37 protein-coding genes (1 of these 37 running past the window's edge) are annotated in these 57,671 nt (G+C 54.1%); 12 read left to right on the plus strand and 25 right to left on the minus strand.

All coding sequences use genetic code 11. From position 1 onward, the window contains the following. Window positions 1-687 precede the first annotated feature (687 nt). The 4 genes from ABD971_RS11535 to tnpA all read right to left on the minus strand — a co-directional run bounded on the left by ABD971_RS11535 (window position 688) and on the right by tnpA (window position 3,417). Window positions 688-846, minus strand: a complete 159-nt coding sequence (locus tag ABD971_RS11535; RefSeq protein ID WP_345322160.1) for a hypothetical protein — start codon at window positions 844-846, stop codon at window positions 688-690. Window positions 847-980: 134 nt separating this feature from the next. Beyond that, window positions 981-2,645: an IS66 family transposase gene (tnpC, locus tag ABD971_RS11540; RefSeq protein WP_345322162.1), complete on the minus strand. Its 1,665-nt coding sequence runs from the start codon at window positions 2,643-2,645 to the stop codon at window positions 981-983. Window positions 2,646-2,734: 89 nt separating this feature from the next. Beyond that, window positions 2,735-3,085: an IS66 family insertion sequence element accessory protein TnpB gene (tnpB, locus tag ABD971_RS11545; protein WP_345322164.1), complete on the minus strand. Its 351-nt coding sequence runs from the start codon at window positions 3,083-3,085 to the stop codon at window positions 2,735-2,737. After that, window positions 3,082-3,417: an IS66 family insertion sequence element accessory protein TnpA gene (tnpA, locus tag ABD971_RS11550; protein ID WP_345322166.1), complete on the minus strand. Its 336-nt coding sequence runs from the start codon at window positions 3,415-3,417 to the stop codon at window positions 3,082-3,084. Before tnpA ends, tnpB begins: the two co-directional genes overlap by 4 nt. 78 nt (window positions 3,418-3,495) lie before the next feature. On the opposite strand from tnpA, the gene ABD971_RS11555 reads away from it, so the two are divergent. The 3 genes from ABD971_RS11555 (at window position 3,496) to ABD971_RS11565 (ending at window position 6,526) form a co-directional block, all read left to right on the plus strand. Beyond that, window positions 3,496-3,897, plus strand: coding sequence for a S41 family peptidase (locus ABD971_RS11555; protein WP_345322168.1), 402 nt, complete (start codon window positions 3,496-3,498; stop codon window positions 3,895-3,897). A 549-nt stretch (window positions 3,898-4,446) separates the two neighbouring features. Then, window positions 4,447-5,052 (plus strand): RNA polymerase sigma factor, encoded by a 606-nt coding sequence (locus ABD971_RS11560; RefSeq protein ID WP_345322170.1) that lies wholly within the window; start codon window positions 4,447-4,449, stop codon window positions 5,050-5,052. Then, a complete protein-coding gene (locus ABD971_RS11565) occupies window positions 5,042-6,526 on the plus strand; it encodes a serine/threonine-protein kinase (RefSeq protein ID WP_345322172.1) in 1,485 nt (494 codons plus the stop codon). Before ABD971_RS11560 ends, ABD971_RS11565 begins: the two co-directional genes overlap by 11 nt. Window positions 6,527-7,275: 749 nt before the next feature. Here ABD971_RS11565 and ABD971_RS11570 read toward each other — a convergent pair. From ABD971_RS11570 to ABD971_RS11585, 4 genes are all read right to left on the minus strand, one after another. Beyond that, window positions 7,276-8,103 (minus strand): hypothetical protein, encoded by an 828-nt coding sequence (locus ABD971_RS11570; RefSeq protein ID WP_345322174.1) that lies wholly within the window; start codon window positions 8,101-8,103, stop codon window positions 7,276-7,278. A 212-nt stretch (window positions 8,104-8,315) separates the two neighbouring features. Then, entirely contained in the window at window positions 8,316-8,777 is a 462-nt protein-coding gene (locus ABD971_RS11575) for a hypothetical protein (RefSeq protein ID WP_345322176.1), read from the minus strand. Window position 8,778: 1 nt separating this feature from the next. Continuing rightward, window positions 8,779-14,457 carry a serine/threonine-protein kinase gene (locus ABD971_RS11580; protein ID WP_345322178.1) on the minus strand — a complete coding sequence of 1,893 codons (5,679 nt, stop codon included), beginning with the start codon at window positions 14,455-14,457 and terminating at the stop codon, window positions 8,779-8,781. Between the two features lie 9 nt (window positions 14,458-14,466). Next, window positions 14,467-15,069 carry a sigma-70 family RNA polymerase sigma factor gene (locus tag ABD971_RS11585; RefSeq protein ID WP_345322180.1) on the minus strand — a complete coding sequence of 201 codons (603 nt, stop codon included), beginning with the start codon at window positions 15,067-15,069 and terminating at the stop codon, window positions 14,467-14,469. A 328-nt stretch (window positions 15,070-15,397) separates the two neighbouring features. On the opposite strand from ABD971_RS11585, the gene ABD971_RS11590 reads away from it, so the two are divergent. Both ABD971_RS11590 and ABD971_RS11595 read left to right on the plus strand, forming a co-directional pair. Beyond that, window positions 15,398-15,781, plus strand: coding sequence for a BlaI/MecI/CopY family transcriptional regulator (locus ABD971_RS11590; protein WP_345322182.1), 384 nt, complete (start codon window positions 15,398-15,400; stop codon window positions 15,779-15,781). Further along, on the plus strand, window positions 15,781-16,527 hold the full coding sequence (locus ABD971_RS11595; protein ID WP_345322184.1) for a hypothetical protein: 747 nt from the start codon (window positions 15,781-15,783) through the stop codon (window positions 16,525-16,527). Before ABD971_RS11590 ends, ABD971_RS11595 begins: the two co-directional genes overlap by 1 nt. Window positions 16,528-16,696: 169 nt before the next feature. Here the strand turns inward: ABD971_RS11595 and ltrA are convergent, their stop codons facing one another. Next, entirely contained in the window at window positions 16,697-18,013 is a 1,317-nt protein-coding gene (gene ltrA / locus ABD971_RS11600) for a group II intron reverse transcriptase/maturase (protein WP_345322186.1), read from the minus strand. A gap of 448 nt (window positions 18,014-18,461) precedes the next feature. Between ltrA and ABD971_RS11605 the strand changes: the two genes are divergently transcribed. After that, a complete protein-coding gene (locus ABD971_RS11605) occupies window positions 18,462-22,358 on the plus strand; it encodes a M56 family metallopeptidase (protein WP_345322188.1) in 3,897 nt (1,298 codons plus the stop codon). A 128-nt stretch (window positions 22,359-22,486) separates the two neighbouring features. Here ABD971_RS11605 and ABD971_RS11610 read toward each other — a convergent pair whose 3' ends face one another. The 7 genes from ABD971_RS11610 to ABD971_RS11640 all read right to left on the minus strand — a co-directional run bounded on the left by ABD971_RS11610 (window position 22,487) and on the right by ABD971_RS11640 (window position 31,906). Beyond that, window positions 22,487-22,963, minus strand: a complete 477-nt coding sequence (locus ABD971_RS11610; protein WP_345322191.1) for a hypothetical protein — start codon at window positions 22,961-22,963, stop codon at window positions 22,487-22,489. Continuing rightward, window positions 22,963-23,130, minus strand: coding sequence for a hypothetical protein (locus tag ABD971_RS11615; protein WP_345322193.1), 168 nt, complete (start codon window positions 23,128-23,130; stop codon window positions 22,963-22,965). The genes ABD971_RS11610 and ABD971_RS11615 overlap by 1 nt, the downstream gene beginning before the upstream one ends. A gap of 147 nt (window positions 23,131-23,277) precedes the next feature. Further along, window positions 23,278-28,206 (minus strand): serine/threonine-protein kinase, encoded by a 4,929-nt coding sequence (locus ABD971_RS11620; RefSeq protein ID WP_345322195.1) that lies wholly within the window; start codon window positions 28,204-28,206, stop codon window positions 23,278-23,280. Next, window positions 28,203-28,814 carry an RNA polymerase sigma factor gene (locus ABD971_RS11625; RefSeq protein ID WP_345322197.1) on the minus strand — a complete coding sequence of 204 codons (612 nt, stop codon included), beginning with the start codon at window positions 28,812-28,814 and terminating at the stop codon, window positions 28,203-28,205. Before ABD971_RS11625 ends, ABD971_RS11620 begins: the two co-directional genes overlap by 4 nt. A 124-nt stretch (window positions 28,815-28,938) precedes the next feature. Then, window positions 28,939-30,009, minus strand: a complete 1,071-nt coding sequence (locus ABD971_RS11630; RefSeq protein ID WP_345322199.1) for a hypothetical protein — start codon at window positions 30,007-30,009, stop codon at window positions 28,939-28,941. Beyond that, a complete protein-coding gene (locus tag ABD971_RS11635) occupies window positions 30,002-30,493 on the minus strand; it encodes an RNA polymerase sigma factor (RefSeq protein ID WP_345322201.1) in 492 nt (163 codons plus the stop codon). Before ABD971_RS11635 ends, ABD971_RS11630 begins: the two co-directional genes overlap by 8 nt. 30 nt (window positions 30,494-30,523) lie before the next feature. Further along, window positions 30,524-31,906 carry a serine hydrolase domain-containing protein gene (locus tag ABD971_RS11640; protein WP_345322203.1) on the minus strand — a complete coding sequence of 461 codons (1,383 nt, stop codon included), beginning with the start codon at window positions 31,904-31,906 and terminating at the stop codon, window positions 30,524-30,526. Between the two features lie 387 nt (window positions 31,907-32,293). Here ABD971_RS11640 and ABD971_RS11645 point away from each other — a divergent pair, with 387 nt between their 5' ends. Genes ABD971_RS11645 through ABD971_RS36035 form a run of 4 tightly spaced genes read left to right on the plus strand, consistent with a single transcriptional unit; the run spans window position 32,294 to window position 40,028 of the window. Next, window positions 32,294-32,674, plus strand: a complete 381-nt coding sequence (locus ABD971_RS11645; protein ID WP_345322205.1) for a BlaI/MecI/CopY family transcriptional regulator — start codon at window positions 32,294-32,296, stop codon at window positions 32,672-32,674. Then, the gene (locus ABD971_RS11650; protein WP_345322207.1) at window positions 32,671-39,267 is read left to right on the plus strand and encodes a M56 family metallopeptidase; all 6,597 of its coding nucleotides are present in this window, start codon (window positions 32,671-32,673) and stop codon (window positions 39,265-39,267) included. The genes ABD971_RS11645 and ABD971_RS11650 overlap by 4 nt, the downstream gene beginning before the upstream one ends. A 10-nt stretch (window positions 39,268-39,277) precedes the next feature. Beyond that, window positions 39,278-39,862, plus strand: a complete 585-nt coding sequence (locus ABD971_RS11655) for a hypothetical protein (protein WP_345322209.1) — start codon at window positions 39,278-39,280, stop codon at window positions 39,860-39,862. Between the two features lie 22 nt (window positions 39,863-39,884). Beyond that, entirely contained in the window at window positions 39,885-40,028 is a 144-nt protein-coding gene (locus ABD971_RS36035; protein WP_425571293.1) for an ISAzo13-like element transposase-related protein, read from the plus strand. Here ABD971_RS36035 and ABD971_RS11660 read toward each other — a convergent pair. The 6 genes from ABD971_RS11660 to ABD971_RS11685 all read right to left on the minus strand — a co-directional run bounded on the left by ABD971_RS11660 (window position 40,008) and on the right by ABD971_RS11685 (window position 51,415). Next, window positions 40,008-41,210 (minus strand): transposase, encoded by a 1,203-nt coding sequence (locus tag ABD971_RS11660; RefSeq protein ID WP_425571297.1) that lies wholly within the window; start codon window positions 41,208-41,210, stop codon window positions 40,008-40,010. The two genes, ABD971_RS36035 and ABD971_RS11660, sit on opposite strands and share 21 nt — an antisense overlap. A gap of 1,976 nt (window positions 41,211-43,186) precedes the next feature. Next, window positions 43,187-44,617 carry an ISNCY family transposase gene (locus ABD971_RS11665; protein ID WP_345322211.1) on the minus strand — a complete coding sequence of 477 codons (1,431 nt, stop codon included), beginning with the start codon at window positions 44,615-44,617 and terminating at the stop codon, window positions 43,187-43,189. A gap of 356 nt (window positions 44,618-44,973) precedes the next feature. Beyond that, a complete protein-coding gene (locus ABD971_RS11670) occupies window positions 44,974-46,212 on the minus strand; it encodes a hypothetical protein (RefSeq protein WP_345322213.1) in 1,239 nt (412 codons plus the stop codon). Between the two features lie 599 nt (window positions 46,213-46,811). After that, complete coding sequence (locus ABD971_RS11675; protein WP_345322215.1) at window positions 46,812-47,963, minus strand: DUF1501 domain-containing protein; 1,152 nt, start codon at window positions 47,961-47,963, stop codon at window positions 46,812-46,814. Between the two features lie 65 nt (window positions 47,964-48,028). Continuing rightward, on the minus strand, window positions 48,029-49,225 hold the full coding sequence (locus ABD971_RS11680) for a DUF1800 domain-containing protein (protein WP_345322217.1): 1,197 nt from the start codon (window positions 49,223-49,225) through the stop codon (window positions 48,029-48,031). Window positions 49,226-49,339: 114 nt separating this feature from the next. After that, on the minus strand, window positions 49,340-51,415 hold the full coding sequence (locus ABD971_RS11685) for a carboxypeptidase-like regulatory domain-containing protein (protein WP_345322219.1): 2,076 nt from the start codon (window positions 51,413-51,415) through the stop codon (window positions 49,340-49,342). 211 nt (window positions 51,416-51,626) lie between these two features. On the opposite strand from ABD971_RS11685, the gene ABD971_RS11690 reads away from it, so the two are divergent. After that, on the plus strand, window positions 51,627-52,277 hold the full coding sequence (locus ABD971_RS11690) for a sigma-70 family RNA polymerase sigma factor (protein ID WP_345322221.1): 651 nt from the start codon (window positions 51,627-51,629) through the stop codon (window positions 52,275-52,277). Next, window positions 52,274-55,543 carry a protein kinase domain-containing protein gene (locus ABD971_RS11695; protein ID WP_345322223.1) on the plus strand — a complete coding sequence of 1,090 codons (3,270 nt, stop codon included), beginning with the start codon at window positions 52,274-52,276 and terminating at the stop codon, window positions 55,541-55,543. Before ABD971_RS11690 ends, ABD971_RS11695 begins: the two co-directional genes overlap by 4 nt. Before the next feature lie 533 nt (window positions 55,544-56,076). On the opposite strand, the gene ABD971_RS11700 is transcribed toward ABD971_RS11695, so the two are convergent. The 3 genes from ABD971_RS11700 to ABD971_RS11710 all read right to left on the minus strand — a co-directional run. After that, window positions 56,077-56,652: a hypothetical protein gene (locus tag ABD971_RS11700; protein WP_345322225.1), complete on the minus strand. Its 576-nt coding sequence runs from the start codon at window positions 56,650-56,652 to the stop codon at window positions 56,077-56,079. A 98-nt stretch (window positions 56,653-56,750) separates the two neighbouring features. Next, window positions 56,751-57,317: a hypothetical protein gene (locus ABD971_RS11705; protein WP_345322227.1), complete on the minus strand. Its 567-nt coding sequence runs from the start codon at window positions 57,315-57,317 to the stop codon at window positions 56,751-56,753. Between the two features lie 177 nt (window positions 57,318-57,494). Further along, a protein-coding gene (locus ABD971_RS11710) for a serine/threonine-protein kinase (protein ID WP_345322229.1) crosses the window boundary here: on the minus strand, window positions 57,495-57,671 show its end. Its footprint extends 810 nt past the window's final position; the window shows 177 of its 987 coding nt (coding positions 811-987); its start codon lies beyond the right edge, outside the window; it ends in the stop codon at window positions 57,495-57,497.

A 57,671-nucleotide genomic window follows, 5' to 3' on the forward strand; every position in this document is an offset into this window, starting at 1 on the left:
GAGGTTTGAAGCTTGCCTTGGATAAGGATGCCAGGGAGAATGGTACAGCGATGGCCGATGGTCGTGCGCGACGTGGCAACGCCAGCGCAGGGAACAGGGCCAATGGAAACGGCCAAACTGACGCCGATGCTGCGTAACAACCTACTCTCAGCTTAGCCTTTACCAACTCGATACCCGGTTCAGCCCAAAACTGAGCCGGGTATTTTTGTGCGAAACCACAGGAAAACGAGAGATTGAGTTTTGCGCGTTTGACTTCGAAATTGACTCCAAACGAACTCGAAATCCGGTTTCGTGGTACTACGCAGAGAAAGCGTATCGGAAGTCGTTGTCGTAAACCGTTTCCAAACCACGCTTTGCGGAATTCACTTTGAAAGTTGAATTCAGGTTAGTGGTGTCCTCGACTAGGTCGAATTCAATCTTTACCGCAAGTTTGGCGACGAATTCGGCGTAATCTCGCAATGGGTCAGTTCTTGAGCAGTTCTGGAGGTTGCGACGTTCTTAATTCATTTATGGCCTCCATTCAGTTGTGAACGGTATGTTGCGAGTGAACAGCAGTAACGACGCCAGAGGGTGACTATTGCGACTTTCACATTCTTCGTCATCCCGAGATGGAACGGCAAATGATGTTCGAGCTTTACGTCAGCAACGAGGCAGACAAACCAGCGAAGCTGGTTCAGTTGAAAGCAATCATCGACGCAGGCGACGACGGACGCCCAGTGATACCTCCGTTTGGTTCAAATAGATCGTGATGCTCTGCAGCAGATCAACGAATGGATGCCCAAATTTCGCGACACTGCTGGCTTGATCGTGGATGTGAGAGACGGCGGTGCAGATCGAGGGAACCATTGCAGAAGCTCTATGACTATCTCGCTGCTCCAGATCGCTCGCCCAAAATATTCAATGCAGCAGTGTATCGTTTGCATCCTGCTCATCGTACTGATCATCTTGAATCGCGGTTCATGTGTAAGCGTTCGGCAGGCCTAGCGGCTTTTCAGCTTTCTACGGCGGGCGCGGCGCGCTTTAGTTTGTGCGGCCCTGGCTAGCGATTCTTGTTGACGATAGGTGCGGATCGATTCGGGATGCGACACAGCCCAGCGGTCCGGCAGCAGTGACTCGAGCTCACACTGGCCTCCCGCTAGGCTGCGAAGTACGTCGTCCAAGTACGCCCACAAGTCGAGTTGTTGACGCGACGCACTGGCGACGAGTGTGTACATTCGCGCCGCCACTTCGCCCGCAGCCTCGCTGCCGATAAACAACCAGTTCTTTCGCCCGATCGTTAGCTTGCGAAGTTCTCGTTCGGTGTCGTTGTTGTGGATCGGTAAGCGACCATCTTCTAAGAACGCAACTAGAGGCTTCCACTGGTTCATCGCATATCGCACCGCCACGCCGATCGCACTCTTGGGAAGCACGCCTGCGTCCGCTCGCCAATCTTCTAACAACAACCGAAACTGCTCGACCAGCGGCAGCGACTTCTCGCGGCGCAACCGCAAGCGATCGCTTGCCGAAAGCTCCGCAGCTTCGTCTTCGATGTCAAATAACTGACGGTAAAACGCCAACGCACGCGCAGCACGCTGCGGATCGTTACTTCTAGCCGCCTCAAACTTGCGACGCACATGCGCATGACAACACGAAGCGAAGATTCGATCGTCGCTACCTAAATAAACGCCGTCATATACTCCGTAAGCATCGACTGTTGCCCAGCCTTGGTAGTCAGCCAAGAAGGCGGAGGGTCCTTCGCGAGTCGCTTTGCCTTGGGCCCGTGAGCGATGGAAGAAGAACACGCTGTAGGGCGATGGATCTTCGGGGCCACAGACATTCGATCTGGCCAGCCACATTCGTCCGGTTCGCATCTTGCCAGGAAGAGAAGTGTCTTGTAGACGCACCGGAGTGTCATCCATGCCAATCACGGGTGAAGTCAACAGACGCGACTTCATCAAGTCGGTCAAGGGCGTGATGAGGTCGGCGGCGGCATCAAGCAGGCCTACCTGCGTGCTACGTGGGATGACCACGCCAGCTCGGGCGAACACATCTTCAAGCCGATACAGCGGCAGATGGTCGGCGTATTTGCCAAGAATGATTTGTGCTGTCACGCCGAAACCGTAACGAGAGCCCTTTGTCAGCGAGGCCGCATCGTTGTCGGATTCCGGCGGTGGAGCGACCTTTACTGTTTCCTTGCACTTGCTGCACGCACGCTTGAGATACTCCAGCACATGCACGACCATCTTGGCGGGCACATACTCCAGACGTTCACGAACGTCCTTGTCGATCACTGGCATCTCGTCGCCACAACAAGGGCACGCTCGCTCTTGTTCAGGCACGTCAATTAACTGGGTTTCACGCGGCAGATTGTCGGGAAAACGATCCGATTTCTTGCGGCGGCGACGGACGGTGATCTTTTCTTCGACCGTTTCGTCAACGTCAACGGCGTCACTGTTTTCTTGGACCGATGTATCGAACAAAGCCAGTTGAGAGCCATCGTCAATGAAGCGTTCACTCCGCTGACCATAGATGTACCGCTTGAGCTGTTCGAGCTCAAACTTTAGCTTCTCGTTGTCACTCGCAAGACGTTCAGTGAGCTCGGACTGCGTTTCCATTAACGCATGGCAAGCTTCGATATCGTTCGGTAAATCTTGGCGATCGGACATGCCATTGGTTGTCGCGATTACAAAGAAAAACGCAAGACGAGAACTCGACTTGCGTTTGCATTTTTCAAAAGTTTTTAGCTGTAATGCTTTTATGCAACCTTGTATCGCTTGCGTTGCTTGGCCGACTCGATGTCGATGCCCGAGAGCAGCAGCGACAACTTGACCGGATCGATTTCGAGCGAAGCTTGATCGGATTTCAAAGCGGAGAGCTGGAAGGTTCCCGCTTCGAGTCGCTTGTACCAAATCATCAATCCATCTCGGTCCCAAGCAAGAATTTTGACACAGTCGCGACGACGATTGAAGAAGAGGAACAGGTGGCCTGAGACCAACGGGACTTCGAAGTGCTCGGCGACGAGTCCAGACAAACCGTTGAAGCTCTTTCGCATATCTGTCGGCTCGTTGAAAATGAAGATCCGTGAGGAGGCGGCGACCGAGATCATGATCGTGGCTCCGCAGCACGCGTGGTTGCCTCGACGACTGCAGCGATCAAGTCCGTGAGCTGTTGTTTGTCGAGTTGGTCGGCGAGTTCAATGGTGGCACCGCCGGGAAGAGTGAGCGAGTTTCGCTGCGTTGGGCACGGCGGCAGCGACACGGCAACAAACTTGGGCTCTGGAGTCTGTTGCTTCGAGAGTTTACGTTTCCAGTGATAGAAACTAGCTTGTCCGCAGCCTTCGTCGGCACAGAACTTTGCGATTGTCAGTCCGCTGTGGCGTTGAAGTTGGATGCGTGATTCCCAAATTTTACGACGTGACGAAGCGGTAGAGTTTGGCATGGTGACCTCCTGGGGTTGAGACAAAACCCAGCAGCCTACCGAAGTCAAATCTCATCCCCCCGCCGAACGCTTACGTTCATGTATCGAAAGGATTCCAAAGAATGCTCAGCAAACGAGAAAGCGGCCATTGCAGAGTTCGAGAAATCTTTCCGTCCTGAATGGAACTTTCCCGCCGACCAATTCAGCGATTGGCATTACATGGTACTCAGTCAGGTAGGCTCAGTCGGCTACCACTACGACAAGCCTGTCGTAGTTTTGATGAATGCCAAGTGCTTCAGCGCGACCGATATCTTTCTTGCCGGTTTAAAAGGGCGCGAGAACCTTACGCTGATGGGGACCGCTAGCGGCGGCGGCAGTGCATTTAAGCGAACTGTTGATTTAGGCAAGACTCCGCTTGAGCTTCAAATCGCCAGAATGGCTTCATTCCAAGCTGACGGCCTATTGTTCGATGGTAATGGGTTCAACCGGACCGAACAATAAATCCTGAGCCCGAATACTTCGTAGGCGGTCGCGACAACATGTTGGAAACGGCTATTTCCGATATCCAAGACGCTCGCGAAGAGGCACTGAATTAGAATTTTACATTTACGGTGACACGGCTGACGATGTCTAGATGCTGTCGATCGCTGTTTCCGCGAGTGGGCTGTACCTCGATCGGTCTGGCCGGCGTCGTTCGTTGTCCTGGTGGAATCCAAATCGCTTGAGCAGTCGAATGGAACAATGATTGCTTGGCCGGACATTCGCATGAAAGGCGGCAAATCTATTTTCACGGGCGTGGGCTAGCATTGTCGAATCGCGATCCGTCATCCCCGAAGGGTCGATTTCGCTAGTAGCCTATTTGAGCGTTGCCGTGATTGCTCGATTTGAGAGCGAAGGCTGCAACAGGCAATTCACGGAGGCAACACCGTCGATTGCACTGACAAAATATAACCTTTATTGCAACCGCAGTGCGTTTTTCTACGATTTTTGCAGAAAGGTCTGTCAGATTCGCTATCGAGATGGATTTGATCAGTTGGAGAATGCGATTCAATGACCGATGACCCAGAGACACGTGAAAGTCTGCTGCTGCGAGTGCGAAATCCCCAGGACGCAGAAGCGTGGGATGAGTTTGCTCGTATTTATCGACCGGTCGTTTATCGATTGGCCCGCGGTCGAGGCATGCAAGACGCCGATGCGCAAGACCTAGCACAGCGAGTTTTGATGTCCGTTGCGGCAGCACTCCCGCGTTGGCAACGGACTGGTCCAACTGCGCGTTTCAGTCATTGGTTACGGCGCGTGGCCAAAAACGAAGCATTGAAAGTTCTGACGAGACTTCCTCGCGATCGAGGGTGTGGCGGTACCACGGCCGCATCGATGATGAATGAGCAACCGCAGGGCGTTCATGAACTTGAAACGACCATAGACCTAGAGTTCCGACGTCAACTGCTTCGCCGGGCCAGTGTCATCGTGCGAGAGCGAGCGGACAAGGTAACGTGGCTGGTTTTCTCGCTCACTATGATCGATGGCCTGTCCATCGCGGAGGCGTCCCAGAAGTTGGGACGAAACGAAGGTATGGTCTATGCCGCGAGAAGTCGGATTGTTCGTCGGTTGCGCGACGTCGCTCGTCAGTTGGAGGATACATTCAATGATCAATGAGCAAGTCACCGGTTGGTGCGACCCGTCCAGAGTCGAAGCGTTTCTCAGCGAATCGCTAACGGAAGCAGAGGAGGTGTCCTGGATGAGCCATCTTGACGAATGCGCCTCGTGCCGCGAACGATTGCAAAATGCCGCCGCCGACAAAAAGACTTGGCTCCAGTGGGAATCAGTATTACAGGACGCGATCGATGATACTGTTTCGTTGAGCACCACGGGCTCACAACGAGAATTTTCTGATAACGAGAGCGCTGATCATTCGGTGCAGCGTGTCATTGAAATGCTCGTTCCAAGCGATGATCCCGAGATGCTCGGGCGAATCGGCGTATACGAAGTTACCGGCGTTGTTGGCGCGGGTGGCATGGGCATCATATTGAAAGGACACGAACGTTCGCTGGACCGAATCGTCGCAATCAAGGTACTGGCACCGCACCTAGCAACAAGTGGCGCGGCTCGCCACCGATTTGGACGCGAAGCCAAGGCTGCCGCCGCAGTAGTGCATCCGAACGTGATTGCAATTCACAGCGTGTCGAATGAGGGACCGCTGCCTTTCTTAGTAATGCCGTATGTGCCGGGCGATTCGGTGCAGCAACGGCTCGACCGACGAGGACCATTCGAAATAATACAAGTGCTGCGCATCGGTCGCCAGATCGCAGCCGGACTTGCCGCGGCCCACGAGCAAGGCTTGGTCCATCGCGACATCAAACCTGCCAATATTTTACTTGCTGGTGGAGTTGATCGTGTGATCATCACTGACTTTGGGCTAGCGCGAGCGGTTGACGACGCCTCGATGACTCGAAGCGGAATCATATCGGGTACGCCGCAATATATGTCACCCGAACAAGCACGTGGGGAGTCGATTGACGTTCGTAGCGATCTTTTCTCGCTAGGCAGCGTTCTATACTCCATGTGTGCCGGCCATTCACCGTTCCGGGCCGAAACCAGTTATGGCGTCTTACACCGGATTATCCATGAATCGCCGCGTTCAATTCGCGAGGCAAATCCGAGCGTGCCAATCTGGTTAAGCCGTTTTTTCGAACAACTGCACGCTAAATTACCCAATGACCGCATTCAGTCCGCGACGCAAGTCGAGCGTCTACTAACTACCTGCATCGCGCACTTGGAACAACCTGATCAATCGTCGGTTCCCTTCGAATTGCTGGAGCCAGCCAGAAAATCTAAAAGTAACTCAGTATCACTACTCGTTGGAGAAAAAAACATGGAAACTTTTGATTACCTTTACCACAAGCTGACTTTTGTGACGGCATATCTGCTGCTGGGCGCAGTTGGCATTTTCCTGCTGAGTTTGGTTTGTGCGGTCCTCGGACTTTCAAACGCCGTCACAACATTCACTGGCGTCGCCCAGGCATTAGGCTTTGCTGGCGGAATGCTGTTTGTCGCGTTCCTGTTTGCCTCACTAACGCGTGGGATCATGTATTTCCTCGTAAATCGCAAACGCGATCTACCATCAAATTGAGTCGTCAGAAATTTTAGCAGGGCCGATGCGATGCTATTTCAACTCCCAGATCAATTGACTCAATCGATGACTGGAGTTTGAATTTTAGCAGAAGACTTGATAGCCAATTTTGCATTGGGCGAGGTTCGAATTGCCAGACTGCGACAGGTTTGGTGTGGAAACGGTCGTGACCAGCAACCGACAATTAAGTAATTGGATGTGTGGACATCGGATTAGAATTTGGCCGACATTCCTATCACCGCCGGAAAAATCTAATGTGTTGATCCAGAATCCTGGCGAAACTAATCCCAACAACATCAAGGTAGCGCTGTACAGCTAATATCCGAATAAGCCGAGGCATCGCTGCCTCGGCTTTTTGGTTCAATACAGCGGGATCGGCTACTTGCTATCTGATTGGTTGGCCGCTATTAGATTCCGAGACCGAGGAAACCGAGAGGTCGTTGAAGACAGCTCGAATCTGCTCTTCGGGAGTTCGGTACCAGAAAACAAAATGATCGCAACAAATGCAGTCAAGGCAAGTAATAGTCGTATCGTCATCCAAGAACGTTTGACAGCGCTTCGTGTGTCCACGTCAGTCGAAAACTCCAAGCAATTTTAGGACCATCGCAGCAAATGCAACGATTGACAGTCCCAACGCCGTCGAAGCTGCGGTCTTCGCTGATTTGAGCTGAGCCGAATTTTCCTTGACTTTCAAGCGAAGAAACTCGCTGTTGTAGTTCTTGATCCTGTTGGTTCGATCCCACGGCTTGTCACTCTAATGATGTCGGCGAATACAAGTCTGTCGACTTGGGTTGCAGCGCTGCTAAATTGTGCAGATGGTCATCGTGATTGAGCTGGGCATGTGCGTACCACTTTCCATTGGTCGTCGCCTTGTAAACGATGGTGCGATGGAGGAATTCGTCGCCGGCTTCGTTGGAGACGGCAACGTCAACAAGCGAGCGATCCGAACGACCGTAGATCGCAATCCAGTGCGTTCGGATATCCAGCTCCAACTCATCATGGGGAAGATACCTAGCCTTGTAGACCCTCGAAATCCGATCCGGCTCGTTCAAAGAATCTGGCTGAGCGGTCTGACCGGTATCGCCGATGAGCGTCGTGTGCTGGAGGAAGGCTGCGTAGTAGTTGTGTGGATCATTGCGACCCTCACACGAGTTCTTGGTGCGGGCGGCATTGAATCTGTCGAAGTCACGATCGATAAAAGCTCGAACCAGATCCGTCGCAGCGCCTTCCGGCGTACTATTTCCTGTCGGAAAGCCATTTTTTCCAACTGTTTCGCCAGCGACCTGGTCCGTGTCGACGGGCAGCGGCGTTCGAGTCCTTTCTTCAGCGCTGGCAAAGTCCTTCGCGTTGAGAAATTTTTCAACTCGCAACAGATAACCGTGGTGGCCTCGAATACCATCGGAGCAAACGATAAGGAAGCCGCATTGCGTTAACTTGTTCGGAGCCACAGAAAACGCGACCGTTATGGCGTTTTCCGGTTGACGATGGTTCGCGGGGTTCGGAGCCAGTTGCGCCGTGAGCAAGTGATTCTGAGCCGCATCTTGCATGTCCAGTTCTGCATAGGCGAATGTTTCCATCGCCCCTGCACGTTTGAATTCAAGCCAAACTTTGATCCCAGCATCACCATTCTTTGCGGCGTGCATTTCGATTCCGTAAACGTCCTTGGCTTGCTCCTTCGTCAGCTCCTTGATCTGAATCATTGCATGGCTCGCATGACAAACGAATGCGAAAGCAAGGCCTAGAAATGCAGACAGAATTTGCGTTGTAATTTTCATTTCAGTGTTCACTTTCAAATTGCAAGAGATTGATACTGCTCGGTGCGACTCACCGCCGGTGTCCGCCGAAGCAACAGCCAGAACGCGGTACCAGCAAGCACGACCGGTAGGATAATGGCTGCCGAAGAGTAGACGATGATCAACGGAACAGACTCCCAGGTTCCACTGATCGCGGCGGCGACGGAGATTGATGCGAAAGAACAGATGATCGAGGTCAGCAAGCCCCAACAGAAAGCGGCTCCATGAATCGTTCGAGCGTTCAATGCGTTGCGGCGACGCAAATGAAAGGCGATTGGCATACCGATCAGACCTGCAACCAGATAACAGATGGCAGCAATCACTGCCAAGGCTCCAATCGGAATGACGATACCGACAATCGCGACGAATGCGATAAACGAGAGCGGCGTGACGAGCGGTGCAAAGGCGTACGCTCGCCACATGTCACGGTTGGACGGTGCCGGAACAAGGTTTGCCATGTCAAAATCCCTTCGTCGTGATATTCGAATCGGGTGTGAATCGGACGACTGAAACGCCAGATGCTTTCAGTTTACCGATGACATCAGGTAAATCGCTTGGCTTTTGAACACCGGATGGCTTCCCTGGTTGAGGACTGGCCTGCCGCGTTTCCGATTCGACATTGGTAGTGGTAATTGGCTGCACGCGGATCTTGAGTGTCCGTGAGTTTCCACAATCGAATTGCTTTTCCTCTCCGGTCCTCATTGTGATGCGAAGTTCGAGCGCTTGCGTATTCACTAGTTCCATCTCGGGATTGCCCGCATCAATCAAACCGTGCCCGACTGCAAGTTTCAGTTCGACTAGAAACGACTCACCCGTGTGCTTTTTGACGGTTCCCCGCACCTGCGTACCGACCTCAAGTCCATCGCCGCCGTTGCTCGTGTTGAGAGCACCACCGACGTGGTACGAAAATGGCTTGCCCAACGTTACCACCATCGTCGGCTCAGCCAAGACTTTATTTCCGCCGGGCGTAGGCAACTTCTCAGACAACGTCATCTCAAGGATCACCTGATTGCTGGAGTCGGTGTTCCCCGCAGACACATTCATCGAATCGCCGGTACGCGTCGCTGATGCTGTATCAGGGTTTGCCCACGCATCAATGGCGTTTGCAGCCGGAACCTCGCTTCGATCGAGGATGGATGCGTTGTTCGCACGTTTGTCGTCGACATCCGAATCAGCTGGTTCCGACAGGCTAGTAGCCTCAGCACTTCCCGTTTCGCTTGGTGGCCAATCTGCGGGGAGTTGCTCCTCGCCATCAAGTCTCGCTTCAAGCTCCAACCTGTAGACCATTGCCTTTCTGGCGTCGTTGGGCATGATTCGTTCCTCGCTTGCCATCTCGGCAAGTTGTTTTTCCAATTGCATTGCATCCAGCAACGCCGATTTGATGATCGCGCGATCGTCGGCTTTGGATGCCACCTTCAGTCTCGCGTCGAGCAAACGGCGTTTAGCATCGATAACATCATCGATCGTTGCATTACCAAATTCAAATTTTGCATGTGTGGCTTGAACCACCTGTTCCAGAGCGGCGATAAATTTCGACGCCGATGAAACAACCCGTGGACTGTCCGCAGTGGATGCGATTGCCGGCGCGCGGCCCTCAGTTGATCCCGAACTGATCTCGTCCGTATAGGGCCCGAGCGAAAGGTAGTGTTTCAGCTCATTAGGTAGTGCCGGACGGGAGCCGCTGCCGAACGCGTCATATGAATTTGGCTCGACAAACCAGCCAATCCTTCCGCGACGAAAGCTAAACATGATCTCGACCGGATATTTTTCATCGGCCCATCCCAAAACAGATGGATTAAAGTCTGATGAAGCAGTAGACCCATCATCTAGGCGTTGATATTCCCTGCTGACTGCGCGAGCGTAAATCGATCCGGCGGAACTTTCATCAACCAATGTTTTCAAGCTTGAAAGCAGCCGACTGCGAAGTCTGGCCAGTTCTTCGTTCGGAGCGGCGACCGTGACGCGGAACTCGTCATCGTGCCTTGGAGAGTAGGTCGTGCACTTCCTCTCAAGCTCAACGTATGACCGCCAAGTGGTTGCCAGCAGTCTGCTAACTGCTTCCTGCTTCTCTTCGTTCAGTCCAAGCTCATTCGCGAACGTTCTACTCAGAACTATGTCATCGACTGACTGCCATTCAAAGTACGGCCCATTGCTCGTTGATGAATCCTGATGATCACTCGACTGCTCGACGGCTTGCTCCGCATGTAGGCCAAACGACAAGTAATGTTTCAACTCGTTCGGCAATGTGGTTCCGCTGCCGTACACTCCGTGCTTTCCGGGTTCGAGCCACCAGTCGACCTTTCCGCGGCGGAACCGCAGTTCTAAGTTCACCGGGTAATCCTGGTCGGCCCAACCGAGCACCGATGGATAGGCGTCCAATAGCTCTAACCATTCCTCGTCCGGTTCTTTGGAATGTCGATTGACGGCAGCGTCATGAATCGCCTGAGCGGTTCTCTTATCGACCAGATTGTTGAGCTTCGAAAGCAAGCGATTGCGAAGTACTTGCAATTCGCCACGCAGCGATTTCACCTCTTTTCCGGGGTCGATCTTGTCACGTGATGCTGCAACCTGGACGACGAGGGTGTCATCGTGTCCGGGAGAATACGTCGTGTAGTTTCTCTCTACAGCGATGTATGATTGCCACGTTTGCTGGAGCAGTCGGTTGACAGCTTTCCGCTTCTTGTCATCAAGACCGAGACGATCGGCAAACGCTTTGCCTAGTTCGACCTCGTCGCGTGAAGTCCATTCAATGTTCCGTTGTTGAGCTACAGCGTGGTGGGATTCCGACGACCTCATATCCGTTCCTGCCGCCATGGACAAACCCATTTCAACTGGCGGACCGTTCGCACTTGAATTCGCTCCGCTTTCGCGACGAAGTATCCACATACCGAGACCTGTGCTGATCGCGAAGCCCGTCGGCCGTTGACCCGGTGTGTTCGGGATACAAAAGCGAAAACCGCTCTCGTGATTTTCGACGATTGCTGGGAAGACTGGATTGATTAGGTCGCTGGACGGTTCTCCAAACTCCCAGAACGCATGCAATTGCTCCTTCTCGGCTGGTGTCACAATGGGACGGATGTCAACCTGTTCTGAAGGACCTTCCGAGCCGAATTCGAACGCGAAGCTTACAGGAATCCCATCGTCACCGGTGAACGTGACGTGGTCTCCCATGACTTGGCCGTGCGCCCTGCTCGACTGCAATTTGCCATCGTCATCGTAGCCCTTCATTTCAACCTGCCACTCGCCCTGCAATCGAGTCTTCCAATCTCGTTTGATATCCTCAGATGGCTTGTGCATCGACGCACCTGAAAGCGTTTTGCTGGGCATGAGAGCACCGGTCGAAGTGTCGTCTCCGACAGCATCGGGCCAGAGCTCGTTGACCATCCAACCTTGGTCGGTCTCGATCAATCCCATTCGATGGCCATCGGACTTCCTTGCGGCGAACGCACAGTTTCTGCCGTCCGACTTGTCGGGCCGTTGACGTGACTCAATGGAATACTCGAACTTCTCACCGTTCGATTGCGCCTTATCCGATTCCTCGAAGTTTCGAGAGCAAGACCAAAATCGCACCACGAATCGTCGCGGATCCTTCAGCAACTCAGCTGTCGTTTGTGCCAATAGCCGGACGAGCGGACTCTTCGCCGAAGCTTCAGCCGATTTGGAAAAATCCCCTTCCTCTTTCTTCGACGCCTCTTCGTTTGCCAACGCCAGGGCAGTCATGGCGTGCGCCATTGCGTGGTCCTTGATTTCGTCGGACAGGATCTGTCTCAGTTCCTGGATATGTTCCGCATAATGCGGTGGTCTCGATGCTTTGGGATTCTCTTCGAAGTCTCTGATTTGCATCATCGCGACCATCAGGTAAGAAGTCGCGATCTGTTCGACCATATCATCGGTCCAGCAAAGAACGAGCCCCGCCACGTCGTTGCGCGATTGGCAATCCGAAATGTGTTTCATCAGCGCTTCAGGCGTATCAAATCCCAGGGGGTGGAATTTCGGCACATTCTTGGCCTGAGGGTCTCCTCCGGATCTTTCGGACGTCGCGTCACAAGGAACAGCGGTATTCGGCTCAATATCGTCAGGCGTGGTTGTTCGAGAATCGAAAGCTGGTCGTGCGCCGCTTTCTTCACTCTCGCGAGCCGCCCCAGCCTTGACTTTTTCAGCTCGTTCAGTGAGTTCTCTCGACAGGCCTGCCTCCGCCTTGACTCGATCAGCCCGTGCAGACAGAACTTTTTCCGAAGTGATTTCGCCCGCCTCGTGCAGTTGGACAAGCATCTTCTCCAATTCTTTTTGTAGTTTGACCTGCCTCCGAAGATTGTGAATTCTATCTTCAGCGTTCGTCGCAAGTGGTAGTGCGGCTTCCGCTGCTTCGATCCAAGCACGCATCGATTGGTCAACAGAGGCTTCACCAGCTACGTACCGCTCTTCCAAGAGCCTGGCTCGCTGCTTTAGGGAGTTGAGATGCTCGTTTGTCCTCTCTGTTTCCGTGGAAGTTGGTGGTTTGCCAGCTTCCTCTTCGCCTCCGATGACTGCCGGGGGTCGTGTGGGTGGAGGATCGCCTGCAGCCATACCAATGCCCTCCATTAGGCCACCAGACGGTGCCATCGGCGAGGGTTCAAAGTATTGGACATCTCCTTCGAACTCCTGGCCTGCCCCTCGGAACTTCGTGACGGGCGTGACAGAAACGATCCAGGTATCGCCGCGACGAAGCTTGAATCGGTCGCCTTTCACCTCGACGTGGCTGTCGGCGTCGTCGACCTCGATGACATAGTCGCCCGCATGCAGTCGTGTGATCGCTCCGTCTTTGCTGACGGTCAGTTGCTCGACGGTTTCGTTCCCACTCATGATCCGGACTGGTACATCACTATCGCTGTTCGATTCGATCCGCAGCGTGCCCTTATCCGTTTGCAGGTAGAACAGGATTCCGGCCAAAGCGACAAAGGCAAATCCCGCGGCAACCAAAATGCGTCGAGGGCGATTGGGTGGTTCTGCCAACGCTGAATTTCGTCGATTATCTTCCGACTCCGCATCATCAAGAGCGGGAACGTTTCCAGCTTCTGGATTGTTCATCGCCGTAAGATGTTTAGTCAGCAGATTCGCTACCTCTTCGGCCGACTGAAATCGATCATCCGGCGACTTTTCAAGCAGTCGAGTGACGATCGTCGCCAGCCACGGCGGCACTTCGGCGTTGATACTTCGCAACGGTCGCGGCTGATCATTGCAGATACGGTTAAGTACGCCCATCGACGTCTCGGCACGAAACGGTGAACGTCCAGTGAGCATGAAGTAGACGACGCTACCGAGCGAGTACAGGTCGCTACGGTGATCGATCGAGTCGCCGTGTGCCTGCTCAGGCGACATATACTGAGGCGTACCAGCGATCACACCGCTTCGGGTCATGCTGGCGTCATCCACCGCGCGGGCCAAGCCGAAGTCAGTGATCTGTACCCGTTCGACGCCGTTTTCGAGCAAGACGTTCGCAGGCTTGATATCGCGATGCACCAATCCTTGAGCGTGCGCGGCGGCGAGCCCTTCAGCGACTTGTGCGGCGATGCGAACGGTCTCGATAATCGAAAGAGGCCCTTCTCTTTCGATGCGTTGTTGAAGACTTTTGACTTCAACCACGGGCATCACGAGATACGGCAGACCGTTGTGCTCATCGACGTTTTGGATTGGGACCACGTGAGGGTGAACCACCGCAGCGGCACTTCTAGCCTCACGCGAGAATCGCTTTCGCGCGGCTGCACTGCTGGCAAGCTCCGGTGCAAGAACCTTGACAGCGGAGTTGCGTTGCAAGGCGGTGTCATAACCTCGCATGACGATTCCCATTCCGCCGCGACCGAGAAACTCCATGATCTCGTAACGTCCGAGGGAATCGGGATGCTCCGTCGGCTCGAGCAGTGTGGTGTACACTTCCAACTTGCAGTCTGTGTCATTCGCCGGCTGGTAGGGTACGCCGCTTGATTGCATCAACTCATTGACTTCATCCCAACTCATTCCGCCGCTCGACAACGACTCCAGCTTCGATTGACACGTTTCGCAGGACTCTACGTGAGTGAGAACTTCGCTCATGCCATCGCCCGGCTCATTGCTGAGCAATCGATTGAGCATCGTGTCGTCGTAGTGAAACCTGGCAACCATTGTAGAACCCTATTCGCTATCGTCAGAATGAATTTCTTCGCGGATCTTCGCCAGCACGCGACATCGTGCAACGCGAACCGCTCCGGGCGTCTTTCCTAGCGCATTGGCGACTAGCTCGGCGGACTGGTTCTCAATTGCCGTTAACTCGAAACACTGCCAGACGGAATCGCTGAACTGATTGCGAACTCGCCCAGCGGCTTGTTGAAAACGGACGCGTCGATATTCGAGTCGAAACAAGGTCGCCGTTTGATCGTCGGCAGCAGGAACCTGAGCGAGCAGCTTTTGGATGTCGCTATCCCCGCTGCCAATCGGTCCTCGTCGACCCGAGAACGGACCTCGCGTCAATTGATTGACGACGAGGTTTCGCGTGATTTGGTAAAGCCAGCGGCGAAATGAACCTTCGCAATTTGATTCGAAGGTCCCAATCGCCCGACCTACAGTGGTGAGAACATCTTGAGCAAGGTCGTCGGCGTCGGCGTACTGCAAACCATTGGCCTGAGCGACGCGAATCACCAGCGGCCGATAGATAGCAGCGAACTCATTCCAAGCTTCTTCAGAAGCTGGGTCGTTCAGGCTGACCAGCAGCGACGCTCGTGTTTCCGGACCTTGCAAATTCGATTCTCCTATCTACAGAACACAAATTTACCTCAAACGTTACAAAAGTTCTTGGGCCTCGTTTGGCGATTCCGGTCCGAGTCCCCATGCTGAACTGATTCAACCGTGGCCAACGGCAAAGTGGCTAACGAACATTCGAGTTGGCGGTTTGGTCGTTTGCCCCCGATTTAGCCATCCGGAGCAACCGCCTAGCAGCAAGACGGCAGACGAAGGCAGCGGAATTCGAAGGCCGAACACTTGACGCAGCGAAGGCTTTCGCTATCCTGATTCTAGCGAAAGCGTTCGCTTGCCTCAAGAGAGCGTGCTTTGGAAACGGGAAAAAACAATGCGTGAAGTTGGATCTGCTCAGCCGACCGCCGTCGAGCTAGAGATTTTGAAAATTCTTTGGGAAGCAGGGCCAAGTCCCGTGCGCGTCATTCACGCGAAGCTGTCCGAAACGAAAGAAACCAACTACTCAACCACCGTGAAGATGCTGTCGGTGATGCTGGGAAAGGGATTGCTCAAGCGGAACGAAAACGCAACGCCGCACATTTGGCGAGCTACCATGACGCGAGATCGTGCCGCAAAAACTTTCCTCCGTGATCTGATTGACAAAGTCTACGACGGGTCGGCGATGACCTTGGTCCTGCAAGCACTTACAAGTGGTAAGGCGACCCAGTCTGAAATTGAGGAAGCTCGTCGGTTGCTCGACGAAATGGAGGCCAAGTAATGAACGCTTTCCTAAACGATTGGTCTCCATTAAACGCGGTGGTCGAGCGACTCGGATGGATTCTCGTGCATTCGGTTTGGCAGTTCGTCATCATTGGGCTCGTCGCGGCCTTGCTGATGGTGGCGTTCCGATCCGCCTCGTCGAAGGTCCGTTACGGATCACTGTTGAGCCTGTTCGCTCTTGCCAGCATGGCTCCGGTTGCGACGTGGTTTGTTCTGCCGCCAATAACGGTTGAGCTGAACCAGCCAGTTGAGTTGATGGTCACCCCGGCGGCTTCGACCGCTGGTGTCTCGAAACCATCCAATGCTGTTTCTCCTCCGGGCTTGGAGACGGAAAAGGCAGTTTCTCCGAGTATCGTGCGCGACCCTACCTCGACGAACCCGCCACCACGGCGCGATTTGACGAGGTTGAAGCAGAAATTCAGCCACGCACTCGTTCCATATCTGCACACGATCGTGATTGTCTGGTGCTTGGGAGTTATTGCTTGTTCTTTGCGACCGCTGATTGGATGGAGAATGGTTCGCCGGCTGCGAAGCGTCGGCACCTCGCAACCTTCGCCTGAGATCGTCGCCCTGTTCAATCGTGTTACGGCTCGCCTGCTGGTCAAGCGGGCAGTCGCAGTTCTGGAATCGACGATTGCGAAAACGCCGATGATGGTCGGATGCTTTCGACCCGTCGTGCTTTTGCCGGTAAGTCTCGTCGCAAATATCCCCGTCTCACAGCTTGAATCGATCTTGGGCGAGTAGAACGGAGTCTCTCGGATGTTAGGATACGCTTTGTGTTCACGGTTTGCCACAGATTTCTCCTTGTGGTGTCACAATATTTGATCCTTGTCCAATTGATCACCGAACCCTCTCAGAACCGGACTGGCGCCGTTAACGCATCCGGCTCCCAGCCGACACCTCTCACCTGGCATCACTTCGCACTCCCCATCGCGATCAAGTCCGTGATCTGTCCCGGATTCGGCAACGGGTGTCGCTCGAGATAAAGGCCGTAAGCTTCCCAACTGAGGTTTCGCCCTTTCTGACTGCGACGACGCATCCAACGAAGACCTAACTTTCGTGCCGCCTCTCGGAACTTCATCAGCATCTCCCAATTGTCATTGACATTGTAGTGCTGAAAGTGTCCCTGGAGTTTGCGGACCAGCGTTGGCCAGACCTCGTTGTGCGGCGTCGTTAACTTGGAGCGGAACCAGTCTTTGAGCTCGCGGATTTTCGATCGAAACTTCTTTGCCGATGTTCTCCGTTTCAGTTTGAACTTTCCTGCGCGGCTTGTGCCGCAGTAATGCATGAAGCCAAGGAAGTCGAATGTGCCCGGAGCCCCTTCACCCAATCGCTGGCAATCGCGACTGGCAAAACGGCCGAAACGGAGCAACTTCGTCTTCTCCTCAGCTAACTCTAACGAATACCGACCAAGACGTTTGGTCAACACCTCACGAAAACGCAACGCGTCCGATTCTCGCTCGAACGTGCAGATGAAATCATCCGCGAAGCGGATGATCAAGGCCTCGCCTTTAAGACGAGGCTTCACCTGCTGCTCGAACCACTCGTCCAGCACGTAGTGCAAGTACACATTGGCTAGCAGTGGAGAAAGAACCGAACCTTGCGCAACGCCTTCCGTGGTGGCGTAACGTTTGTCTTGAATCATCACTCCGGCGTGCAGAAACTTGGTAATCAGCCGCAGCATACGAGAGTCTTCGATACGTCTCCCGAGAAGCTCTTGGAGCTTCCCAAAATCAACGTGGTCAAAGAACCCTTTAATGTCCGCGTCGAGCACCCAGTTGACTCGCCGGCGTGTGATCGTCTGGCCCAGATCGGCCAGTGCTTGGTGGCAGCTTCGCTTGGGACGGTAACCGTACGAGGTATCATGAAAATCCTCCTCGTAGATGCGTTCCAAGATCATGACGATCGCCCTCTGGACGATCTTATCTTCCACACAAGCGATTCCTAAAGGTCGCGTTTTACCGTCTCCTTTGGAAATCTCTCGGCGTAAACTCGGCTGAGGACGATAGCTGCCGCGATGGATTCGATCTTCGAGATCTTGCAAGTTGCCTTGCAAATTCTCTTCGTAGTCGTCCACCGTGACCCCGTCGACCCCCGGTGCCTTGTCTCGCTTGAGTCGTCGGAAAGCGTAAAACAGCAGCTCTGTATTGAGCAACGAAAAGAGGTTGCTAAACGTCGCTGATGCGTCGCCTTCCGCTCTCGTGGTGATGCGATCCAGTCGATCATACACCGGCGTTCCACTTCTGTGAGTGGCAGGTGGTCGGCTGGAATCGCGTGTCGGCCTGACCGCCTTCCCTCGTTCGGCATTACCCGAAGTCAACGGTACTATGCAGTCATCCGATTCCCAAAGAGTCATTTGCCTCTGTTGCCTTTTCGGCTTCGCGGGCATACTCGATTTGTCATGATTGGAGTTCATAGTCAGATCAAGAATCTTTGGGCGTCACTGGTTGCCTTGAAAACATAGTGTGTAGCGCGAGTGGATCTTCGACTCCGGGACTCTCGCTGTCGCTCGCCAAGACGCGACCGCGAGTTTCGCCTTCCAGCATGAACAGACCGTGGGCAGTATCCAACAGGAAACCATATTTTCGGAGCTCAATCTCGTTCAGGGCTCGACAGCCAGTCGATACCTTTCACCCTCACTACCTTTCTGTTTACGCTTCAACCAACCACTTCAGCTAATGATGCTTATAGGTTGGCTGCAAAACTCGATACTGAGCCTGTGGCTAACAGTTACTCAGGCGGGATTCACACCCGCTAGTCTTCAAGACCTTGCCAGTCCGCACGCTCATGAATTGGCTCACGTGAGGCGGAATGACTACGCGGTCAATCTGTTGCAAACACTGCTTGAGACCCTCTTTTTCTACCACCCGGCAATTTGGTGGCTTTCCCGCCGCATCCGAATTGAACGCGAACATTGCTGCGATGACCTTGTGATCGCGACATTGAACAATCGGAGCGAATATGGTCGAGCGTTGATCGCGGTCGAGCAGTTGCGGAGTCAACCACCGTCGCTTGCGATCGGTGTCAATGATGGAACTCTGTTGGCTCGCATTCGTCGTATCGCGAGAGTTGCCGCTCGCAGTGACCAGCAAGGTACCTCACGTTTGCCAATTGCATTGTTGGCTCTCGCCGGCCTGTGTCTTTCGGTCGTCGTCATGCTGAGCCTCCAAGCCAATGCGGACGAAAACGACGGCAATGAAACCTCCGCCTTCATTGCAGAAGTTGCCGACGACATCGAAGTCGAGTTAGTCGCTGTTGGCTATCACCCATCGGCCGAGAAGGTTTGGTGGAAACCGAACGGCGATCCGCTATCGCAACCGCCAGATTTGCCAGATAGCGGCTTTTCTGTTGGCTCCAACGAAGAAGCAAAATCACGTAGTCGAGAGTTCTTACTCAAGATACGCGGCCTGCCTCAAGATCACCGAGTGCGAACCAAGTACAAACCGCCGTCCGCGTCCGGGTCGAGCTATCTGAATGGCCTTTGGATCGGTTATCACGGTGCGGGCCCGTTCGATACAACGACCACCAGCATCTGGGTTGGCATTTCTACAGCGCCGTATGGACCCTGGATGACATTCGACACCGATGGCGTGAAGAGCGAGAAGATCGAAGTGCCCACGCCGTTGCGGTCGATTTACGACAACGTCATCGTTAAGGATATTGAGAGTGACGAGATAACCACCTCACTCCTCGTTGACAATGACCCGTACAACAGACTGTACGACTTGGCCGATTTCGAACTGTATGCTGTCGACAAAGCCAGCAAACAGCATCGAAGGTCCAGCGAATCGGTGCCAGCGAACGGTGGCCCACGAGAGTTGACGTTCAAACTGCCGATCACCGAAATCGTACGGTTCGAATATCGGGTGCGGCCATACACGAAGTGGGTCATTTTCGACAACGTGAGTCTCCAACCGGGACAGCAGACCGACGTGACGATTTCTACGGAAACAAAGGACGATGCGAGAGATTCCACAGACGCAACACCAGCGCTAAGTGAGTTCGGTCCGGAGTCGCATGGGCTGCGTTGTCGACTGATCGCATTGCCCGTCGACGTCAACGAGGATGATCCGAGTTTTCAGCAGACCGTTTTCGAGTTTGCTCGATCGTCCAACATGACGTTTGGCGTCGAGTTGAAAAACTTCAGCGACGAGCCGATGGTCCTTGCCGGGGTCCGTTATAGCGATGGGTATGCGGAAGAAGTTCGAGGCAAACTGCGGACCGAGATGCTCGCGCCACATTGGTTCGACTTCGACTTCGTTGATCTCAACGGCAAAGCAATCGCTCGACCGTGGCGAGAATTTTTTGACGGATGGATAGTTGCTAACGGGGCGTCGACGCACGAATTGTCACCGGGACAGTCTTTGAAGATCGCTTTGAAGCCGGCGAAGTTTATGGAACCATTCGACCATGAATTGCTGCCGGGAAAGTACGCCGTGAAAGTTCGCTATCGCGGTCCAGGCGAAACGCTGCGCGATCGCGTTCGCGAGCACTGGCCTGACAAACCAATTCTGGATGCGTGGAAGTATGAGGTTGCATCGAAACCGATTGAATTTTCGATCACTGGATCGACAGATCCGTCCGCAGAAACAGACTTAGTCTGGGGACCGGTGCAACAAGGCCTGCAAGCCGCGATCGGTTACCAGCTATTTGAAGACAACGTTGGCAACCCATCGAACGTGCCAAGCGTCCCAGTTGGTACTTCCGTCGGAGTTCGGTTTCATGTTCGCAATGCTAGCGACGAAGTAATCACGTTCATCAGTGAAACGGGACGCCAAGGTGATGCGGTATTAGTGACGGATTCTCAAGGAAACAATATTGATGTTCGAGAAACGTTTTTTACAGGCGAGCCAATTGACGTCGAGTGGCGGCTACAGCCAGGAGAGGTTGCCGAACTCGCCGTCCTCGCACCGGCAGTCAACAGCATCAGAGAACCAGGCCACTACAACGTGCGCTATACGATCCGATTCAACAGTCGAGTTCAGAAAGATGACGCTGGCAACGTCATCTTCCCTCGTCCCGGCGACTACGATGCGGAATTGGAAACGGGAGTGACACCGCTATACCTCCATGATGCTTCCGACGCATCAAACGACGACATATATCAAGATTCTGCGGCATCCACGACGGACAATGACGCAAGGAAACAGGGAGCCTCGGCGGGCAGCGAGTCGAAAAAATTCCAACTAGTCGAGGGCGAAACTAGCACGCCTCTGGAAGGAATCGAGTGCATTGCCAACATTTTCAAACAAGGAACGCCCACGAAGATCGTCGCTCGGACGACGGACAAAGAAGGGATCATTGAAGTTCAAGTCCCTGAAGACGGAGGAGCATGGATCACCGACGTGCCCAGTGGTTGGTTCACTTCTGCGCCTTCGGTGATCGCAATCGAACTGGATGAGAACGGCATCACGAAGCACGAGCAAAACGCAGTGAACAACATTGGACCTACAATCGTCAAACTTTGGCGAGGCACCGAAGTGGATGGTCGATTGCTGTGGCCCAATAAGACTCCGGCTGAAGGCGTGAAACTCAGCGCTGGCGTCTACATTAACAGCCAGTCATGGAAGAAAAATCTGGGAATGGACTTGGCCTTCTACTCATTCGACCACGGCGATTGGCCGAACTGGAGCCGCACGATTATCACCGACGATGCAGGTCGGTTTCGTGTCACTGTTCCGCCACCCCAAGCGAGGTTATGGTTTCGTATCGGCACAACATCGCTCGGTTTTAGTCCGCAGATCAGCCAAGGCGAAGATGAATCCGTGACGCGGCGACTGTCGAAATGCGTACCGCTTGAAATTCAGTACGGCGGCATTGGTCAAAGCGGTGTCATTAACTTTGAAGACGATTCGGACGGCGATCAATTTCTTCGCACAGGCGATCTGCAATTGCAAACCGGCGTCATCGTAAGAGGACGTGTCGTGAACGCTGAGGGAAAGGGACTCTCGGACGTCAATCTAACCACCACCGGACCGCATGGTCCGCATTCGGGGCGCAGCACAATTAGTGGTGATGATGGCGAATTTGAGTTTCCAGCGATGGTGGCCGGGAGAATGACTGTCCATGTGGATTCTCGCCTGCGCGACGTCAGCAAGCCGGCTCACCAGCAGATCGTTTCGCGTGAGGTACAAGCCGTGTTCGCAGATCAGTCGTTCACAATCGCGGAAAATGGCTCGTCTCACGAAATAACCGTTCGCTCGATTCCGCACACGGAGATCACCTTTCAGTGGGTCGACCGCCGCAAAGATAAAACGCAACCGATCGCCTATTACGGCACTTTCCGACTTCGCGGATACATACCCGATGAGAACGGCGATCCGTCAACGTACTGGACGGGCGAAACGCAACTCGTCGATCGTGGCGGAGAGCACCTGTTGACGATCAAGGTGCCATCGCAACTGCTCAAGCCGGAATTGATGCTGCCCGCCGACCGACGAGTCACGGCAAGCTACAGTGATTCCAGCGGAGTCACGTCCGGTCCCGGCATCGTGCCTCTCGGCGATATCGCCGCCGACACAACTCGTACAATCTTCGGCGACCTGCCGAGAGCCAAGCGTAACAAAAACGACTGATGATTCACCCTGACGAACTCAACCCATGGCATCACTCACGCTCCTGACGTTTCTTTCGTTGCCAATAGATAGTCGAGCGGAGCAGGTCGAATCTTTCCCGGCAAACCGGGAAAGTGCGGTTAGGGAGTTTAGAAGTACTGGGCGTTGAAGAGCTTCCAATTCGACGATAAATCAATCCAGAACGTCACGAGTGCATCGAGAGTCGCGAAGATCAGGATGGATTGAACAAGTCTGATTCTCGTTCGTCCCGCCGTGCAGTATGTGACGATGGCGATCAGTAGCAACGCCGGGGCGATTGCCATGATCGCCATCGCCCACGGGTGAATCATGCTGTAGTCAGGTGACCGCGAACCATGAGACCAGCCGAAAGCGTGAACTGCGGACATCAAGCCTTGATGAACGACAGACTTGAGGATCGATTTGGGGAACTGGACAATCGCGAGTGGCGGAAACTCACCGATCCAAACAGCGCCTGCAAACGGCAAGGTCAACGCGCTCGCCGTGTAATAGATACAGACACAGACGACGGCGATGCTGGGCCACGATCGTGCAGTCTTGGCCGACGAGTCAGTCGATTGGCTTCTCGTGTTTTCGTATGGATTCATCAAGCCATCGCAGCCACACGTCGACGCGAGAATCTTCGAAAACCGTAAAAAGCGAGATTCGCAAGTGCTGCCACAAAGATAATCTCGGCAATGCCGGGATGGACGATCTGGGAAATAATGGCACCGATCGGGGACGCGGTCGTTAGCCAGAAGAAGAAAGAGTTCATTTGTTAGTTTTCCAAATCGTGGGGTGGAAAGTGAAAGACCATGATACAGTAATTAGCGTGCAAATCGTGAATAGTCAAAACATCAAGGCGGTCCAATTTGGGTGGCAAAAGGGAAAAATAGTTGCTGGCAACTCATCCGTCTTCGTCTCAATCGCGACGGAATATCCACATGCCAAGATCGGTGCTGATAGAGAAGTCGGCAGGGCGTTCAGCCGGTGTGGCAGGGAGGCAAAACCGAAACCCGCTCTCAAACTCTTCGACAATCGCACGAAACGTCGGATTAACGAGTTCCTCGGGCGGCTCACCAGAGTCCCAACTTGAACGAAACTGCTGCATCTCTAAACGACTAATCATTGGATGAAGATCGATCTGTTTCGGTGAGCCACCAGGGCCAAGCTCGAAGCGGAAACTTACCGCGGGGTCGTCATCGTCGGTGATGAAAGTGATGCGATAGCCCACCACGAGGCCGTGCAACTTGGTTGACTTCAACTTTCCGTCATCGTCGTAAGCCTTCATCTCAACCTGCCACTTTCCCTGTAGCTTGGCTTTCCAGTTGTCTTGGTCGCCGTGAACCTTTTTCGGGCTGGTGACTGGTTCGGAGTTGCGGGGAACAACTGGATTCGGTTCGATCAGTCCGGCGTATCCCGGGGAATCAGTCGGCGACCATGGCAGCGGCCCCTGCGTTTCGCTCTGATTCGATCCCTTTGCTGGCGATGCTTGGTCGGCACCGCTTCGAGACACGGAAGTTGGAACTTCAAATTCGACGCGGAAGGTTTCCTGCGGCCGAAGGGTGGTTCGCTGCCGAATGAGGTGAGCCTGCGCGTAGCCGTCGCCGCGTTCACTGTATACCCAGTCGGTTGGATCGATAATTCGTTCAATAAAATCTGACTTGAGCTGAAGATTCGTTTTCAGCCAAGGTGTGTAAGCACTCTCTCCGTCTGGATACAAATCGAGCGATTCGTAAACCTCGTAAGTCGGTTTTCCATAAAATCCGGTGACGAGAACCGATACCTCGCCCGCCGGGATGGTAAAGCTGGCTGGCAACTTCTTAGGTCGACCGAGTGACAACGACGCTAATCCGACTTCGGCCTGGGCACCAACTTTTGAGAAGAAGTGTTTTGCCGACTCCGAATCGGTTGATTGAGAAGGTTGCGTGGAGCTCGGTCGGACACTTACCCACCTCGCCCCCTCAACGGCGTGCAACTTGCCGTCGAAGAGCAAGAAGCGACGAAACTTTGGCCAATCATCCGGCGCCCAGATCCATTCCAAATTGGTAAAACCGAGGATCTGGGTCGACTGCGGAACCTCGCGACGCACATCGATGTGCAGATTAACAGCAAACTCCTCGATCCCATTCCGCAAAGTAGGAAACGATTGATAGTAGTTTGCTTCGGCGTTTGGCTCTGGCGTCGCAATGGGTAACCACGCATCGCTCGATTGACGATGACGCCGCGACGCGGTACCAAATGGCAGGTCTAAGACTTGTTCGGGATCGGGAAACGACGGTGAAGCATCGATTTCCAGTGTCGCTTGCCTGGGAGAGGGAGCGACGAACGTTACCTCTAGTCCCGTTTTTAATTCGACCTTGAGTTCTTGCACCCTTGCGTGCCAACCATCGGCTGTTTCCACGTCGGCATAGTAGTCGCCGTACGGCAGCACTTGATTGATGGCCACGCCGTCAGCCCCGGCGGTGTACGAGATCCCGAGGTTTTCAGAACTTCGCCGCAGCATGACCGTTGAACCGGGCAACGGTTTGCCATCCTCGTTTAGCACCGAAATTTTCACCGGCGGAAGCTCAGGTGATTGCTGCGATGGCAGAGGGCGATCTGAGCCCGCCACAACCAAATCGATCCCCTCGTTGTCTTCTGCCTCTCGCGGCAAGCTGTTTGGCCAGTCTTTCAGCAGTTCACTAAGGCTGGATGGTTCACTCGACGACCAGAGATTGCTGATCCGCCAGCCATTTGGATGGTGCAGCAGAATGAAGGCATAGTCTCCCGTTTCATTGATTGCCGTGGCACGACCCTCGTTCACAAATACGCGAGAGACTGGAACGGCGATGGCGGCGCCTAACTCTTTGTGTTCGATGAGCCAAGCATAGGCATCGCCAAGAAACTGATGTCGATTTTTGATGCCGGTGGTTAAGTATCGCTCGGCAGATTGATTCCCTCGCTCCACTATTTCGTCGCGAGGGAACCTTTGCACCGCCGTTTTGATCAACTTGAGAGCTTCGTCGGCGTCGACGCCCATTGCTGAAGCAAACATCATTTCGAGTTCACGATACGATCGAAAGTCACTGAAGTCTCCGACTTTACTAGTCAGCACGTCGATGACATCAGCCATGAATCCTTGCACGAGGTCGCCAACCAAGTCGTCGTTCATCATCAACGTGAGCGTCGCGTAGTCACCCTGCTGCTGACAATCACGAATCTTTCGCGATAAAGCTTCGGCCGACGTAAAAGCTGACCGCTCGAAGTCGACGACATTCTCGTCGGTCGTCGAATGCGCGCCGGTCGGGTAGGGAGACTCTTTGGCACCGGGCGATTCAATGACGTCCGGCGAAGGAACATCAGCCTCTCTGTCAACCCAGAAATAGTGTTCCAGTTCAGGCGGCAAGCGTGAGCCGGTACCGGTCACGCCATGTTTTCCGGGACGAACCCACCAGTGAACTTTGCCGTCGCGGTAGGTTACCTTTAGCTTGACGGGAAAGTTCTGAGCGGTCCATCCAAGGACTGACGGATAGGCTGCAGCATCTCCCGGCCAAATGTCGTCCGGTTCCTTGGTGTGCCGGCTGAGCGCCATTGAGTAAATTAGCTCACCGATGCTCTCAGGCAATAGCAACCGTAGTTGGGACCGCAGGTGTTTTCGAAGTTTCTCTAACTTCTCGCCGGGATCACGAATCTCATGGAAAATGCCTCCCGTATCCAAACGAGAAAAGTCCGTCGTGGTACGCTCCAATGCGATGTAGGATTGCCATGTTTCGGTAAGCAACTTGTTGACGGCAGCCTTTTGATCGTCGGATAATTGGAGTTGCTCGGCGTACCGCTGGCCGATGGCGACGTTTCCATCGCCGTCCCAGAAAAAATATCGCCAAAAGATATTGGGTTCGGTCGCATCGTCTTCTGTCGCCGAACTTTTGGCCTCTGATCGCCCGCCAGCGAGGCCCTCCTCAGCATTAACCCTTAAAAACTGAACCAATATGACGCTTGGTGTTGGATGGAACTGGAGTGGACGGAAACGTTGTTCGTCAGGCTCAGAGGCGTAACAAATCTGTAATCGATCGCCATCGCACCAGAGAATCCCCGGGGTTGCGCGTCTAGTAGGATCGAAACCAAAATCCACGGCAAACGCACCATCTTTGGCTCCTTGCCGCTGGTCGGGACCGATCCAGTTGATTTCTATACTGGATTCCATCGCAAGATTGCGCATCGCGTCGTCTTCGATTGCCATGGTCATCGACTCTATGATCGTCGTATCGCTTTCCGCAATCGAGGAAGCGCTGATGCCGCCCAGGTCGTCGTAACCCTCATCCATGACCGATTCAATTCTCCATCGTCCCTGTATTCTCTTCCGTACTGCATCGATACCCGCGGGTGCTTGATCTGCGGAGGCCGGTGATTTCCGGGTCACGATCCGCACGTCTTCCCGTTCACCGCGTCGGATCGTCAGACGATTTCCGATCAACTCATAGGCGTCCGATTTGCCGTCGATCTCGATGACGTACTCTCCCGATCGGACTCGGGTCGAATTCTCGCCGGGAGCGACCGTAAGGTGTTTGACGACCTCATCGCCTCGACGAATACGCACCGGCACCTTGGCGTCCGACTCGATCGATATCGTTCCTTTGTCGGTTTCGATTACGATCAGTGTTGCCAGCAAGGCAAGCAACCCGCCAGCTCCGAGCAGCAACAGCCACTTCTCGACCGGCGGACGACGACCGGCCGCAGGCGTCTTGGTCGGCGGTTCACCGACCTCGTCCGGGGCTTGGAGGTGGGCTTGCCACTTGCTCAGAAGGTCGGCAACTTCTTCTGCGGAGTCGTATCGGTGACCCGGGGCCTTGGCGAGCAGCCGTGTCACGATCGCATCGAGCCACGGTGGCACATCCGGATTGATGCTTCGTAGCGAACGCGGCTGATCGTTGCAGATGCGATTGAGCACGCCCATCGACGTTTCGGCTCGGAATGGCGAACGCCCGGTTAGCATGAAATAGATCACGCTGCCCAACGAAAAGAGATCGCTGCGATGATCGATCGTGTCGCCGTGTGCTTGCTCGGGCGACATGTACTGGGGTGTGCCGGCGATGACGCCGCTTCGAGTCATGCTGGCGTCGTCGACGGCGCGGGCCAGTCCGAAGTCGGTTATTTGCACCCTTTCGACGCCGTTTTCCAGCAAGACGTTTGCTGGCTTGATGTCGCGGTGAACTAGTCCCTGCGCATGGGCTGCCGCGAGACCATCGGCAACCTGCGCGGCCATGCGAACGGTTTCAATCACCGAAAGTGGGCCATCCGCTTCAACCCGCTGCTGCAAACTCCGCCCTTCGACAACCGGCATCACGAGGTAAGGAAGGCCATCGTGCTCGTCGACGTTCTGGATAGGAACGACATGAGGATGCACAACGGCCGCAGCACTCTTAGCTTCACGGGAAAAACGCTTGCGAGCGGGGGCGCTGGTGGCAAGTTCCGGCGCGAGAACTTTCACGGCGCAGTGGCGATCTAAGGCGGGGTCAAAGCCACGCATCACGATGCCCATACCACCGCGTCCGAGGATCTCAACGATCTCGAAACGGCCGAATCTTCCCAGTGAACCGGAATGATCGGATTCCTCGAGAAACGTGACGCGAGGTTTCTCGCTGAGGCCCTCAATGCCCGCCACTTCGAAATCCCCATCATCATCATCATCTTGTCGCATCAAGTCGCAGACATCGTCCCAGGTCATGCCGCCCGCCGATAATGAGTCGAGTTGGTCCTGACACATGTCGCATGTCTCGACATGCTGCTGAACATCAATCTCTTCGCTGTCGAGTTCGTCGCGAAGCAATCGACCAAGCGTCTGTTCGTCATAATGGAAACGGGCAATCATTCTTCACTCTCCAGTGGATCGTATGCGATCTCTTCACGAATTTTTGTCAGCACTCGACATCGAGCGACACGAACAGCACCAACCGAACGCCCAAGTTCTTCCGCAATTTCTTTTACCGAGCGATGCTTGACGGAAGTGAGCCAAAAACACATCCAGGTCGTTTCACTAATTTGCTCGCGAACCTTTTCAGCGGCCATTTGAAAACGAACCCGCTGGTACTCCAATCGGAAGATGGCCGTCGTCTCTTCGTCGGCGTCGGCCACTTGTTCGAGTTGTCTGATAACTTCGCTGTCTCCCGTAGCGACCGGCCCGCGGCGACCCGAGAACGGGCCACGCGTCAGTTCGGTGACGACCAAATTGCGTGTGATTGCGTACAGCCATCTTCGGAATGAACCAGGTCCCTGACTCTCAAACGAAGCAATGGCCCGCTGAACACGCCCGAAGACAGCCTGGGTCACGTCTTCCGCGTCCGCATCCTGCAGTCCTTTCGCCCGAGCGACGCGGTAGATCAGCGGTCGGTAAATGCCGACAAACTCGGCCCAGACCTCTTCCGCAGCCGGATCGGTCAAGCCAGCAATTAGCGACGCTCGTGTTTCGGGGTCCTGCAATACGGTTTCTCCTACCTACAAAACTCAACTTTTTGACAAGCGTTACAGCGCCTCCGTTTTTTTGCTGACGACGGAGCGATTGGCGACTAAATTTCGCCGCCCGTCGTCGCAGCGACTCCCTGCGTCATTTTGGCGGCAAGACACCATCGTTTTGTTGCTTGATTGCGGTGCGATTCTCGGCCGTCCAAGGAACGTCATCGAGTACGACGGTGGAATCAGAGGAAGGTACCTTCAAGGTCAGCTCGCTTGTTTCACCGAGTGGATGGCCCATTCGTGTCAACACTTCGACCAAATCCTCTTCGAAACGCTTGTGGCTCAGCCCTAAATATCTCCACTCGCAGTACTCGACAATCTCGGACGCCTTGACTCCGTCGATCGCAACCAGTTCATACCATCGATCGTCAATTTCAATTTGAGGACGTTCGTCCTGCCAGCGCACGCCCGTGAACGGCGCAAGCTTGGGATAGTCGACCGCTTCACGATCCAGCCAAGTAAGGAACCCACTGAGAATCACGATAAAGAACGTTAAGCAGATGATTTGAATCATGAACGATCGATAGTTCGCTCGCTTCATTTCCGGCACTGTTTGCAGTGTCTCTTGCGCCATGTCTCGATCCGGGTTGTCGATCGCCTCAAGCATCATCGTGTAAGCTTCATCGAGCGGACCAAGCTCATCGGCGATAGCACGCTGGTTCATTCTCCAAATGACCCAGTACATCACTAACGTCGCAATACCGAAGCCGATCAGTAGCAACAAGTTCCCAAACCCATAGGTCATCACCATCAAGCCGATGAAAAATGGAAGCAGGTACCACCACGCAATATTTCGCAGCAAACGGATTTGCCTGCGAACCAGCGTCCGCTGATGCTCGGTAAAGTCACGCACGGAGAGTTCGTCGGGTGCGACTCGCAGACCGCGTCGTGCCCACAGCAGCACGGCTGATACCTCGACGCACGCCGCCACCACAATCAGCGATCCGACTCGGATGTAAAATTGATTGAAGAGCCAAACGTAGAATCCAAAGACGAAGATCAGGAACACGCAAACGCCCACCTCGCGCGCATCGCGTCCATCGAGCGTCGATTTCAACTTGCGGTGACACTTCAGCACTCGCTCAGCGACGCTATCTAGCAAGGCGGAATCGACACCTTCGGTATCGTCCCAGCTTTCTCGTAGCAAATCGAAGTCATCCATTGTCGTCCTCCCATGAAGCAAGCTTGCTGCGGAGACGGCTGAGCCGCGTACTGACGGCTGCTTCGGACGTTCCCAACACTTCGGAAATCTGCGATGGGTTGAGGCGTTCCATGTGCATGAGCAACACCGATTGATCGATCTCGGACAGTGTATTCAGAAAACGGACGAAGAGCGACCGCGTTTGCTGCTCGCTGGTCGTTTCCACTGATGCGTTGGTGTCGAGAAGTTCGCTTGACGCCTCATTTGCCTTCTTAAATTGCTTCCGTTGGTAAGTCAGTGCGGTATTGATCGCCACGCGGAAGCACCACGTCGAACACGCACTGCCTCCTTTGAACGATGGCAGGCTTCGCCAAACTTGCAGTAAGATTTCCTGCAACAAATCTTCGGCGGCATCGCCAGCGTAGGTGCGCGCGATCTTCCCGAAGCGCTGACGGTTCTCGCCAACGACCGTTGAAAATCGCTTCTCCTGGTCTGACTGTTCCATGTTTTTGCATCCGAGACTGACCGCAAGCTTCTACTCTCGTATCCGTATCGCACGCTGAGCGATGCCGTTCTGATGAAGCGTCAAGGCGTACGCCGGTACTCCGCCGGTCAAATGAAACTCAAGCGTGGCCTCGACTGACTTGTAGGACCACTTGGTGTCGAAGTCTCGAAAGACCTGCTGCGCTGGTTGGTCCGTGATACCCACCGTCATTCGTCCGTCAATCACATGCACATCGAAGATGAAGTTTGGCGCGAGTTGGTATCTACCTTCGAGACGTTTCGGATCGATTCCGTCTGCGAATGGCTTAATCTTAGGTTCGGCGTCGGAGGTTGTCGCGTGACGCATCAATCCAATCCCCAACGCGTCAATGTGAGGACCGGGTGCCGTGTTGGAAAGCAGGATGACTGCGACGCGGTGCCGACGGTTGACCAAGATGATTGAATGCGAGCCGCCGGTTTCACCGTTGTGCCATCGCGTTTGTCCGTCCGGCAGAATCATCCAGCTCAAACCCATTGCAGGACCGCTTTCGTCTCCGGTATGATGCTGCTGCCATGCAAGCTCGATCGCTTCACCAAGAGTTCCGCTTGGCGGATACAACTGCGCCCGCGCAAAACGCATCATGTCCCGAAGTGAGGCTCGTATCCCGCCAGCTCCAGGCAGATCAGCAAAATCCCACAACGGCGTTTCAACGCCGGCAGGCCGATGCGACATCGCGAGCCTTTGTTGCTGGGAAGTACTCAGTTCGATCGTGCAATTATCCATGCGCAGCGGATCAGCGATTTGCTTTTTGAGCAGTGCCGAGTAGCTCGAATGCTGATGCTGGGCAATCAGATAGCCCAGGACTGAGACTGCGAAGTTCGAGTATTCGTGTTGCGCTGCTGGCGATCGCGTGAGCTTCAATTCGCTCAAAAACGCTGCTGCTTTTTTGGCGTCAAAATCGTGGTAGGGATTGCGGGGCGAAACGACCTCGATGTTAGCTGGTAGCCGAGGCAGTCCTGAGCGATGCGTAGAAATATGCAGCCAAGTGATGGGATGATCACCATGCTTCGGAAGCTCAATCCCCGCTCCGTTTGTCACATCAACGGGATCGGACAAGTCGATGCTCCCGCGTACCGTCGCGTCGGCGAGCAGGAGAGATGTAAACACCTTGCTGGCAGATCCGATCTCATAGACCGTCAAGTTGTCGGGACGTTTGCCACGACGGCTCGTCCCGAAGTGATAGGTTCCGTGCCGATCGTCCTGGATGAATCCGATCGAAAGTCCGTCGACGACGCCGGATTGTACAAGCTGTTCGGCCTTTTCACTTACGACGGCTTTCGTGATCTCGGCTCCAAGGCATTGGCTCCACGACAACAATGCAAAGTACATAGCCACGAAAACGATGCCTCCGGTGACTGGCAAAACACGACGCATGGCAGATTCTCCCGCTTTCGGTTGAGGATGAAGGCAACTCGTTGATCGGAAATTGTTTCCGATCGCGACGACATTTGATTAGTCGCATCACCCTGCAAAATTTTCATTCTTGAATACGAGAAGTCGGAAAAAGATTGAATTCTGCTTGATCGATATTGGGATAACGGCAAGTTCCGTCAGAAAAAAATGGCGGCAAATCTGTAACGTTGAAGCGAAATTTGGGTTCTCTAGGTAGGGATGCGGCGTTTCGCAGGATTCCGGAACTATCGGCTCGTCAGTTGGAGACTCCAGAAGATTGCATCGATCGATGTCCGACAATCCGGTTGACTTGGCGAAACGCATCGCTATGATAGCGAAGCGCTTCGCTATTCGATAGAGGACTGATGGATGAGCCAGCATTTCGAGCCGACGGACGTTGAACTGCAAATTCTGGGCGTTTTGTGGCGTCAACCCGGCGCGACGGCCCGAACGATCCACAATGCCGTTCATGCCGACCAGGACAAGAACTATTCCACGACGGTAAAGATGCTGTCGGTCATGCTGGAGAAAGGCTTGGTGCGGCGTGATGACAGTGTCCGGCCGCAGACGTTCACCGCTTCGGTAACAAGGCGGAAGACTCAAAAGAGTCTCGTGACAAAGTTGGTGGAGAAAGCGTTCGATGGATCGGCATCCTCGTTGGTAATGCAGGCTCTTTCAAGCGGGAAGCCAACGGGAGAAGACCTGCAGGAGATTCGTGAACTGATCGAGAAGTTGGAGCAACGAAAATGAGCGTATTTGCAAGTCCGATTGTCGAGCGGATTGGTTGGATACTGTTGCATTCCAGTTGGTTGCTAGTGATTCCGGCGGTGATGTTTAGCGTGCTGCTCTGGCTGACGCCGAGCAGCTATTCAAGACTGCGATACGCAGCGGGCTTGGGAACCTTGGTAGTCATGGCCTTCCTTCCAATTTTGTCCGCTACCTTCGTTAATGTGACGGAGGTCGTCGCTTCGAACGAGGAAGGCGGAGTGTCGCAGGTTTCGGCGTCGGTCGATCGCGAGTTATCTGTAGTGAATGAGGTTGATTCGATCGAGCGGACTGAACCGAATGTCCCGATCGGCAATAGCCCAGTAGAACTGCCTAGCGATCAGCGTCGAATTGATTCCGTGCCGGGTGCGAACGCAGCGGGAGTGGCCGTTGTCGTAAATCCGAAACGACCGGAATTGAGTGAACAGGCCAGCGCATCACCCGATCAGTCAAACCGCCCGCTGAGCGAGCGAGTCGGCGTATCAAGCCCATTCGTTCGGCTTATTCTGAGTGTGAAGCCTTTCCTACCATTGGCTGTCGCTGGTTGGATGGTCGGCGTCTTGTTGATGTCGTTCCGGCTTTTGCTCGGTTGGCGGTCAGCGCGCAGACTGAAACGAGAGGGCGTCCAGCCTGTCCCTGAAACGATCGAGACGCTTTTTGATGAATTGAAGCAACGCATTGGCGGTTGCAAAGCGGCGTGTGTTGTTGAGTCTGCGCTGGTTGCTGTACCGTCGATCGTAGGCCATTTTCGTCCGGTCGTCTTGCTGCCCTTGTCGGCGTTAACGGGGCTTAGCGAAGGACAGCTTAGCGCCATCCTCGCTCACGAATTGGCCCATGTCAGGCGTCACGACTATTTGGTGAACATTTGCCAGACCGTCGTCGAAACGCTGCTGTTCTATCATCCAGCGGTTTGGTTCGTTTCGCGGTGCGTGCGAGAGGAACGCGAACATTGCTGTGACGACATCGCACTTCAGAACGGCTGCCAAGCTTCGGAATTGGCTCGGGCGTTAGTCACGGTCGAAGCGATTCGCCCGACCGATGGCCAGGGCTTGATTGACTCGCCTTTGATCCCTGCGGCTGACGGCGGCAGTCTATTGCTTCGAGTCCGTCGGCTTGCCGGTTGTACCTCTGATAAACACGTTGCGGGTCGATCCTGGATCGCGGGTGGCTTCGCATTGAGCTTGCTTGTTGCAGCGCTGCTCGCAAGTGCCACCAGCGTGAAGTCCGTTGCACAGGAGGACCAACCTCTGATAATTGATGGCGAAAAAGCCGAGGACGCATCGGTGACCGCCGCAGAGTCCGGCGTTCTGAATGGCGGACGCATCGATTTTGCCAATGGCTATTTCGTTGAACTGGCAGCCATTGGAGAACTGACGCGACCAGAATCCGACACCGCCGCCGTGACGGCATGGACGGCGTCCGGCAGTGTGATCGAGAGGCCGCCATTCTATGGAATCCAAGTCCGCCCCGGTTTTGAAGTTGCTGAGAATAAGATAGCACGAAAATTCTATCTTCGTGCGCGGATGCCAGCCGATACCGAAATCCAACTCGACACGGACGGAGAAACGGGCAGTGGTTCAGTCGTCCAGCGGAGTTCTAAGCCGCTGCATGCCGACATCGAAGCGAGCGTGCTGGCTGTGCTGCCCAAAGACCAAAAGACGATCGACTTGACAGTTAAATTGCAGCTTCCTTCTTGGAAAACCTTGGCGTCGTTCGATTTTGCTGGCGGTGTCAAGAATGGCGTCATTATGGATTGGGAGCGAAAGGTCAGCGAGTTCAGTCGTTACACCGCAACGGGCGACTTCGGAACCGACGCGACAAAGGACAACATTCGGGTCATCGCATTTGACCCGAAGCATCGGCAGTTGGAAGCGACTCAAACGAGCAGCAAAGGGAACGAAGAAGGACTAACGGAATTAAGTGTGGCATTCAAAAACAGCGACGGTCGACCTTCGCACATCGTCGTTCAAAAACGAATTGCGACGCACCCGATTGTCTTTCGAGGCGTACCGCTTTCACCAGGCAAGCACCGGGGTGTTGGAGTGACAGTACAGGGGAAACTGCTGGCTGGCTCAGCAGCACCTTTGCAGGGAGACTTCGTAACAACGAATGATCCGCAGCAGGTTGCCGGCGCGTCCCCGCCCAACCTCGGCCAAGCTGAGCGAGACGAGTCGGATCTCACGATTTGGATCGCCAACAAGTCGCACCCATTGTCAACCCTGTTGGCTGAGCCGATGGAACCTCTCTCGGCTAAGTTGCCCGGTGCTGGCACGTTCCAATTGGTCAGCGTTCGGGAGGCTGGCAGCGATTTGGCCGGCTGGCATGCCGACGGTTCACCGCGACTGGTTCCCTATAGCGATGAAAAGATGTGGTTGATGCGACCGTCAACGGATGACCGTCACCGAAAACTGGAGGCGATGTTCGAGTTCGTTGCTTCCTCGCCTGAAGTCCGCGTGGGGAAGATTCAGATCAGTCCAGAGGATGGCTCGGGCTCAACGTCACTCAAGCCAATCCAAGTCGGCGAGAATAACGTTTCTGGAGTAAGGCTGTTGCAAGCACTGAACATTCTGGACGATCGAGAAACTGAAGATTTTGTGGTCGATGTGTTTGCCGGTCCGCTCAGCAAACTGACAACTCTTCCAATTGGCGACCCGCCCGAGGACTTCGCTGATCAGTCTTGGCTTAGTTACAAGCCCGATGCTGAAACGAAGGATTTCGCTTTTCACATCAGCGAGCCGAAAGAAACGAAAGCTGGTTGGCGTCACGTGTTGTTGCTCGTCCTACCTGAGGAAGCGCCACAGGGCAGCGTTCTGACTGCGATCACAGCAGACGGGCAGAAGGTGGCGGGATTTACATCGTCGACGACGGGACGAAAGATTCTCGGTGTTTTCAACTTGCCGTGGGAGCAGAACATCGAGTCAGTCGAAGTCGCCACTCAGCCGCAACACTCGATGGTCTTTCGCAATGTCAGCGTTTGGTCGGGTCTGGGCTCGTCCGCCTTTGTCGACAAGCCAGAACCGGCTGCAATGGATTTCGAGTCACTCACGCCAAGCCGCGTTTTCCTTCGTCCGGACGGCGAGCGGATTGCAGAACAGGACGGCGTGGGCGTTGGTGTCAGCCCCGCCCTCCAGTCAATGCACGAAATCGAGCGACGTGGCGGATTGTTTCGCTTCGACGCCCAAGCCGAATCGCCCTCGGGTGAGAATCTGCCGTACCTGACGGAAATCCGTTGGAGAGACTTCCGAGCGGATGAATTGCGGTGGGTGCGTGCGCTTGCTGGCTTAACGCGGCTGGACCTCTCGTCCGAATTCATGAACGACGAAAGCTTGCAGTCGATTGCCCATCTGAGTACGCTCCAACAACTTGAGCTGAGTCGGTCGAGGCACCTGACGACCGCCTGTCTTCGCTCGATCGGCGAATTGACGGACCTTCGTGAACTCCAGTTGGTCAGCAGCTTGAAGTGGGATGACGAAGACTACGACGCGGACGATTTCAACCGTCTTCGCAATCTCACAAAGATTGTCGAGTGGAAACCGTACGACTGGCGGCTCGACGACGCGGGAATCGCATGGCTGAAGGCCGCCGACGAGTTGGAAATGGTTTACGGCTGGGGACCCGCCGTTACCGATGAAGGATTCGCCGCACTGGCGAACAAGCCGATGCTAGGCGTGATCCATCTGAACACGACTAAGATCACTGACCGATCGTACGAACTGCTGAAAGATCATCCAAAGCTCTATTGGCTACAGTGCAGTAGCCCCAACTTAACCGATGCTGCGATCGACTCAATCACCACGATGAGGAATCTGCGAGAGGTGCATTTGTTTGAATCAAAGGTGACTGATGTTGGAGTTCAAAAACTAATCGATGCGCTCGATCAATTGCCGCGATTAGAAACGGTCAATCTGTCAAACACGGCGGTATCGCAAGACGCTGTGGAAAAACTTCGGGCTGCTCGTCAAGGTTTGAGAGTTCTCGCAAGTCCCCCGCCGAGCAGCGAGAAAACGGAAGAACTCAACGCGAAGAAATTGGAGACGCCCGCGACCACGAATAGCGATTCACCGGACAGTCCAGTCTCTGCGGAAGAAGAAAGACAAGCGGATAGTCCGCTCTCGGCTACCGCCCCCCGAAGCGTCCCCTGGCCCGACGAGAAGTGGACCAAGTCGTTGCCTCCAAGTGGCAGCGGCATCCGTGTGAAGCTCGATGGTCGACGGTGGGTCGAATTCAACTCGGTCTATGCCACACAGAAGGTTAACGGCGAGCGGACGAAGATTCATTGGACAGCCGACGGCGAATTGATTGAGCCGCTCGCTGATTTTGATCCCAAGTCTCTTGTTCCCGATCGGGACGGTGGCGAGATGCCCAGCGTGACGCGAGGTTTCCTGATGCAAGTTGTCGGACCGAAAGGCACACGCTTCGATTTGGATACGAGTGGTTCCGGCGGCTACGGCAAGACCGAACACCCAGTTGATGATTCATTCGTCCAGATTCCTGTCGACACGATTGCCTCGAGCATTGGATACAACCACGCCTACGTGGAAGTGAAGGTCAGCCAAGATGTCAAAGAATTTATCTCGATCGATGATTCTGGATTCCAACTTTTGTCCGATCCAGATGAGAAAAGGCTATTCGTCGCGACCTCCAATGCGAGGGATTTCGCCTGGCGTTTGAAGATCGTGCGTGACGGCGAAGCCCTTGAAGTCGAACCATTTCTGGTTGGTGGTATCGCCGAGAGCAATTCATATTTATCCGACGAACTGAAGTCGTCACTAAAGGACAACTTTCGCAAGGCCCAAATTTTGGGATTTGCATTTGACAAAGATCAGCCGCTGCCAGAGTTGATCAGCCTTGAGCGAAGTCCCTACGACACGGTTCGGTTCGACAACCTGAGCGTTTTCCCTGGACCGCGCACGGCGGTGGTTGTATCGGTCAACGGCGTGCCAATCGACGATGAGAACCGGCCTAAGATAGAGTCCAACGAAGAGGTCGATTTGGATGACTCCAATGGAGACTTGGCCAATGACGAAGAACTTGAAACCGTCACATTGACGGGAACGGTCGTCGACGAAAACGGGATCGGTATTGCCGACTGTTGGGTCGGCTTGTTCATCCAACCGCAAGAACACTACGGCCAATCGACTCGGTCACCTCCGTGGGCGAAGGAGCCGCTGTCGGCCTTCGGTTATGGACCGCCGTTGACGTTGGAAACCCAAACCAATGCACTTGGACAATTCACGTTTGATGCACCGAAAACACATTTCGTCTTTGAAGGTCAGTTTTGGGCGATGCGGCCAGATGGCACGCTCGGCATGAAGTGGATGAACGCCGTGTGGTCCCATGTGCAGCAACCGAAGAACCTGAATCTCACGATCCGCGACGAAGAGGCGACCGTTCGAGTCATCGATCAAGACGGCGAGCCGGTTGCTGATGCCGACGTGACGCTCCAGGCTTACCGGATTCCCCGCAGTGTGACGCATCTGTTGCCGGAGTCGGTGCAACAACGAATGGTTTCAAAAACGAACTCCGCTGGCGAAGTCACTTTCGGCGGCATGGAAACCGCCGCGCTACGTGGAGTCAAGGTTTCAGCGAAAGGCATTGGCACTCAATTCCTAAGTGATCGTTTGGCGTCAGAATGGGTCCAGGGTGACCAGCCACTGACGTTGAAGTTGCAGCCGACCGCGCGTCTGGCGGGACGAGTCATCAACTTCGATCCGCAACTGGATCTGGGGCTGAAGCTGAAGGCTCGCACCGAGCAAAATGATGGTCGTCCACCAATGTATGGGCAAGAAATCGCCGAGGTGAAACCGGATGGCACCTTTGACTTTGAACACCTTGTCGCGGGTTGGGTGTCATTGGAGTCGTCGTTGCCGCCGGAGTCACAACGCAAGATTCGCTTCCAATTCATTCCGCAGATGACGGCTGGAGAGGATCGAACTCTGGACGCAACGCAAAATCCACAAATGGTTCCAGCAGTCGTTGTGCGACAGCGGCTGATCAAGAGTGACACCGGTGAAGGGATTCCCGATGCTCGACTAAGCGTCTTATGGGGTGATCCAGGCAACGGTGGAAGGTTTCAACAAAGCCGGGCGGTGACGACGGATGCCAATGGTTGGTGGATGGCCCGTGTACTGCCCGGCACGATCAACCTCCGTTTAGGAACAATTCCGGATGGCTACCGCAGCACCGCTTGGTTTGACGGACGCAACGGGCGTAGTGGCGTTAAAGCGATCGTGCCGGCAACCGACAAGCTCGTCACGCTGCCGCCGGAGCGATACGTGCCCGCAGTCGAACTGACCGGCAAGCTTCAGTTCGCCGACGGATCGCCTGCCGACGATTGGTCCGTCAACGGTCATCCGGTCTCGTGGGACGATCTCGGCCTCGGCGCGGTCCGCACAGGCAAAGACGGTTCGTTTACTTTAACCCATCCGACCGGTTATCCACCGAGATTCTTCAGCAGTAGCAACCGCCAGTGGATGACGGAGCATGATTTCACCGACCGCTACGTTAAGCCCAAACTCATTTCCAGTGATCCGCTAGTGCTGGAAATTCCAGGACCCAAAACGCAAGTCCCTGAATAGGAGACCCACAATGAATAAGTATGCCACCATGATTGGTGTCGCAGTTGTCATAGGTGCGGCAGCCGCGTTTTTGAATGCCGACGAAGAGATGCGGAAATCCGAGATTGACACATTTGATTCCGTGCAACAAAACAGCGACTATCGGGTTTCGCTTCTTGGCGTCACGAAAGGGGTTGCCTTTCTTGATTCTCAAGAACTGGTATCCGATGGCGGCCGTACTCCCGGCAACAAGGTAGTTCCATGGATGCGTGTGGCTACTGTTATCGAGAAACTCACCGACAAAGAGGAGCCTTGGGGCTTCAAAGCCGAAGGGGCTGACGGTACGGACCTACTTGGCAAAATCAGCATTGCAACGAATGGTCCAACGCACACAACTCGGAGCCGCGGTCTTGCGGAAATGGATCTTGATTTTCCGCCACTTCACGCTGCCATCTTCCCAACGGAAACGCCGAAAGGATCATCGCCAAAGTCGAAGGTCTACCTCTTCACATTGTCGGGCAAGATTCACAAGTTTGAGACTGTCACATTCCGTTTTTGGTTTGGCAATGACGCAGACCGTCGCGAATTAGTGTTCCAGGGTGTGCCGCTTCCGTAGCGAATCAAATACAGATATTGCGATGCCATGCCCGAGCAGAGTGGAAATCCGAGTCGCTCACTTGCCAAGTTACTGTAGCAAGTACAACCCGATCGAACGTCGTATTTTTTCGCACGTCGGTCGAGCCTGCTCGGGCCATTGGTGTCTACACATCGATTATCTCTGATAGAGCGGCGTTTTCCATGTCTTTCATCTCCTCGAGTGAAAGTTCGGTCGCCATCAAGTAGTCCAGCATATTCAAATGGACGTAATACCCAGCCAGTAAAGCTGGGCCGGTGAACTCCACGCCGCGTTTCATCCGGCGTCCACTTAATCGGATCAGATGTCGACGAAATTTAATCGCCGCTTCGCTCTCGCTGGCCTCCAACTGTTTCACTAGCACACACGCCATGGCGGCCAGAAGCAGACGCTTTGCGATCGCCAAACCCGTTTCCTGCTGCCAATATTCCAACTCCAATCCGTGACTCTTGAGCAGTTTAAAAAAACTCTCGATGCGCCAGCGGAAGTAGTACCATTTGCCTACTTCGGACGCATCAGCTTCATCACCAGGGACGTTCGTCAGTAGGGTCCACTGGGCGACGATCCAACCATCGTCATCGACCAGTCGCACAAAGACGGCACGAAGCTCGATTGGTTTGCCGGCGATCGACTTTTTCTCACCGTCGATGACGGCACTGTGGGGGCGATAAAGGGTCACGGTTCGCTCGCCCACTTGTCGCTGGACCTTCTTCCCCTCGTGAAGAGCTTTGCCCGCATCGACGTACTGAAACGTTTGATCGAGTTCCTCATCAAGTTCACTCAGCAGCACCGAGCGACCTTCGCACCGTACCCGACGATCATCACAGCGGACCAAGAACAAGTGGCCCAGGCTGTGCCAGCGTCGTAGCCGTCCCAGTGAGTCCGCTTCGCGATCGATTACATGAACAGGAGTTCGTAGCAGATCCCAGCCGTTGGAAGCCTCGGCCATTGTCGTCTCAAGCTGGTCGAGATGGTGCCCCTCCCACAGCGGAGGTTCCTTTGCGGTGCTGTGCAGAGCCTCGCTCGTCTTGAGGTGGATCTGCATGGGAGCCAGCGTGATTCCGGAGTCTGCCTCGACCAACAGGGCCGTCGTCAAGTCGTAGCCGATGTCCGTCTTGTGGGTGAGCTGAAGCAAGTCGCTCTTGCGATTGGCGTGGCTCTTGTAGTCCAGTTTGCACCAATCATGGGCGACCAAAACAAATTTGCTTTGGCTGTTCCGGCAGCCATCTCGACCAAGCTTCCTGAGGGGCTCCATAAGTTTCTCAAGCGAAACCCGATCATTCTTCAGGAAACGCCACAGGTTCTGACTGGCCGAAGTCGTTTTATCGATGTCCACCGGGCAGTGTGGCCCGGGGTTGGACCTTGTGGCAGCCTTCATATGCGACTTAACCTGTTTGCGATACTGTGTTTGCAGGCGTTTTTCCAACGCAATTTGAATCCCATCCGGCAATCAATATCAAATCGATCAATTTGTGTAGACACCAATGGCTCGGGCCGCTTGTTTGACTCACTCGAAACAGATGTCGATCAGATGCGTCAAACAAGCACGAGGGCGGGACTTCGAGCGACCGTCAACGTCATACGTCGAGCCTACCAAACCGGTCAGAAGCTTAATGAAGAACTGAAGTCTGAACTGAAAAACATCTACGATGAAGCTTGGCCAAAATGAAACTACACCACCAGCCTCTGAAGTCAGTACTTATTGTTCACGTGACGTTAAAAATTGTCGCTTGACGGCGTTTCAGCGGCAAAGCATCGATTGTCAAATGAGTTGTTCATTTCCATCGAGCTTGACACGACCTCTGAACAAATTGACAACGCCCAGATCATCCATCAAAAGGAGGGATTTGAATGAAGTTGCGACCTCGTTTTACTATTGCCACACTCTTGGTAGTAGTTATGCTTGCTGCATTCGGTCTTAGTGTATCCAGGTATTTCTCCGCTTCCGCCCGCTATCAACGAAATGGCGACGTTGAAACACTCCGATTGTTACTTTCGTCACAACTTCGCAGGGGCGACTGTATCAATCGGGTTTCATCGGTGCTCGGTAGCGGTAGGCACGATGACGGAACTCACCTCACGAAATTGCTAGAGTGGAAGGAAGGCCCGCACTTTAAACCTATAGTGATCGGTCCGGATGGAATTGAAGGCGGTGATCAAATTGTATTCTACTCAGCGGATCCGCAGCCATCATATCAACTTCAGTTCCGGAATGGCGTTCTCGTTAATTTCGATCCTAAGTTATATGTAGGTTCTGACATTCCACTTTCGGGGCTATCACAATGATCCGGAGGACACAGATGATCGCAAATCGTGCCGTCAGCTTACTTATTCTGGTATCGACCGCACTGGTCGCGAACGCTTCGTTTGCGGAGGAGAGTGATCGTTGGGATTACCCCGCGGGCCGTGCGGGAGTGAACCAAGTGAGTGCAGGTAAGGCGGGGCAACTTCGCGTGTACGACTGCGAGACTAGCGAATCCGTTGAGCGAGTTGTGTTGTGGTACGTCAAGCGTCTGGAACTGAGCGAGGAACACGGTTTAGTCAAAGCGGCGAAACACGGTCTCGACAGTCTCCAAGCTGGCACCCATTTTCAGCATGGATTCGGATACGACAACGTTGATCGCAGAGGCCACACGCAGATGGTCGCTCACCTATCGGAGGGACAAGCCCACGTAACGTTCCTGCATCGGCCTGATGTGGAACAGCCGCGAGTCGTCACGATCTCGATTGCCCAAGTGGCCGACCGTACGAGCGTTCATGTTATTCAAGGGCCGATGATCGTAGGCAAAAAGAACGAGAGCAGTGGACGGCAAAATGACGTTGGCTCGCTACAAAGAACCAGCGAAGCGCTCAGCGAAATTCATAAACTGTTAGCGGAACGTACGAAAGTAAAACTAAGGTCGTCCTTTCTGAGGAAAAACGTCGAAACCGCTGACAGAGGTAGCACTGAAATGAGGCCGGTAGAGGACCGGCTTATCGAGATTACAAATCGGTTGGAGGAGATTCATCGAACCGAGCTTGCTTCATATGAGAGGGTTGCAGACAACGCGGGGCTTGCAATGCAGGAAGAGCCGATGTTCGGCCAACCTTCCTACGGCGTCATCCTGTTTGCGACTAGCGTGCAAGAGATCAAGGCGAATGAGTTGCTGTTGTTCCATGGCGACTGGATCTATCGGACCGACGATACATTTTTGACGTTGCAGACACCCGGTGAAGGATTTTACTTCCGGCCGAATGACGACATTTCGAAGGGGACACGATTTGTGGTTGCTTGCCATCAAGATGCTACAGAGGAGATCGAAAACGTCAGACGCGGACTGATGCCAAATTCAAATCGAGCGAGTGATCCGAATCGAGCGTACCGGACCGAGATCTTTGGCAGGGACGGTAAACCAGTGGCCGGCACTCACCTCGTTGAGTCCGCAACAGCAGCCCGATGAATGTAGCTTCGCCAGTTTCGATGCCGCTGTGATGCAATCGCGTTTGGTGGAACCTCACTGAGCCTGTCTTGAGCCGATCGGCGTACTGGCCCGGATGGCGTGGCAGCACGCAAACATCTTCAACGATCTCGCAGAGTGACGCTTCGTTTGCGTCACTGAAAAAACCCCGATCGAAAGACGCTGTGACGATTTCGCCTCCATGTTTCTTTTGGACAATCTCCGTCTGATCAACCACGACATCCCGGTCACCAGCGTTGCGGTCGAGCAAGTGATAGTGGCTTATAAAACCAGCACCGTCTTCGTACACCAACGCCAAGCGACCGTATTGATTGGGCTGCCCCGCTTTGCCACGACGATACAACTGCGTGTGGGTCTCAAAGAGACTGAAAAGTTTATCGCAATTGGGGACGCTCTCGCCCATAAAAACTCGTCGGTATGCCGTGTCGCAGACTTGCTCGGTCAAGTCGATCCAATGCTGGATTGCCGCCATTTTGGACAACACTTCCACCGAGGAAGACTCGTTTCGTGCGGTTTCCACAAGGCCGACGGCTCGCTCGATCAACTTGCCGCAGCGATCCAGCAAGTCGCCATACAACGATTGCAACACATCGTTTTTACTCGGACTCTTGCTCGCCGCGATTCTTCCAATGGTTTGTTTCAGCTTCTTGATCTTCTTGACCAGATGATCGGATTGTCTCCAACCATCGACGTTGAGCAAGCGTGCCAGGTCGACACAAAAGGGAACGAATTTGCGGACACCATCAAAGATTAGGCTGCTCTCGGTGGGATGATGAATGTTGGTTTCAATGACAAAGGAGTCGGCGCGAACAGAGATGGCTGCCTCTGGCGCGATTGCGTGACCGGCGGAGACAATCGCTTCGTTGATCTTGGCGATGGTGCTGGGCTTGATCTGACAAAGCGTGTCGCGAATTCGTCTGAAAGGGAAACCGTCGGTGTCTTCCCACTGGCCGATTCCCATGATGCCACGCAGCGCACTGTGGTTCTCGACTTGGTCTTGCAGTTTGTCGTAGTCGCAGTTGCAACCGAGCCGAACCGCGGCGAGGACCACGACATGCCAGTCATCCATCCCGGGCCTGCCGACATCGCGTCGGGAATCTTCGTTCAGATCACCAGCAACCAACCGCACAACTTTCGTTCGTAGCTTGGTATCGGAATAAAGATGCTGCAGTCCCAACAAGACTGGAATCATTTCATCGCGACATTCCAGATTCAGTTGAACGTTTGCGATGGGGCTGGAATCGAACCGATACTGTGGCTGGTAGTGTTTGCGAACCACGTTCACTCCTCGAAGATTTGTGAGTTGATTTCGTTTTAGTCAACAAATTCAACGCGCCGGCCCGCTTGCGGGTTCGATCTTCGGGGAGCTTTTTCTTCAATTACTTCGTAAATTAACTGCGTTTTAAATTTCTGGACGGATACTAGCTAGACACCGTCGTCTGCGTGGTTAGCGGTTATGGCACTAGCCAAGGTTCCCTCTCGTAGATTTTTCAATGTGCTCAATCGGTGCTGCACAATCGGGGGCAGGCATGAATGGCACAGTGTTTCGCGGCGTCGATCGCCTCAATGATAGATTGCAAACGCGTCATGTCGCGCTGTTCAGGCGGTTCATTCCGTAGGCCGCAATTTGGACAGTCATTCGTCAGCCCGAACTAGCGCGGAATCGCGATCCATTTGCGTACTGGAGTCAAGCAGCCCATTTTGATCGAACACGACGATTTCATACTTCGTCGATGGGGGAATCCAAAGGACGAATCTTTGTTCTCCGTCTCTCATCATCACTTGATCTAGCGGGATTGCTGTGGTCGGTTCGCCATCCTTGTAAGCCGCGATTACGACCGGCCAATGCTTGGTGGTCCACTGCCCTGAAATGCGCTGCATTTCGTTCGGGAACAGAACTGTTCGATCTGCTGGAGCGGCGCTCTGATCCGGTGGGTGGACAAGAATTGCGTCGACACGAGGGACGTCTCTAATGCCGCCATCTGTCGTCGGTGGTGGCATCAACAAAACAGGTTCATCAAGATCTCCGAGTTCGGCCAGGGCGTCCGCCACAATGCGATACTCTTGAGCGTCGCGCATGGCGGACCATTGCCAAATCGTAAACGGTTCAATCCCCGTCTTGTCCCATAGAACGGCTGCAAGCCAACGTTGCTCGATGTCCGTCTCGTGTTTGAGTACATGCGCGAATCCAGCATGCACGATCAACTTCGTTTGCGAGTTGTCCGTAAATAGCTTGGCTAGTTTGGTTGCGGCAAATTCTTCTCTCCCTTCGTGTGTGAACGGGCGAAAATCGTACCCAAGTACCGTGAATTCCAAGTCGAGCGCCTTTCGCAGCACGTTGCCGAACTGAGGGTCGGAAGTGTAATAGCCGGTTTCGACAACGGGGTATCCACGAGATGTCAGCAGCTCTCCAGATTCGCCAATCGCTTCCGCTGCGTAATGGGTAAAACCGGCCTCGCGAAAAGTTGGCAATGTTGCGCCGATCATTTCGCGATGTTTGGACACGAAATGATCTTCCATCATCATGACGATGCGATTCTCCGCAGCGAATTGTCTGAATCCGTCGCGCCACGGCACCACATTCAATGTCAACTTGCTCGAATCCACGTCCAATAGTGGTGGATCATACTGAGGAAGGAAGTCCAATTGTCGAATCTCGTCATCACGTCCGAGAATCGCAAGATTCCAACCCAGTGGTTGAACTGTTTGCGCATCAGCGCCATCGTGCTCGATCTGAACAACGAATTGCAGTAACTGCCATTGCGCAACATTTTTGCCCACCCAAAAACGCCAAGCCAACCCCGCGATAGTCAAGATCGCGACGAAAGAGAAAAGTACGATTTGTCGGATTCGTCGTCGCGTTTTTGGTTTCATTTTATGTTGTTTGACGGCTTGAGCATTCCACGGAGCGCATGTTCCTCTTCCACTCTTCCACTCTTCCACTCTTCCACTATGCTTGAATCAAGATATCAAGATCTTCCGTCCCTGTTAGAACTGTCAACGGCGAGTGACGCTTGTCAACGGCGATCAAACCTGACCTCGTTGGCGTTTCCGACTCCCCATCGTGCAATCCACTCGGTGCCTCCCATAAATTGGATGCTCCAGAAGAACCTGTGTAAACCGATCCGATTGTCCAGTCAATGTTTTGCATTCGAATCTGCTCCAATACTCCCTGCCACTCAACGAACAACTGGTCTTCGATTGCGGTCGGTCGATTGGAAATCGACGTCGCGAGCGGCGAAATGTCCAAAGCGGTGTACAGCAGGACGCGAGCAACGGTCTCTCCTCTACGATTCCCAAATTTCAACCAGAGGTTGTCGACGATGAGATCCGCGTGCCATTACGAGAACTCAACAAAGCTCTCTAAGAAAATTATCAACAGTTGGCTAGGCGGACTGAGGCATAAACCAAACTTTCCAATTCAAGGAACAACAGAGAGTCTGTAGTCGTGGTCGGCAGTTGAGTCAGACATTTCAAGAGCGACGCATCTTCTTCTCGTTTGAGACTAGCCACTGGCTGGCTACAGCTTGCAACTCTCGAAAGTCACTTGTCACTGTGATGTCGCCGTCGACAAGGTTCTCTAAATCGGGCGATGCACCGTGTAGACCGGGTTCGCTCCCGCCTCCGATCAATAGCACTGGTGCGGCAGCGCCGTGATCGGTTCCATGCGATGCGTTCTCTTGCACGCGGCGACCGAATTCGCTGAACACCATGATCAATGTGGACCCAGACAGGCCGCGTTCACTTAGGAAGCGGTCGATAGCGGCAAGTCCGTCGGCAAGCTCTCGCAGCAGACTTGAGTGACGCGGTCGCTGACCCGAGTGAGTGTCGTAGCCATCGTGTACAGCGTGAACTGCTTTGATCTCTGGCAAACTCTCGATGACGCTGGCGACTTGCCCCATCCGATGGCCGAAGGTCGTGTCTGGAAAGCCGTCGAACTGACTCGATGAGGCTGCGCTTTTGCGAAGGCTAGCCGCCGCGTCACGGGAGGCTTGAAGCACAAACTGGTTGGCTGCGGAATCCGCGGCGAAGTCTTGGTTCTGTTCGAGCACGCGAGCTAGCGTCTGGGATTCCTCCCGAGGAAGTTGTGGCATGCTGACCGTGCGAGTGATTCGCCCACGCAGTAATTCTGGCGTGTCGGGTGAGTCAATCGCACAGGCCAGCGGCGACTGACTGTTCGCTTGCAATGGATCAAGAGTACGAGCCAGCCATCCATTGAAACTGGGCAGCGTCGCGTCAAGATTGCCTTCAGACCAAACTGCGGTGCTGACGAAATGAGAACGGCTGTGATTGGGGTAGCCGACGCCTTGCTGAATGCTCAATCGCCCGGAATCCCAGCAGCCCGATAGGCCGCGCATCGCCGGGTGAAGAAACGTGTCGTCGTCTAGATGAATCGCCTCTTCTGGTTTGATCCGAAGGTTGTTGCGATAGTGGGCGTACAATGGGTCGCGAGCGGGGATAATCGTGTTCAGGCCGTCGTTTCCCCCATTCAAAAAGATCGTCACGACTCGCCGTGAATTTTCAGGCAGGGCCCCAGCCGAGACCGCTGGGACGAGTCGCGTCGACATCGCCGTAGTACCAACAATGCAAGCAAGGCGTTTGTGAAAGTCGCGTCGAGTGGTCATAGTTGGTCTCCCGGATGTGGTGATTGTTGGAAACGAAACTCGTGACGAGTTCCGCTACTGCGTGGTTAGTCCAGTTGCGATTGACCGGAGGCGAGCTGAATTGCTGTTGGATGTTCCTCGTTTCCGCCGGTAAGTTCTCCTTCGCTGAGAGATTTTGCAAATGCGGCGCGTTGGATCATCGATTGGCTACCCAGCCAAGACTTGCCGCCCTGCCATCCGGCGACTCCGGGCGGGTGAAAAAGATGTTGCCCCATCGCTTCCATCCAGCTTGCGGCAAGCTGAGGCGATACAGCGGCTTTCCCCGAAGTGTCTTCATGCAGCCCCAATTCTCGAATGCCGCCCACGACAAGTGACACGGGCGAGCGGAATCGCTGACCTACTACATCGTTGGAAAAGAACCGCTCACTGCGCACGACTTGAGCAACTGCTTTGCCGATGTGGAGATCGAGTTCGCGCAAAATCTTTGCTAATTGATCGATGGCGACTTGGGGAACTGGGGTGCCTAGGAAGTGATCGCATATCCGCCAAGCAAGACGTTCCGCCGTTGCGCGTTGAGCGATTAGTAGATCGGCGAGCGAAGCTAGGTCGTGAGCAGCGGTCACTCCCAGGATTGTTTTCAAGCCGCCATCATGTTCAAAACGATTGAAAGTCACTCCCGAGTCACCGACTCGCCAACCGGTTAATGCGCGGGCCGCTTCCTGGACATCTTTCTCGGTGTAGTTTCCTTCGCCTAGCGTAAACAATTCCATCAACTCGCGAGCGAGGTTTTCGTTGGGATGTGAAGCACGATTGGAGTCGGCATCAAGCCAAACCAGCATTGCACGATCGAGCAGTACGGCTTTCAATAGGTCAGCGAACCGACCGCAACCAAGACTGCGGAAGAGTTGGTTCTGGTTCCACATCGCATCACAGTCGTTTACTTTTAAGAAACTGGTTGCGAAGTGATTGTGCCACATGAGGCACAATTGCTCGGCCAGTGGATTGCCAGCGTGCCACATCCTCATGATCCAACCGGCTTCCAACGCACGGATGGAGTTGCGGTCAATTGCTTGCCGAATCAAACCGGACTGAATGGTTTCGTTCCCGGAAGTCACGGGCTGCAGGAAACGATCGATAGTTGATTCGTGCCCAGCAGCAAGTGCCTGCGAGCACTCAATTTTCGCCGCTGAAAAACCGAGGCGGCGGTGTACGTGCATGACACGCTCCCGGTTCCACAGCAGATACTCACTCGGTCGATACGGTTTCCAGTAGTCACGGGACATTGTTTGGGCCTTCAAAGTATTGGGATATGCCGTAGTGGAAGTCGTCACGACTTTCGGCGACAATGGCTGAGGCTGAACTATTGACGAGACTCGCTCCCGTTAAAGCGAACGGGCCTATTCGACCTTCAACTGCCCGAGGTCCAACTGTTGTCCGGGTCGTAACGTCAACTCCTTAACTCTCTTGATGTCAGGATTTCGTCCTTCGACCCGTTCTGCCGTAGCAATTTCGATCTGGACTCCTGGCGGCAATCCCTTGAGCCGAAAATATCCATCAGCATCGGTCAGTGTGTCGTCAAATTCATAAAGCCCATCTGGACGCATCCCTTTGTTCTCGGTCACCGCCTTGATGACTCCTTCCGAAAGCGCCGTCACCGTCCAACGCGAAAGTGGGCGACCATTAGTGTCAGCGATTCTTCCGCTAACGGATCCCGTTCTTGGGACAACCAACTCAATAGTGTCCGATTCTTCCGTGCGTTGCAGATCAAACACGCCTGCAAATTCGAGCTGGCGATCGCGAATGAATACGTTTCGTTTGTCGCCGACGTCCATACCGCCGATTTCAAATTTTCCGCCTCGCACCGTTTTCAATGCGAGTTTCTGGCTCCCGCGAATATTGAGTTCATTGAAAGCCCCCCCGTCCGACTTACGGGCCGACACGGATAAGACGGGGCCGCGTCCCAAGGTGATGTCGACCTCCAACCTAGACGTTGAAAGTGTCGGTTCAATTCGCTTAAGGAAATTGAACTCGCTTGGACGTACATAGCCGCGGTTCCCACTGGGAAACATGCCACCTTGCGATGTCGTAAAGCCAAAACCGGAGGACTCGGCGGAGTCGTAGTGCGAGCGATTGCGTGCTTGGAATGCGAGAACGCCCGGTCCCGGTGGCACAATTATCTCATACCTTCCCTCCTTGTCGGTTCCCTGCGCATTGAACGTGTTGTAGGGATGACTTAGGCGATCGATATGCTCGTTCTCCCGCCAGGAAAAATAGCCAATATTTCCGGCGACCGGTTGATTCGTATTCGCATCTGTCACGACGCCGGTTACGCTTACGCCGCGATCGAGTTTGAAGTCGATCTCTCCGACCGCTGCGGTTGCCTTCACTTCGCGTTTGATTTCAGCGTCCAGATAGGGTTGGTTGCCGGGGTTCAGTACGGACAGTCTCATTTCGCCTTCGGTTGGCAATCCGATGATCTCGTATCGCCCGTCCTTGTCGGAGGTGGCGATGCCCGGCGTCAAATGCCCTGTCATACGAGCGGACAGGCGCATCCCCTGGACGGGCACCCCCGTTTTGGCATCGGTTAGTCTCCCGCGGATCGTCAGGGCCGGAGCAGCCAAGTGATGGAAGTTGGCGGGATAGACCGATCGCATCGGTGAACCGCTTTCCAACTCCATCTTTGTCTCACGGGACAATGATCCGCGGTTCCAGCGTGAATCGATCTCAGGACGCGTGACGATGTAGACACTTTCGCGAGTGATTCCAGGTCCTTCAATCGTTGCAAATAGCGAACGATTTTTTCCAAAACCGCTGAGACTATATTTCCCATCCGCGTCAGTCACCGCGTAGGGTCGTCGCTGATCCTTGATCCCCTGTAATTTCAAAACGGCCTCTGGACTCAAATACAACATCGAATCGCGTTCGTATAGCCAAGTGCGTGTTGGCTGATCGCGACTTGCTTTCAGAAAGCCGTCAAGATTCTCGTCTTTCGCTCTATGAAGATTTTGGATAGTGACTTTCGCGCCTTCGACCGGTCTGCCCTGCTGGTCGAGTATTTTTCCCGTGACCGGAACATCAACGACCAATTGCAACTCAACTGTTGTCGGATCTGTGACCCTTCCCAAGATCTGCCAGCCAGGGCCGCTGCTGTCACTGATGGACGCGATCGCCATGCGAGGCCATTCTTCTCCGACTTCAGTCTTGATGCGATCTATGTCGACCTTCAGAGTGAAGGCGCCGTCCTTGGTCGTCTTTGTTTTGGCGAACGGTTTGTGCCAGTACAGCATCACTGGTGCATCGGCTGCAGGCTTGCCATCGGGTTGCAACACGATACCGGAGATCGACGCGGGCACCTCGGCCAAGACCGGCTGCTGTGCGATACCGCTGGTCGGGCAGCACAACCAGGCGGTGCTCAACGCCATGTAAAGGGCCATACGTTCGACACAGTGGATTAGTGACGTGTTTAGTTTCATGGTCTCGTACCTATGTTCGGACTGTGATGCGGATCAACTCTTTGCCGTCATACAGCTACTCCCGGCTAGAGTCGTTGCGGGGCGCGAAAAATGTCAGTTTCGGAATTTTACCGATCACGCGCCCCACCTCAGTGGAAACCGGGATTGAGTAGAATAGGAGCAAGCTGCCTGGGCCGCCTTCAAATTTTGACATCGAGAATGTGATACCGCTTTGAACAACCCCTCCACTCAAGACAGTCTGCCCGAAATTGATTCACCGACACGCTCAGTGCCTCTCAGTTCCGACCGAATCGCGAACTTGGTGCAGTCTGCGCAGCAAGGGGATTCGGCGGCAATCGGTGAACTACTGGAAACCTATCGAGGCTATTTGCGAACGATCGCTCAGCGAAAAATGGCCAGCCGACTCGGTCGTCGACTTGATCCTTCGGACTTGGTTCAACAAACGATGCTGGAAGCCCACCAAGGAATCGATCGTCTGCTGGCGAATGACGATGAACACTTGAAGGCAACGCTTCGAAAAATTTTGACTTGCAACGTAGCGAATGCCATCCGTGACCACCTCTTTACTGACAAGCGAGCCATTGGACGGGAGTGTGCTGGCAGCGGTCATCTGCAGGAGCGGCCGGACGATCGGACATCGCCAAGTATGACGATGGCGAAGCAAGAAGAAGTTCGACAATTCGCCACGCTGATCGAATGCCTTCCGAAAGATCAAGCGACTGCGGTTCGGATGCGTTATTTCGAGTTTGCGTCGGTTGCTGAAATCGGTGAAGCACTGGGTCGGTCTCGTATGGCTGCGGCCGGGCTGCTGAAACGCGGACTTGCAGAACTACGCAAAAGCATTGAGTCGGAGAAGCTATGACGAATGAATCACGCGGCGGCTCAACGACCGATACTGAATCAGATGCGGTAGCAAATCATTGGTTTGCCGCTTTTCTTGACTGGCTGGATGCGACGCGGACAGCGGAATGCGAAGACGCAAGTAGGCTTGTGGAGCGTTTTCTTTCAGGCTGCGAAAGTACGGCTTCGGAGTCCGTGCAAGCGCTGCTGCTTGAATTCGCGGTCGACAACACGTCCGTCGGTGACTTGGCGGCCACAGCAGCAATGGATTGGATCGATGCCGATGCCGAATCTGTCGACGAGATCCTTCCGCGTGACTTTGGCGATTACCAACTGCTGGAAATCATCGGTCGTGGCGGGATGGGAATCGTCTACCGTGCGACACAGAAATCGCTCGGTCGTCCGGTCTGCATCAAACTGGCGCCAGTTGGGACGGATGAGCGGGCACGACTGATTCGAGAGGCCCAACTTGCAGGCGAATTGCACCATCCGAACATTGTCAGCGTTTTCGATGCCGGCATTCACGATGAAAGATCCTACATTGCGATGGAGCTGGTCGAGGGACAGCCGCTCTCCAACATTCTGGCCTCTCAGCCGTTGAGCGCGATCGAGGCCGCCAGCATGATGAAAGAGATTTGTGACGCGATCAAGTTCGCGCACCAGCGACAGATTTTGCATCGCGATCTGAAGCCGTCCAATGTTATCGTGGACACTACCGGTCGCCCGAGAGTCGCCGATTTCGGACTCGCCAAGCGGTTGCAATTGCGCGATGGTCTCTGCTCCGAGTCCAAGTCAACTGAAACGCTAACTGGAATCGCTGGTTCGCCCAGCTACATGGCTCCTGAACAGGTTCGTGATGAAACACTCGGCGTTCGCACCGATGTCTACGGTTTGGGAACCGTGCTGTACGAGATGCTTTCCGGTCGCCCGCCCTTGGTCGGCAACACTCCTCTGGAAACCATGCGTCTGGTCGAGACGACACCTCCGGTGGAACTGAGTCGCCTGCAAGTTGGGCTATCCAAAGATTTAGAAACGATCTGCCACAAGTGCCTGGAAAAGCGTCCGGGCAACCGCTATCAAAACGTCGCGGAACTTCGTGACGACCTATCAAGATTCTTGGAAGGCCTGCCAGTTCTCGCCCGGCCCATCGGTCGCACCGTCCGTCTTGCTCGGTGGGTGAATCGAAATCGCTCGTTGTCCACGGCAATTGGTGTCGTGATCTTGTCAGCACTGATGTCGGTGGCTGGGTTGGCGGCGATGTTGTCGAGAACGCAATCTGCACTCGAACGAACGACGAATGCCGAAGCGAATCAACGCGAGCTGGCTGATGAACTTCGTCGTTCAGTCGACGGCACCAACCGCGCACTCTACCGTTCGTTAATCGTTCAAGCTTCTCAGTCGCTCGTAGCAAACGACGTGAAAGCCGCCCGGCGTTCGCTAGAGCAAGTTGAGGCTTCAGAAAGTCTCATGCTGCTCAGGGGACTTGAGTATTCGTTATTTCACCGTCAAGCATGGCCGGCTACTGAGAGCATTGATGCAGACGGGAGAAGTTTTGTTGACGTTCAATGGTGCAATGCTACAGGGAGCTTGGTCGTATTGGATGAACACGGCAGGCTTACGACCTACTCCGCTGCTGGCGATGAATTACAGACGTCCGAGGCGATGCGATTTGACGGAGTGGAGCCGACGAAACTCTGCACCCACCCAACGCGACCGCAGGCTATCGTGAGCGATGGAAATCAGATCTATGAAGTTGAGCTGGACACGATGGAAGTCATTCGACGTCCCGACTTTCCCGAATCTATCAGAGAAATCACCTTGCTTCCTGAACAGCGGCTCGTCGCTGGAATTGACGACCGAGGCAAGGCTTTGAGCCTGGACTTACAGTCCGGCCAGCATGGCAGAATCCTGGCGAGCACGGACTCGGTCCGTCACCTTCGATTCTCGCCATCAGGTCGCTTTGTCGCATTTCTGAATGGCTCGACCGTCATGATCGCTCGCGGGGATTTGCTGGCTTTGACGGACGAGCCACGACAGACGGATGATCCAGCGCTCCTTGATATGGAAAGCGACTCTTGGCCCATCGATCTAAGTTGGATCGACGATTCGGCCATAGTGACACTCGACGAAAACGGTAACGTACATGCCTACCGATGTACTAAGTGTGACAACCAACCCGTTACTCAGGCCATTACTTGGACTCAAAGTTCGATGGTACGTAATCCTGAATCTCTAGGTGTCAGCGGCAGCCAAGTTGTCGTGATTGGCGCGAACGAAATGGTCGGTCTATCGGGAACCAATGGCCAAGTTGAGTGGCGACACGCGCGACCTCCGTCAAACCACGTGCGAATCGCGCCGTCACGACGTCTTGTTGTCTACACTGACCCCGATACCGAAGATATTTGCGTCTCGAACATAGACACGCTTGCCGCTCCACAAATCACTTCGTCATCTTCGATTCCTGTCCGCAAGGTGTCCTTTGGCAATCACGGTCGGACTGTGGCATGGCGAGATGTCGATGGCCAAATTACCGTTCGCAATAATATGTGGAAGCAACCGTCAATCACGCTTGCCGAAACAACCAACGCGGCCACCGGCATCGCCCTGAATCCTCGACAAGATCAACTTGCTGCCAGCCGTGACAATTCCGTTATCATCTACGATCTGCCCCAGCTTCGCGAGTCAATTCGCGTGTCGGGGCACACCTCTTCCGTGTGGTCGTTGGCGTATTCACACAACGGTAAGCTGATTGCGACCGGAGACTCAAGCGGTAGGGTGTTAGTCTCCGATACAACGTCTGGGACGCAGATCCGCAAACTTGATGGACTGGTAGGGGACATCCGCGCGATCGAGTTTGGAACCGACGACAAGTTTTTAGTTGTCGCCGACAGTTCATCGAATGTGAAACGGTATGACTTGTCGGGCAAAAGGATCGTTTCGATAAGGCTAGCCGATGCTGCAACGATCAACTCGATTGCGATGCTGCCGGAGGAAACGATAGCGATAGCCGATTCGGCTGGCAGAATTCACATCCGCAACCTGGACGACGGTTCCGAGTCAACGAAATGGATGGGGCACAACGGCGCCGTCTGGTCAGTCGTAGCGATCGGCAACCGCATTCTCTCGGCGGGGCAAGACGGAAACTTGCGAATCTGGAACACCAGCGGTGAGCTGTTCGCCACACTCTCAAGCCAGCAGGAACCAATCTGGTCCATCGCCACCAGCAAGAATATCAACCGACTATTCGGATGCACCACCGCCGGCAGTGTATTCTCGATCGCTTGGTAGACAAAGCTGAACGCAGTGTGCCGCTGCTGCAGATTCTCCGTATCCTGGAACGTAGCGTTCTTCCCCGCGTCCGGGATTGCGATCGTCTGGAGGGACGTGGTGAGATTCGTTTTTTGGCCCGGGTTCAGTGCGACGCTCTTGAACGTGAACCAGTCTCGATATTTTTTCGGTGATCTTGCTGGACACTGACATGCCGAAGATTCTTTAGCGAATGAAGCGGCTGTAGTATGTTCGCTGTGACTGGTTGTGAACTACGTATCTCACACCATTTCAATTGTTTCAGTTTTGCGGTCTCGTTGACAAACTTAGCCGAAACAGCGTAGGAGCCGTGTAGCTCAAGATGTTTCAACTCCATTACTTCGGAGAACTGCACGTTGGCTGAGGCCACTGCGACAACTTTCAGCCATTGCAACTGCGTCAGGTTGGGAATGGTAGATGAAGATCGACACCGCGACCACTGCGGTAAGCAACAACATTGCACGGATCGAGACCTTCAGCCTTGTAGAACGATTGGAGGATGTTTTGTTCATCGCCTACTGAACGCCGTTCTTAAGAATCGAATCGACTGAGAAAGCCGCCAGACCAGCAGTGAATTTTGAATCTTCGTAGTCTTCCAATGCCACGACGATCATGTCATCGACGATCTCGAAATGTCGCGGGCTGAACGGATCGAAATTCGGAGTGCGCGTGATGTTCAGCATCTGGCCCTCCGCGTCCAGTTCGATGAACCGCACTTGGGTTGGGGCATCGCCAACAACCAGGATGCGACCGTCCTTGGTAACGAGAAGTCGATTGTGGAAAGCAGTCATAGGTGATACGGGGATCGGCGTTGTCCAAGTCCGCTCGAAGTCCGCAGTGAGTCTGGTCGCTGCAAAGTTGCTCTTTATGCCGGATGTGAACCGGTCGTGGACAACAATCCAGTCGCTGCCGAGGTTGGCGATCGTGCCGTTGCGTCCGGGAAAAATCATTTCCGAAACGAGTGTTCCATCATCGAGGCTGATTCGAGCAAGCCAGAGGTTCATCTCGCCGCTTCCAAACTTATTGAACTCACCGGTCACACCGCAAACGACCATCGTACGGTCGGTGCTCTCGACGATGCCGCGAAACAAGATCTGCTGCTCCTCCCGAATATACTCCCTAGACCATGCGATCTTGCCATCGGCGGTGACCCGGAGGGCGATCCCATTCCTGTCATGTTCTCCGAGGACTATACAGCCGCCATCTGATAAAGCGACGGTCTGATGAGGATGAACAAAGTCACCGGATTGGCAATCAACAGACCAAAGCCTGGTTCCATCGAGTGCGTACTTGAAAATAGGAGTCTTGCCAGCGACAACCAAATGTTCGGGTACCAGAAAGAAACCGTCTTGGAAGCGGATGCATAGTTGACTTTCTGCCAGTCTTTCGTGGCTGCTTTGGATTTGCGGTGCGGTAGGTCATCCAGCGGTTTGCGACTAATGATCTCGCCGTCTTTTGCGAACCGCCAGTCATTGATGGTGCGTTTTTCAAGCCCATCGTCGCTTTCACGATCGACCGATGCGACCAAAACAGCAAACTCGTTTTTGCCGGCCAACGGAACGACAGCATCAGTTTGACTTGCCTCTGTTTCAGATTCGCTGCGCCATTCCCAGATTGGTTGAATGATTGTTGCATCCGCGATGTCGACCGGTTGATCGGTCGGTTCTGCCATCGTCGAGCCGTCTTGGGCATGGCATGCATTTACCGCCAGAGATACCGCCATCACAATCAAGGTTACCAGGTTTGCATTTTTCATTATCTTTATCCGGAATAGGTAGTGAAGTCCACTGAGCAGGTTCGGAAACACGGTCGTCGGTTAATGGCGTGGGCAACGGCTCTGATGTATAGCGAAACGCGACCCGTTGAACGCGGTTTTAATTGAGTTGTCAAATCTGCTGCGATTAGGAACTAATCATCGAACGTGGACGGGGTTTCAACCGTCGCCTTGGTTGTCTCCGTGTTCAATAGAACGAGCATGCAGCGAATCTTCCGCGCGCCCATCAACCAGCATAACAAGCTGATCCCAAAATTCGGTTTCGAGCTTGGACCGCGTCTCGGTGAAGTCGCTCACAACTCCCTCAAGATGTCCTTCTGGCGTTTTGGTGTACTT

The sequence above is a fragment of the Novipirellula rosea genome (assembly GCF_039541335.1).
Lineage (GTDB): Bacteria > Planctomycetota > Planctomycetia > Pirellulales > Pirellulaceae > Novipirellula > Novipirellula rosea.

Excerpts from the sequence above, each read along its gene's own strand:
- ABD971_RS11535 (WP_345322160.1), bottom strand. The coding sequence starts at position 846 with ATGGTTCCCTCGATCTGCACCGCCGTCTCTCACATCCACGATCAAGCC.
- tnpC (WP_345322162.1), bottom strand. The coding sequence starts at position 2,645 with ATGTCCGATCGCCAAGATTTACCGAACGATATCGAAGCTTGCCATGCG.
- tnpB (WP_345322164.1), bottom strand. The coding sequence starts at position 3,085 with ATGATCTCGGTCGCCGCCTCCTCACGGATCTTCATTTTCAACGAGCCG.
- tnpA (WP_345322166.1), bottom strand. The coding sequence starts at position 3,417 with ATGCCAAACTCTACCGCTTCGTCACGTCGTAAAATTTGGGAATCACGC.
- ABD971_RS11555 (WP_345322168.1), top strand. The coding sequence starts at position 3,496 with ATGTATCGAAAGGATTCCAAAGAATGCTCAGCAAACGAGAAAGCGGCC.
- ABD971_RS11560 (WP_345322170.1), top strand. The coding sequence starts at position 4,447 with ATGACCGATGACCCAGAGACACGTGAAAGTCTGCTGCTGCGAGTGCGA.
- ABD971_RS11565 (WP_345322172.1), top strand. The coding sequence starts at position 5,042 with ATGATCAATGAGCAAGTCACCGGTTGGTGCGACCCGTCCAGAGTCGAA.
- ABD971_RS11570 (WP_345322174.1), bottom strand. The coding sequence starts at position 8,103 with ATGGAAACATTCGCCTATGCAGAACTGGACATGCAAGATGCGGCTCAG.
- ABD971_RS11575 (WP_345322176.1), bottom strand. The coding sequence starts at position 8,777 with ATGGCAAACCTTGTTCCGGCACCGTCCAACCGTGACATGTGGCGAGCG.
- ABD971_RS11580 (WP_345322178.1), bottom strand. The coding sequence starts at position 14,457 with ATGGTTGCCAGGTTTCACTACGACGACACGATGCTCAATCGATTGCTC.
- ABD971_RS11590 (WP_345322182.1), top strand. The coding sequence starts at position 15,398 with ATGCGTGAAGTTGGATCTGCTCAGCCGACCGCCGTCGAGCTAGAGATT.
- ABD971_RS11595 (WP_345322184.1), top strand. The coding sequence starts at position 15,781 with ATGAACGCTTTCCTAAACGATTGGTCTCCATTAAACGCGGTGGTCGAG.
- ABD971_RS11605 (WP_345322188.1), top strand. The coding sequence starts at position 18,462 with ATGATGCTTATAGGTTGGCTGCAAAACTCGATACTGAGCCTGTGGCTA.
- ABD971_RS11610 (WP_345322191.1), bottom strand. The coding sequence starts at position 22,963 with ATGAATCCATACGAAAACACGAGAAGCCAATCGACTGACTCGTCGGCC.
- ABD971_RS11615 (WP_345322193.1), bottom strand. The coding sequence starts at position 23,130 with ATGAACTCTTTCTTCTTCTGGCTAACGACCGCGTCCCCGATCGGTGCC.
- ABD971_RS11620 (WP_345322195.1), bottom strand. The coding sequence starts at position 28,206 with ATGATTGCCCGTTTCCATTATGACGAACAGACGCTTGGTCGATTGCTT.
- ABD971_RS11630 (WP_345322199.1), bottom strand. The coding sequence starts at position 30,009 with ATGGATGACTTCGATTTGCTACGAGAAAGCTGGGACGATACCGAAGGT.
- ABD971_RS11635 (WP_345322201.1), bottom strand. The coding sequence starts at position 30,493 with ATGGAACAGTCAGACCAGGAGAAGCGATTTTCAACGGTCGTTGGCGAG.
- ABD971_RS11640 (WP_345322203.1), bottom strand. The coding sequence starts at position 31,906 with ATGCGTCGTGTTTTGCCAGTCACCGGAGGCATCGTTTTCGTGGCTATG.
- ABD971_RS11645 (WP_345322205.1), top strand. The coding sequence starts at position 32,294 with ATGAGCCAGCATTTCGAGCCGACGGACGTTGAACTGCAAATTCTGGGC.
- ABD971_RS11650 (WP_345322207.1), top strand. The coding sequence starts at position 32,671 with ATGAGCGTATTTGCAAGTCCGATTGTCGAGCGGATTGGTTGGATACTG.
- ABD971_RS11655 (WP_345322209.1), top strand. The coding sequence starts at position 39,278 with ATGAATAAGTATGCCACCATGATTGGTGTCGCAGTTGTCATAGGTGCG.
- ABD971_RS36035 (WP_425571293.1), top strand. The coding sequence starts at position 39,885 with ATGCCATGCCCGAGCAGAGTGGAAATCCGAGTCGCTCACTTGCCAAGT.
- ABD971_RS11670 (WP_345322213.1), bottom strand. The coding sequence starts at position 46,212 with ATGAAACCAAAAACGCGACGACGAATCCGACAAATCGTACTTTTCTCT.
- ABD971_RS11675 (WP_345322215.1), bottom strand. The coding sequence starts at position 47,963 with ATGACCACTCGACGCGACTTTCACAAACGCCTTGCTTGCATTGTTGGT.
- ABD971_RS11680 (WP_345322217.1), bottom strand. The coding sequence starts at position 49,225 with ATGTCCCGTGACTACTGGAAACCGTATCGACCGAGTGAGTATCTGCTG.
- ABD971_RS11685 (WP_345322219.1), bottom strand. The coding sequence starts at position 51,415 with ATGAAACTAAACACGTCACTAATCCACTGTGTCGAACGTATGGCCCTT.
- ABD971_RS11695 (WP_345322223.1), top strand. The coding sequence starts at position 52,274 with ATGACGAATGAATCACGCGGCGGCTCAACGACCGATACTGAATCAGAT.
- ABD971_RS11705 (WP_345322227.1), bottom strand. The coding sequence starts at position 57,317 with ATGAAAAATGCAAACCTGGTAACCTTGATTGTGATGGCGGTATCTCTG.